The following is a 54,412-nucleotide window of genomic DNA, read 5'->3' as shown; positions in this document are numbered from 1 at the left end:
CGTCGTCATGGCGCGCGAGCACTGGGGCGAGGACGACGAGCGCGTGCTCACGGTCTTCCATGCCATCCAGCGCGCGTTCTACGCCGAAGGCCGTGACACCACGCACCCGGACGTGCTGCGCCAAGTAGTGCTCGCCCACGACATCGACGCGGCGCACTTTGATGCCGCGTTCGACACCGAGGCGCTGCGCAACGAAACGCGCGAAGACTTCCGCCTGTCCCGCCGCTGGGGCATCAACGGTTTTCCGAGCCTGCTGGCCGAACATGGCGGCACGCTGTACCAGATCGGACGCGGCTATGCGCCTTCGGTGGCGCTGTATGCGCGCGCAGTCGAGGTGCTGCAGCAGCACCCGGCCGCCGACGCCGGCTAGCCGGTTTGCCCGGCATCAAGCCAGCGCAAGCCGGCCATCGCTAAGCTGAACGCCTCGTCCATCTCATTGTGCTTCCGCCATGCCCGTGATCGAATGGTCCGAGGCGCTCCAGCTCGGAGACGCCGCCACGGACGCCAACCACGCCGAATTCTGTGCCCTGCTCAACGCCGTGGCCGACGCGTCCGACGCGCAGTTCATCGCCGCACTCGATGCGTTCATCGCCCACACCGAGATGCACTTTGCCGATGAAAACGCGTGGATGGACGCCGTGGAATTCCCCCCGCGCCACTGCCATCGCGGCGAGCACGACAACGTGCTCGCGCTGTGCCGGGAAGTGCGCAAGCGCGCCGCGGCCGGCGACATGGAACTGGGCCGGCGCCTTGTGGCGGAGCTGCCCGCCTGGTTCGCACAGCATGTGGATGTGATGGACAGGATGATGACCACGCATCTCGCGCAGTTCGGACCGGGCGCACGCAAGAACGCGGCGGCCGAAGCCTCCGCCTGAACGCGGCTCAGGCTGCGGCGATTGCGCGCAATGCCGTCGACGCTGCGACCATGCCGAACACCGCCGTCACGCACACCGACGACCCGAAGCCGGCACAGGCCAGGCCCCGCGGCCCCTGCGACGGCTGGGGCGCGGGCGGCGCGTTGACGACTTCGATCTGCCCTGCGGCAGCCAGGTCATCGATGCCGGCATGGCTCGATTCCGCCGGCACCTCGACGGCACATGCCTGCTGCTCCGGCTCGGGATAACGCAGCGGCTCGTCCGAGAACACGGCGTCGATGCCGAACTTGGCTTTCGGGTTTTTCGAAAAACCGTGCTGGCGCCGCAGGTTGCCGCGCACCTTGGCGAGCAGCGGGTCCTGGATCGTGCGCGAGAGGTCGGTCACGCGGATGCGGGTCGGATCAAGCTGGCCGCCGGCGGCGCCACATGTCACCACGCGTTTGCCGGTGCGCTTGCAGAACGCGACGATGGCCGTCTTCACCTTGACGGCATCGATGGCGTCGACCACATAGTCGAACGGGTGGCCGAGCAGCCCCTCGACGTTCTCCACCGTCACAAAGTCGTCGATGCGGCTGATCTCGGCGCGCGGATTGATCTGCAGGATCCGCTCGGCCATCGCATCGACCTTGTCCATGCCATACGCATCACCGAGCGCATGGATCTGGCGGTTGGTGTTGGACACCGCAATGTGATCCAGGTCGATCAACGTGAGCTTGCCCACACCGCAACGCGCCAGCGCCTCCGCCGCCCACGACCCCACGCCGCCGATGCCGATCACGCACACGTGGGCCGCGGCAAAGCGCTCCAGCGCCTGCGGGCCGTACAGCCGTGCCACGCCGCCGAACCGGCGTGCGTATTCGTCGTCGAGGATGGGCGGGTGCGCGGGCGCGCTGATTGCTACTTGGCTCATGACACAATGGAATTGCGGTTGCGCCGAACTATAGCTCAACGCGGGCGATCGCATTTTCCGTGCTCGATACCTACAAGAAGACCATGCGGACCTCCGGCAAGCTCGCCCTCGGACTGATCATCACGCCCGTCGTCATCGTGGCGGCAGCCGTCGCGTTTGTGCTGACGTTTGACTGGAACCGCGCACGGCCGTATCTCAACGATCGCGTCTCGCAAGCCATCGGCCGGCCCTTCGCCATCAACGGCGACCTGATCCTTACGTGGAAGAAGCCCGAAGGGGAATCCGGATGGCGCGCGTACGTGCCCTGGCCGCGGCTGATCGCCAAGGACATCACCGTCGGCAATCCGGACTGGGCCCGGCAGCCGCATGTCGCGACAATCCATCAGCTCACGTTCGTGCTTGAAGCACTGCCGCTGCTGACGCACCGCATCGTCATCCCGAGCGTCGCGCTCGACACGCCCATCATTGCGCTGGAGCGCGACAAGGAGAACCGCAACAACTGGACGTTCGACCTCACCGGCCGCGACGGCGACAAGAAGCCCTCGGACTGGAAACTCGAGTTGCGCGAGATCGCGTTCAGCAAGGGCTCGCTGGCGCTCGACGACGAGATCAAGCGCATCCACCTGGCCGCGACGATCGACACGGTCGACAACCAGGCGCTCTACGCCGCGGCCAACGGCACCACGATCAAGGGCGAGGGCCAGGCCGCCAAGGTGCCCGGCAACTCGGGCGCAGCGGCTTCCGGGGCGAGTGCGGCGGCGCCCGTCGCGCCCGATCCGCAGCAGCCGTACGGCATTGCCTGGACGGTCAAGGGCACGTACAACAACGCGGCCATCAGCGGCAGCGGCAAGGCCGGCGGCGTGCTGCGCCTGCAGGACACGCAGCGGCCCTTCCCGGTGCAGGCCGACGTGACGGTCGGCAAGACGCGCATCGACCTGGCAGGCACGCTGACCAACCCGGCGAGACTGGCGGCGCTGGACCTGCGCCTGCATCTGTCGGGCGCGAGCATGGCGCACCTCTATCCGCTCACGGGCGTGGTGCTGCCCGACACGCCGCCGTTCGACACGCGCGGCCGGCTGATCGGCGAGTTGCGCAAGCAGGGATCGACATGGCGTTATGAAAAGTTCACCGGCCGCGTCGGCAGCTCAGACCTGGCGGGTACGCTGACCTTTGCGATGCGAGAGCCGCGGCCCTTGCTGACCGGCGAGCTGGTCTCGCGCCAGCTGCTGTTTGCAGACCTAGCGCCGATCATCGGGGCAGATTCCAACGCCAGCAAGGCGAGGCGTGCGGACCCGAGCGTCGACCCCACTGCCGAACCAAGCGGCAAGACGGTGCGCCAGCCGGCTGACAAGGTCCTGCCCGTCGAACCATTCCGCACCGACCGCTGGAACGCCATCGACGCCGACGTGAAGTTCACCGGCGAGCGCATCGTCCGCACCAAGGAGCTGCCCATCGACCACCTGGTCACGCACATCAAGCTGCAAGATGCGGTGTTGACGCTGGACCCGCTGAACTTCGGCATGGCGGGCGGCACGCTCAACTCCAACATCCAGCTCGACGGCCATGCGACGCCGATGCAGGCACGCGCGGCATTGGCGGCGCGGCACTTCAAGATCAAGCAGCTCTTCCCGAAGATCGAATCGATGCGCGCGAGCGTGGGCGAACTCAACGGCGACGCGCGCCTCTCGGCGACCGGCAACTCGGTGGCGGCGCTGCTCGGCTCGTCCAATGGCGAGCTGAAGATCATGGTCGAGCAGGGCACGGTGAGCAAGTTCATCCTCGAAGCGATGGGGTTGAACGTGGCGAACGTGATCCTCACCAAGCTCTTCGGCGACAAGCAGGTCACCATCAACTGCGCCGTGGGCGACTTCGCCGTGAGCGACGGGCTGGCGCAGGCGCGCACCTTCGTGGTGGATACGCAGGATGCCGTCATCGACATCACGGGCGCGACGAGCTTCAAGCGTGAAGCGCTCGATTTCACGATCCACCCGGATTCGAAGGGGCTGCGCGTGTTCTCGCTGCGCACGCCGCTTTACGTGAAGGGCACGTACAAGCATCCGGATGTGTCGGTCAATCCGGCCGTGGTGGCGCTGCGTGCAGGCGGGGCGGTGGCGCTGGCGCTGACCGCGCCGGTGGCCGCCGTGCTGCCGGTGCTCGAACTCAAACCGGCGCCGGACAGTGCCTGCGGCAGGCTGCTCGCAGATGTACGCAAGCGTCCGACAGCCCCGCCGCCCGGCAAGGCGTATCAGAGCAACAAGCCGGGTCGCACACCCGAGGGCGACATCAAGCCCGCACAACCGGCCGCTGCCGCGACGCCGCCCCAGCGTCCGGCCCAGCCGGCCGCCCCGGCATCGCGGGATCCGCACACGACCGGCGGCTAAGCCGCCCGCTCATCGGCCCGAGCGCCGTCTGGCAATCGCGTCTGCAGTCAACTGCGGCGTGGCCGGGTCGCCGAACTGCCGCGTAACGTAGTTCGTGAGCGCCGCCAGTTGCGCATCCGACAGCTCGCGCCCGAACGCCGGCATGCCGATGTGCCGGTCGCCGGCCTTGCGCTCGATGCCGTTCATGATGACCTGCACGAGATTGGTGGTGTCACGCGCGCCCACCGTGGAGTTGTGCAGCAGTGGCGGGTAGTAGCCGTCAGGCGTGCCGCGCCCATCCGCCTGGTGGCAGGTGGCGCAGTTGCCGAGGTACAGGCGCGCCGCATCGATGGTGGTTTCGATCGGCTTGCCGCGCAGCGCGGTGACGTCGGTGGCGGGCTTGCCCCAGTCGTGCCGCGCGCGTTCGAGGTTGTTGCTCACCGCCGGCACGGTGCGCAGGTATTCGGCGATGGCCTCGATGTCCTGCGTCGTCATGCGCGAGAAGCTGTGCTGCACCGCTTCCCCCATCGGCCCGGCAGCCTGGGCCACGCCCGGCACGCTGCCCGTGCGCAGATACTGCACGACCTGTTCGGGTTTCCAGGCGCCAATGCCGCTGGTCGGGTCGGACGTGATGTTGAACGCCGTCCACCCGGCCAGCGTGGAGCCCGCCAGGTACCCCTTGCCGCGCTCGTCCATGGCCTTCTCCTGCATGGCGAAGCCGCGCGGCGTGTGGCACGTGCCGCAGTGCGCAAGGCCCTGGGTCAGATAGGCGCCGCGGTTCCACGTCGGGCTCTTGTCGCCACGCGGCACGTACGGTTCGGTCTTCAGAAAGACGAGGTTCCACAGCTTGAGCGGCCAGCGCATGTTCAGCGGCCAGCGGATGGTGCTCGGCGGCGGGTCGTTCTGCACGGCGGGCACGCCGTAGCGGAAGTACGCGTAGAGATCGCGCATGTCCGCGTCGCTGATCTTCGCGTACGACGGATACGGCATGGCCGGATACAGGTTGTTGCCCGCGTCGTCCACGCCCCTGCGCACGGCGCGCTCGAAATCTTCGTAGCTCCACTTGCCGATGCCGGTCTTCTCGTCGGGCGTGATGTTGCTCGTGTAGATCGTGCCGAGCATCGGGATCGGCATGGGCAGGCCGCCCGCAAACGGCTTGCCGCCGGGCGCGGTATGGCAGGCGGCGCAGTCGGCCGCAATGGCGAGGTATTCGCCCCGCTTGATCTGCGCGGTATCGGCCGGCGTGTCCTTGGCCCAGGCGGCCACGCTCGCGCTGCAGAGCACCAGGAAAGAAGCGATCGCCTTCATATCACGCCTCCTTCTTGAGCTGGTCGGCAATGCGCAGCGCCAGCGCGGCGATCGTCAGCGTGACGTTGACGGTGCCGACCGTCGGCATGGTCGAACTGCTGCTGATGAACAGGTTGGGGTGGTCGAACGTGCGGCAGTCCTTGTCGACCACCGAATCCTTCGGGTCTGCGCCCATGATGGTCGCTCCCGTGATGTGGTTGTTGGGCGCGAAGTCATCATGGAACTGCACGTCGGTGCCGCCCAGCACCTTGGCCGCGGTGGCATACACCTCGCGCGTGTGCACGGCGCTGCGTTTGACGTAGTCGTCGATGTGATAGGTGATCTCCGGGCGCGGAATGCCGATGGCATCGACCTCCGTACTGCTGGGCACGATGCGGTTTTCCGGCAGCGGCAGGATCTCGTGGAAGCTGTCGAACTGCACGTAGCGCGCCGCCTGGTCACGGATGCGCGCGTCCAGTTCGGGAGGTTTGATGAGCTTGCCTTCCTTGAAGATGCGCACGGTCTCCTGCTCGATGCGCGAGATGTTGGAGAGGTGCAGCTTCTTGCCGGCCTGCGTCGCGCGGAACGGCCCGTCGCGAAAGCCGATCAGCGAGGTCATCTCCTGCGGCCCGCGCCCTGGCCAGAGCTTGCGGTCGGCATAGAAGCTCACGCCGGTGCCGGGATGGTCCATCAGGTTGCGCCCGACCATGTCGGAGCTGTTGCCCACGCCCTTCGGAAAATCGTGGCTCGTCGACATCAGCATCAGCTTGGGAGTCTCGATGCCATTGGCGGCCAGCACGAACCACTTGCCTTCCACGCGATGCTCGCCGCCCTTCGAATCCTTGTAGCGCGCGGCGACGATGCGCTTGTTGGCGCCGACTTCCAGCTTGTAGACGACAGCGTTTTCAATCAGGCGGGCGCCGGCCTGCTCGGCCTTCTCGACATGGAAGATGCCGTTGTACATTGCGCCGATCGGGCAGATCGGCATGCAGTTGTTGTTACCGCAGCAGGTCGGGCGGCCGTCGTACGGGCGGCTGTTGCGCGCCACGGGTTCGGTCACCACGTGGTAGCTCGGGTCGTGCGCGTTGAGCGCTTCCTTGATCGTGCGTTCGTTGAACGACAGCGGCAGCGGGGCCATCGGATACGGCTGGCTGCGCGGCGAGCCAAGGTCTTCGTCATTGGGCCCCCACACGCCGAGCGCGGCTTCGGCGAGGCCGTAGTAGCGCTCGAGATCGTCGTACTGGATGGGCCAGTCGCGCGCGATGCCGTACACGCTGCGCAGCTTGAAGTCGTTCGGCAGGAAACGCCACGTGGACGCCGCCCAGTGCCAGGTCGTCCCGCCCACGGCGCGGATGTACTGCGAGTTGAACTGGTGCTCGCCCTTGAGGATCAGGTAGTTGTTGGGCGGCCCGTACTCCGGATGCGGCGCCCACGGCATGGACGGATACGGCGCCATGAAATCCATCTTGTCGGCCTGGTTGCGGAAGCGCTCGACGATCTCCCAGCGCGGCAGGCGCGGGCCGGCTTCGAGCATCAGCACCGACTTGCCTGCACGCGCCAATTCGTATGCCACCAGCGCGCCGGCCACACCGGACCCCACCACCACGATGTCAGCCTGTTGTGCGGCTTGTTGGGTATCCGGCATCAGGCTTGCCTCTCGACGGGGGGCTCGGCCCAGAAGCCGGGCTGGTTGGGACAATACGTGCGGATGACGAGCGTATCCGACACCACGCTGTACATCAGTGCCTGCTCATACGTGACAACGTTGCCGTCGACCACGCCCACGTACCAGGCTTCCAGAATGTTGAGCGCGGTCTTTTGCTGCGCATCCGACAACGAACCGGCGGCCAGCGCCTGCGCCAGCGGCCGCAGTTGCGCGGCAAAACCGGCCCCCGACTTGCCAAGCGCCGCGAGCAGCCGCGTCCCGACCGCATGGTCCAGTGCGGGCCGCCCCGTCAACGCCTGCGACAGCGCCATGAAGGCATCCAGCGGTTCGGTGGGTACCTGCGCAACGGCACGCAGCACCTGCGAGCCGACCAGGCCGGCAGCGGCCAGGGCCAGCGCGCCCTGCAGCCACTGCCGGCGCGTCAGGCCGGTCTGCGGGGGTTCGGGAGTGGGGGAATGGGCGTCCATCTCGACATCCTGTTGAAACATTTGCGGGAACGATGCCGGGCACCGTCCGCCGGGCGCCCTTGACTAGCCAATATAGGCGCCGCAATGCGGATCGCCAGAACAACGGCCCAAGCGCGAACCGTGCCAGCGCGGCTTGCGCGCACGCAAACGGAGGCCCCGCGCGTTTGTCTATACTCGGGCCGCACGCCGCTTTGCCGCATCCACCCTGACCGCCCATGACCTCCATCGCCGACATCCGTACCGAATACGCCCGCGCCTCGCTCGACATCACCGACGTGGACACCAACCCCCTGCGCCAGTTCCGCCGCTGGTTCGATGAGGCGCTCAAGGCGGAAGTGGCCGAAGTCAACGCCATGGCGCTGGCCACCGTCGACGCCCACGGCCAGCCTTCCGCGCGCATCGTCCTGCTCAAGAACCTCGACGAGCGCGGTTTCACGTTCTTCACCAACTACGCCAGCCACAAGGGCGAAGAACTTGCCGCCAACCCGCGCGCCGCCCTGCTGTTTCACTGGATCGGGCTGGAGCGCCAGGTGCGCATCCAGGGCGTCGTCGAAAAGGTGAGCGACGCCGAAAGCGATGCCTACTACCACTCGCGCCCGCTCGGATCGCGGCTGGGCGCCTGGGCCTCCGAGCAGAGCAGCGAGGTGCCGGACCGCGCCACGCTCGAAGCCCGCGAAGCCGAGTATCGCCAGCGTTTTGGCGATGCCCCGCCGCGCCCGCCGCACTGGGGCGGCTATCGCCTGCTGCCCGAGCGGCTGGAGTTCTGGCAGGGCCGCCCGTCGCGCCTGCACGACCGGCTCGAATATCGCAGACAGGCAGACGGCGACTGGAAGATCGTGCGCCTGGCCCCTTGACCACCGGCGCGCGCAATGACGCATTGCGCAGTGCGGCAAACCGGGCATGGCGCTTGCTGCCGCCGGATACGGCCAGCCGACGCCGGCAAGACCCGCACAGCACAATGGGAAAGTTTGTCGTAAGCTAATGTGATCCGTTCGGGCGGCAATCCGATGGCTGCCCCGAACTTCTGCACATGAGGGAGGCGTCGACATGCTTTTTCAACAGGCGATTGACCGCAAGCTCGAACAGTGGATTCAGGACATCCGCGAGTCTGCCAACCTTCCGGTGCGCCTGCGCCTCTGGAACGGCGACCAATACGAGCTCGGCCGTTTCGACCAACCCCGTGTCACGCTGACCGTGCGCGAAGCAAGCGCGCTGCCGCTGCTGCTCTCCCCCACGCTGAACAACCTCGGTGAGGCTTACGTTCAGGAAAAGATCGACCTGGAAGGCAAGCTCGCCGACATCATCAACGTCGGCTATGGGCTGGCCGCCTCGGCCGCCGCCACCAGCGGCAACGCGCTGGCCCGCGTGGTACGCCATTTCGCCCACACGAAGGAAGGCGACAAGGAATCGATCCAGTACCACTACGACGTATCCAACGACTTCTACAAGCTGTGGCTTGACGAAAACATGGTGTATTCGTGCGCCTACTTCGAGAACGGCAACGAAACCCTCGATGAAGCGCAGCTCAAGAAGATCGACCACATCCTCACCAAGATCCGCCTGCAGCCCGGGCAGACGCTGCTCGACATCGGCTGCGGCTGGGGCGCGCTGGTGCTGCGTGCGGCGCAGAAGTACGGCGCGCGCTGCCTGGGCGTGACGCTGTCGCAGAACCAGTACGACCTCGCACGCGAACGCGTGAAGGCCGCAGGCCTCGAAGACCGCATCGAAATCCGCATCCAGGACTACCGCGACCTCACCGGCAAGTTCGACCGCATCACCAGCGTCGGGATGTTCGAACATGTCGGCCGCAAGAATCTGCCCGGCTATTTCCGCCGCATGCATGACCTGCTTGCCGACGACGGCGTCGCCATGAACCATGGCATCACGTCGTCGGACCCGGCCGGGGGCGAGAGCTCGATGGGTGGCGGCGATTTCATCGACCGTTACGTCTTCCCGCAGGGCGAGCTGCCGCACATCTCGCTGGCGCTGTCCGCCGCGCAGGAAGGCGGCCTCGAAGCGCTTGACGTCGAAAGCCTGCGCCGCCACTATGCGCGCACGCTCCAGCACTGGGCCGAACGCTTCGAAACCCACGGCGAGACCATCCGCAACATGGTCGGCGAGAAGAAGTACCGCATCTGGCGTGTCTACCTCGCCGGCTGCGCACATGCCTTCGACGCCGACGAGATCTCGATCTTCCAGACCGTGCTGCAAAAGGCCGGCAAGCCCGCCGCATCGATCCCGTGGTCGCGCCGCTACATCTACCCCTGACCATTTGACCGCCACGCCGCCCATCGACGACCTGTTCGGCGCGCCGCCGGCCCCCAGCGATACCGCGGCGGCCGAACCGCTTCCCAAACCGAAGCGTTCTCCCGCCCGCCAGGGCGTGCAGCCGGCCGCCGTTCCGCCCGAGGTGGCAGAGCTCGCGCTGCGCCTGCCGCCCGACCTGCGCATCGGCACGTCATCGTGGTCGTATCCGGGATGGGATGGACTCGTCTATGCGGGCGAGTATTCCGAGTCGATGCTGGCGCGCAAAGGACTGGCGGCCTACGCGATGCACCCGCTGCTGCGTACCGTCAGCATCGATCGCGGCTTCTACGCTCCGATTCCGCTGGCCGACTACGTCGCCTACGCGGCCAGCGTGCCCGAAGCGTTCCGCTTTGCCGTCAAGGCGCCCGCCGCCGTGTGCGACGCGTGGATTCGCGAACTGGACGGGCGCGGCCGCATGCCCAACCCGGCCTTCCTGAACGCGGAATTCGCGGTGCGGGACTTTATCGACCCAGCCACGCGCGGGCTCGGCATGCGTTGTGGGCCGCTGGTGTTCCAGTTTTCGCCGCTGGGCGCGCTGGCCGAAGACGCCATCGGCTTCGTGGAGCGGCTCGAAGCGTTTCTGGCTGCACTGCCGCCGCTGGACCGGCAACACAACCCCGATGCCGTGTACGCGGTGGAATTGCGCGATGCCACGCTGCTCACGCCGCGCTTCATCAAGATGCTGCGTGCGGTCGGCGTGCGCTACTGCGTCGGGTTGCACGAGCGGATGCCCGCGGCCGACCGGCAAGCGGCCGCCGTGGCCCTGCTCGATGAAGGCGGCGGCGGTCCCCTGGTGGTGCGCTGGAACCTGAACAGCCGTTACCGCTATGCGCAGGCCGAGGCCGCCTACAAGCCCTTCAACAAGCTCGTCGACGAAGACCTGTTTTCGCGCGAGACGCTGGCCGACATGGCCATTGCCGCGCTCGCGGCGGGGCGCAAGGTAACCATCCTGGTCAGCAACAAGGCGGAAGGATCGTCGCCGCTGTCGTGCATCAAGCTGGCCGAGGCCATCGCCGCGCGCCTGCCGGGCGGCGCAGCGTAACCCCGGCGCCTTCCCTCAGCCCTGCAGGCGGTGCGCGAACTGCTTGCGGAACTTCGCCACCTTGGGCGAGATGACGAACGCGCAGTAACCCTGCGCCGGATGATCTCGGAAGTAGTTCTGGTGTTCGTCTTCCGCGCGCCAGAAGGTCACCTTGCCCGCGCTGGCATCCACCAGCTCCGTCACGATGGGCGCATCGAAGACAGCGCTGGCGTCGAGCGCGGCGACCGCCTCACGGGCCGTTGCCAGTTGCCCGGGCGTCTGCGCGAAGATGGCAGACCGGTATTGCGGCCCGACGTCGTTGCCCTGCCGGTCCGGCGTCGTCGGGTCATGGATGGCGAAGAAGATGTCGAGAATCTCGCGGTACGGGATCACCGCCGGATCGAACTGCACCGCCACCACTTCGGCATGGCCGGTGTCGCCATTGCAGACGGCCCGATAGCTGGGGTGATCGACATGGCCGCCGGCATAGCCGGACACCACGCTGTGCACGCCTTGCACCTGCTGGAAGACAGCCTCGAGGCACCAGAAGCAGCCTCCGCCCAGGACGGCGGTTTCAAGGGCGCGTTGCTCGGTCATTTGGTTTCTCCTGCTGGGTTGGATGGGATGCCATTGGTCGGCGCAGGGCGCTTATCCTGACACAGGCACCGGCACCCGCGCCAACATGTGTGTGCAGCATCACGCAAAGCCCTACGCAGGGGCGGCTTATCGCCCGTCCGTTACAATTGCGCATTACTTTGGGTCGTTTGCATGGATCACCACGGAGCCATTCCCATGGAGGCGCGCGACAGCGGACCGACGCGCGAGGCGTCGGCACGCGGTCGCACAAGCCGCGCCGCCCCGCCCGACTTCGATGCCGCGCACTTCCGGCATGCCCTGTCGCAATTTGCCACTGGCGTGACGGTGGTCACCACGCGCTCTGACGGGGGCCCCGGCAAGCCTGCGTTCGTCGGTGTGACGGCCAGCTCGTTCAACTCGGTGTCGCTCGACCCGCCGCTGGTGCTGTGGAGCCTTGGCACGCAGGCGAACTCGTTCCCGTTGTTCCACGCCGGCTCGCACTACGTGATCAACATCCTGGCGGCCGACCAGCTCGACCTGTGCAAGCGCTTCGCCACGCTCAAGGGCGACCGCTTCGCCAACATCGACTACGCGCTGAGCCCGACCGGCCTGCCGATCCTTGCACAATCGCTGGCATGGTTCGAGTGCCATAACCGCAGCCGGTACGACGAGGGCGACCATGTCATCTTCGTCGGCGAAGTCGAGCGCTGCGGAGTGGTGGATGCCAACGCCGCGCCGCTGGTGTTTCATCGCGGCGCGTTTTCGTCGCTTGATCCGCTCGGCAAGTAAGTTGCCGCGTCACCCGCGGCTTGCCGTCTTGCGCGGGGCCTCGGCTTCGATGCCCCAATCCCCGCATGCGTACCAGTCGTCGCCGAGCAGCTCTGCAGGGTGCTGGGTGCGGCCCGAGCCGTTGCCGCAAGCGAGGGCGTCGGCCCGGCAGTACTTGTCGCAGCCCCAGCAGATGCGCTCGGGGTGTACGGGATGCAACGGAAACCTCTTGGCCATGACCGGCTCCGGTCGACAACACAGGCTCACTATCCGCGCATGCCGGCGGTCGCGATTTGACCGCCGTCAGACGCCGCCGGACTTGCCGCGCTTGCCCGTCGCACCGCTTTCCAGCGGCCGCACGCCGCGCGATTCCATGAGCAGCGCCAGCCCGCCATCGCGATCCTTGATCGTGCGCAGGACGATGTTCGAGCGGATGTCCATCACGCCAGGCGTCTTGTACAGCCGCTCGATGATGAACTCCGAATAGTGCTGCAGCGTGGGCGCCTGCACGCGCAGGATGTAGTTGCAATCGCCGGTGATGATGTAGGCCGCGACGATCTCGGGCCAACTGTGCACGGCGGCCATGAAGGTCTCGTGCCAGCCCGTCACGTCCTGCCGCATCGACACTTGCACGATGGCCTCGAGCTCCAGCCCCAGCGCTGCCCGGCCCAGCTGCGCCCGGTAGCCGGTGATGGCGCCGCCCTCTTCCAGCATCCGCACGCGCCGCAGGCAGGCCGATGGCGACAGCGCCACCCGCTCGGCCAAGTCCTGATTGCTGATGCGGCCGTCTTCCTGCAAGACCTGGAGAATGCGCAGATCGGTGGTATCAAGTTGCATCTGTCGTCGTTCTTTGCGTAATTCCGTTAATTCGTTGAATTTTATGCGAATCGAACGGAATCGTGCGCACGAATATGCAAACCCATTGCGCGTGGATTTCCCTATCATTTCGGCACGGATTCGACGAATTTTCTGCCGGGGAGCCGCCTTGAAACGCACTTTGTGGGACATCAGCCCCGCCCTCTCGCCCGCCACGCCGACGTGGCCCGGCGACACGCCGTTTTCGCAGGAAATTGCGTGGAAGCTCGAAGGCGATTGCCCAGTCAACGTCGGCCGCATCACGCTGTCGCCGCACACCGGCGCGCATGCCGATGCCCCGCTGCACTACCGCGCGGACGGCGCCGCGATCGGGCAGGTGGCGCTGGACGCGTACCTCGGCCCGTGCCGCGTCATCCACTGCGTGGGCGTAGCGCGCGTCGAGCCGGAACACGTTCGTGATGCGCTGGCCCATCCGTCGCCCACGCCGCCGCGCGTGCTGCTGCGCACGTACGCGCAGATGCCGCAGACCATGTGGGACGACCACTTTGCCGCCGTCGCGCCCGAGACGATCGAACTGCTGGCCGCGCACGGCGTGAAGCTCGTCGGTGTCGACACCGCCTCGCTCGATCCGCAGACCTCCAAGACCATGGACGCGCACCACGCGGTCGGCAGGCACGGTCTGGCCATCCTCGAAGGGCTGCTCCTCGACGAGGTGCCCGCCGGCGATTACGAACTGATCGCGCTGCCGCTCAAGTTCGCCACGCTCGATGCGAGCCCCGTGCGCGCGGTGCTGCGCAGCCTGCCCTGATTCACCCCATTCATCACCCCGACATCCACCATGACCATCACTCGAAACGCCTGCGTCGAACGCGACGCGGCCGATCCGATCGCGCCGCTGCGCGACGCCTTTGCGCTGCCCGACGGCGTGATCTACCTGGACGGCAATTCGCTCGGCGCACGGCCCAAGGCTGCGCTGGCCCGCGCGCAGGAAGTCGTCGCCAATGAATGGGGCGATGGACTGATCCGCAGCTGGAACCAGGCCGGCTGGTTCGAGCTGCCGCGCCGCCTGGGCAACAAGCTTGCCCCGCTGATTGGTGCACGCGAAGACGAAGTCGTCGTCACCGACACCACGTCGATCAACCTGTTCAAGGTGCTGGCCGCCGCGATTCGCGTGCAGCGCGAAGACGCGCCCGCCCGCAAGATCATCGTGTCGGAAACGCATAACTTTCCGACCGATCTGTACATCGCTGAAGGGCTGGCCGACCTGCTGCGCGATGGCTACAAACTGCGCCTAATCGACTCGCCGGAAGAACTGGAAGGCGCGCTGGGCGACGACGTCGCCGTCACCATGCTGACGCACGTGAACTACAAGAGCGGGCACATGTACGACATGGCTGCCGTCTCGGCGCTGGCACACAAGCACGGCGCGCTGGCGATCTGGGATCTGGCGCACTCGGCCGGCGCGGTGCCCGTGGACCTGCACGCAGGCGGCGCGGACTACGCCATCGGCTGCACGTACAAGTACCTGAACGGCGGCCCCGGTTCGCCGGCGTTCGTGTGGGTCGCGCCAAAACTGCGCGAGCGCTTCTGGCAGCCGCTCTCGGGCTGGTGGGGGCATGCGCGGCCGTTCGCGATGGAATCACGCTACGACGCCGATGCCGGCATCGGCCGCTTCCTGTGCGGCACGCAGCCGATCACGTCGATGGCGATGCTGGAATGCGGGCTCGATATCTTCGCGCAGACGTCGATGGCCGAGTTGCGGACCAAGTCCCTCGCGCTGACCGATCTCTTCATCTCGCTGGTGGAAACGCGCTGCGCGGGCTTCCCGCTCACGCTGGTCACACCGCGCGACCATGGCATCCGCGGCAGCCACGTCAGCTACGAGCACCCGAACGGCTATGCTGTGATGCAGGCGCTGATCGCTCGCGGCGTGATCGGCGACTACCGCGAGCCGCGCATCATGCGCTTCGGCTTCACGCCGCTGTACACGAGCTTTGCCGATGTTTGGGATGCCGTGGACGTGCTGCGCGACGTGCTGGAAACAGGCGCGTGGCAATCGGCGCAATTCAACGAACGTACGCTGGTGACCTGAAATGACAACGCCGAACCGACCCGCAGCATCGGGCTGCCCCATGCACGGTGGCCAGGCCGACAGCTGGCATGACGCGCAGATGGATTTCTCGCAGTCGATGAGCTATGGCGACTACCTGGCGCTTGACCAGATCCTGAACGCGCAGCACCCGCGCTCGCCCGATCACAACGAAATGCTGTTCATCGTGCAGCATCAGACCACCGAGCTGTGGATGAAGCTGATGCTGCATGAGCTGCGCGCAGCGCGGGATTGCGTGCGCAACGACGACCTGCCGCCCGCTTTCAAGATGCTGGCGCGCGTGTCGCGCATCATGGACCAACTGGTGCAGGCGTGGAACGTGCTTGCCACGATGACGCCGCCCGAGTACTCGGCCATGCGTCCGCACCTGGGGCAGTCGTCCGGCTTCCAGTCGTATCAGTACCGCGAGATCGAATTCATTCTCGGCAACAAGAATGCGGCAATGCTCAGGCCGCATGCGCACCGGCCGGAGCATTACGCGCAGGTGAAGGCCGCGCTGGAGACGCCGTCGCTGTACGACGAAGCCGTGCGCTACATGGCGCGCCACGGGTTCAGCTTCGATGCGGATTGCGTGGAGCGGGACTGGTCGCGGCCGGTCACCTACAACGCTTCGGTGGAGGCGGCCTGGCTGGAGGTCTATCGTGACCCGACGCACCACTGGGAGCTGTATGAGCTGGCGGAGAAGTTTGTCGACCTCGAGGATGCGTTCCGGCAGTGGCGGTTCCGGCATGTGACAACGGTCGAGCGGGTGATCGGCTTCAAGCGTGGGACCGGTGGTACGGAAGGCGTCGGTTATCTGCGGAAGATGCTCGATGTGGTGTTGTTTCCGGAGCTTTGGAAGTTGCGCACTGACTTGTGACTTTTGCTATTGGTCGATCTCTGGTTTCCTCCCCTGCCGGGGCTGACTCACCTTCCCTGTCTTGCAAAAGAAAGTAAGCAAAGAAAGGCGCGCCCGAGATGGCGAAGGATTCCTTGGACTTATGCCGCAGAGAGGGGAACGGAAAAACACGCTGCGCCCAGACAGCTTCCCTTCCCTCTCTGCAACAGAAACTCAAGGCGCCATCTACGGCATCCACGGCCAAACCCGTCTGGACGCCAGCGCTGGTGGCAAACAGTTTCCGGGGGTCTCTGAGCGGCCTACGCGGCGGGCTCGACCACTTGCCCTAGCCTTGCCGCGAACTCGCGTAGCGCGGGGGCCAGTTCGTCGCGGATGCGCTCTGCATCGGCAGACGTGTATGGCGCGCTGCAACTCACGACATACGGCTCGCGCTGGCTGGGCGCGAAGAACGCGACTGCGCATGCGTGGATGGCGGGATGCCAGTCGCGCAGCGATACGGCGTAGCCGTTGCGTACGCCGGCTTTGACTGCATCGTCTGCGGCGGCACCTTCTGCCGCCCATTGCGCGGGCTGCTGCGTGCGCAACGCTTCGTACAAGCGCTCACGCCGCGCGGCGGGCAACGAAGCCAGATACGCCCGTCCCATCGAACTCGACAGCAGCGACAGCCGTGAACCCACGCCCAAGCCTGCCGAACCGCTCATCGATGGGCTGTCGTGGCGGATGGTTTCCAGATAGACCATGTCCAGCCGGTCGCGCTTGCCGAGCGAAATCGACACGCCGTGCTTGTGCGCAAATGCGCTCATGTGCGGACGCGCGAGTTGAATCACGTCGCTGGACGCAAGATAGGCAAAGCCCAGCGCGAGGACGCCGGCGTCCAGCCCGTACTTGCCGAGCGTCTCGTCATAGCGAAGATAGCCGAGCGAGACGAGCGTGCCCGCCAACCGGCTTACCGTGGCCTTCGGAAAACCCGTGCGGCGCACGAACTCCTGGTTGCCGAGCAGCGTGTCGCCAGGGCGGAAAGCCCGCAGCAGTTCCAGCCCGCGGGCGAGTGCGGTGACAAAGTTCGGATCGGCTTCGCGCCTGGTCTCGAATTCGGAATCAGGGTCGGGGAGGCGCGTCGTGCTCATTCGGAGAAAGGCCTGGAAATCGTCTTCGGTTGCGCTATCATAGCCCTGAATTTCGAAACTGTGTTCCGCATATCGGAACAACACATGACTCGGAGACTACCGCCGTGACTGCTCGCAACGCCTTCAACTGGGCCGATCCGCTGCTGCTCGACCAACAACTGACCGACGACGAGCGCATGGTGCGCGATGCCGCTGCGTCGTACTGCCAGGACAAGCTGGTGCCGCGCGTGCTGGAGTCGTTCCGGCATGAGAAGACCGATGCGTCGATCTTCCGCGAGATGGGCGAGCTCGGGTTGCTGGGCCCGACGATTCCCGAGCAGTACGGCGGCCCGGGGCTGAACTACGTCAGCTACGGCCTGATCGCGCGCGAGGTGGAACGCGTGGATTCCGGCTACCGCTCGATGATGAGCGTGCAGTCGTCGCTGGTGATGGTGCCGATCTTCGAATTCGGCAGCGAAGCGCAGAAGCAGAAGTACCTGCCCAAGCTGGCCAAGGGCGAGTGGATCGGCTGCTTCGGGCTCACTGAGCCGAACCACGGCTCCGACCCGGCGTCGATGGTGACGCGCGCAAGGAAGGTCGACGGCGGCTATTCGCTGTCGGGCGCCAAGATGTGGATCACCAACTCGCCCATCGCCGACGTGTTCGTCGTGTGGGCCAAGCTGCCGAACGACAATGGTGAAGACGAAATCCGCGGCTTCATACTGGAGAAGGGCTGGAAGGGTCTGAGCGCCCCCGCCATCCACGGCAAGGTCGGCCTGCGCACGTCCATCACGGGCGAGATCGTGCTCGACGAAGTGTTCGTGCCGGAAGAGAACCTGATGCCGGGCGCGCGCGGCCTGAAGGGTCCGTTCACGTGCCTGAACTCGGCGCGCTACGGCATTGCCTGGGGAGCGCTGGGCGCGGCGGAGTCGTGCTGGCACATCGCGCGCCAGTACGTGCTGGACCGCAAGCAGTTCGGCCGTCCGCTCGCGGCGAACCAACTCATCCAGAAGAAGCTCGCCGACATGCAGACCGAGATCACGCTCGGCCTGCAGGGCTGTCTGCGTCTGGGCCGCATGAAGGACGAAGGCACCGCGTCGGTGGAGATCACCTCGATCATGAAGCGCAATTCGTGCGGCAAGGCACTCGACATTGCCCGCATGGCGCGCGACATGCTCGGCGGCAACGGCATCTCGGACGAATTCGGCGTGATCCGCCACGTGGTCAACCTCGAGGTCGTGAACACCTACGAAGGCACGCACGACATCCACGCGCTGATCCTCGGCCGCGCCCAGACCGGCATCCAGGCATTCTTCTGATTTCACGCGCTTTGCATTTCTCGCGGGGTGATGCACACTTGTGCACCACCCGCCATACCGCCTTGGGGCATGTCTCGCCCGTCCTGGGCACCGTGGTTCTCCTCTCCCGCGATATACACATTCGCAAATGATCGGGATACGCGCGGCTACATGAAACCGCCGCTGGCACGCGTCTATGCTTCGCTCCAAGTGCCAGCGGATCGTTCGGCAGGCACGTCCCTCACACCGATAAAACGTGCGCGCGGTCCACACGCAGATCGCAGCGCGACGCGACTCAACCCATCGCGAGACAACGGTCTGGAGAATGTCCGCGCGCGCACGCAGGCACCCGGGTCGATATTCAAAACCAGAACAGGGCACCCTACGCAGGTTGACAGAGATCGACCCGCGCGGAGTCCTGCCAGGAGACAACCCACCATGGCTGAACAGTCCATTCCGTCGGTGACGGAACTCAACGCCGCCGGCTTGACTGACGCGACCAACGTCGCGCAGATCGATCGCTTTTTCCAGATTTCTGCACGCGGCAGCACCCAGAAGCGCGAGGTCGTGGCCGGCGTCACAACGTTCATGGCGATGGTGTATGCCGTCTTCGTCGTGCCGGGCATGCTCGGCAAAGCCGGCTTCGATACCAGCGCGGTGTTCGTTGCCGTGTGCCTGACCACCGCCTTCGGGTCGCTGCTGATGGGCCTGTGGGCCAGGCTGCCGATCGCCATCGGCTGCGCGATCTCGCTCACGGCGTTCATGGCATTCGGGCTCGTGCTGGGGCAGAAGCTCTCGCCGGAAGTGGCGCTGGGCGCGGTGTTCCTGATGGGCGTGGTCTTTACCGCCATCTCGGCCACCGGCGTGCGTTCGTGGATCCTGCGCAACCTGCCCTCGGGCGTGGCGCACGGCACGGGCATCGGCATCGGGCTGTTCCTGCTGCTGATCGCGTCGAACGACGTGGGGCTGGTGATCAAGAACGCCGGCCCGGGGCTGCCCGTCCAACTCGGCCACATCACCGCCTTCCCCGTGATGATGTCGGTGCTGGGCCTGGCCGCCATCTTCGGCATGGAGCGCCGCCGCGTGCCGGGCGGCATCCTGATCGTCATCATCGCCATCTCGGCGCTCGGCCTCGTCTTTGACCCGGCCGTCAAGTTCACGGGGGTGTTCGCCCTGCCCTCGCTGAGTGCGCCCGGCCATGCTTCGTTGATCGGCGCGATGGACATCCGCGGTGCGCTCTCCACGGCCGTGCTGCCGAGCGTGCTCGCCCTGGTGATGACCGCCGTGTTCGACGCCACGGGCACGATCCGCGCCGTGGCAGGCCAGGCGGGCCTGCTTAATGACAAGGGCCACATCGTCAACGGTGGGCGCGCCCTGACGGCCGATTCGGTCAGTTCGATCTTCTCGGCATTCTTCGGCGGTGCGCCGGCGGCGGCGTACATCGAATCGACGGTCGGTGTGGCTGCCGGCGGCAAGACCGGGCTGACGGCCGTGGTGGTCGGCGTGCTGTTCCTCGCGGTGATGTTCTTCTCGCCGCTGGCGGGTCTGGTGCCGTCGTATGCGACGGCGCCGGCGCTGATGTACGTCGGCCTGCTGATGCTCTCGAGCGTGAGCAAGCTGCACATGGACGACATGGTGGACGCGCTGGCGGGCCTGGTCTGCGCCGTGTTCATCGTGCTGACGTGCAACATCGTCACCGGCATCATGCTCGGCTTCTGCACGCTGGTGATCGGCCGCGTGGTGGCCGGCGAATGGCGCAAGCTGAACATCGGCACCGTCGGCATCGCCGTGGCACTGGCGGCGTTCTATGCCGGCGGCTGGGCGATCTGATCGCGCACAACGTCTCTTCACAAAGGCAAACCGGCCAGACCCGCGAGGGCTGGCCGGTTTTTGTTTTGCCAGGAAACCAGCTCGGGGCCGGCTCCCAACGCAAAAAACGCCCGGCACAAAGGCCGGGCGGCAATCACACTACCAAGGAGACGGTTACTTGTTAGGCTGCGGCGTCAGGCGCAGATACGGGCGCAACGCCTTGTAGCCCTTCGGAAATTTCTGCTTGATGACGTCTTCGTCCTTGAGCGATGGCACGATGACGACGTCGTCGCCTTCCTGCCAGTTGCCCGGCGTCGCCACGCTGTGATGGTCGGTCAGCTGCAGCGAGTCAATCACGCGCAGCACCTCGTTGAAGTTGCGTCCCGTCGATGCAGGATACGTGATGATCAGCCGCACCTTCTTGTTCGGGTCGATCACGAACAGCGAGCGCACCGTAAAGGTCTCGCTCGCGTTCGGGTGGATCATGTCGTACAGCTGCGAGACCTTGCGATCCGCATCGGCGATGATCGGGAAGTTGACGCTGGTGTTCTGCGTCTCGTTGATGTCGTTGATCCAGCCCTTGTGAGACTCCACAGAATCCACCGACAGCGCGATCACCCTGACATTGCGTTTGGCAAATTCGTCCTTGAGCTTGGCGGTCAGGCCGAGCTCCGTGGTGCACACCGGCGTGTAGTCGGCCGGATGTGAAAACAGCACGCCCCAGCTGTCGCCCAGCCACTCGTGAAACTTGATGCGGCCTTCGCTCGAATCCTGCTCGAAATCAGGGGCGATATCGCCCAAACGTAGAGACATCGTGTCCTCCATGCACACATTGGGAACCACTATAGCCAGATTGCCATCCAACCAAAACGACTATAAATTCACAACAACATCACTTTTTGTCATTAGGCGCGGCATTTGCTGGCGAAAAGGTGGAAGGCGCGCGCACATTGCCGGACAATCGCCAAAGGCTTGATCCACCGCAGTGTGCGCGAGTGGGGCGCTTGAAGTTTCGCGACACCCACACATATCCTAGCGAATATGCGCGTCGACATATTGCCGATCGACTCCCTCAATACCAAGGACCCGACCATGACGAACACTTCCCCCAACCTGGCCGATTCCGTCAATAAGGAGAAACTGATGACCGACGTGAAGACCGTACTGTCCGACGCCGAAGCGCTGCTCAAGCAAGCTGCCTCCACCAGCGGCGAAAAAGCCGCCGAGCTGCGCGAGCGCGGCATGGGCCTGCTGCGCCAGGCCAAGGAAAAGGCGCAAGACCTGCAGGATGCCGTGGTCACCAAGAGCAAGGCCGCCGCGCGCGCCACCGACGACTACGTCCATGACCACCCGTGGCAGGCGGTGGGGGTCGCTGCCGGCGTAGGCCTGCTGATCGGCCTGCTGCTCAATCGCAAGTAATCCGCTGCACCCTGTCTGGCCGATGGCGCGCCGCTGGATCGCGCCATCGGCCAGTCGCATTCTGGGGCTCCATCCCGGGCATGGGGCGTGCTGCGCTGGCAGCAGCACCATCCGCCCGCACTTCTCCCGACACCTTCATGACCGACGACACCAGTCCAAAGCTGCTTGCTTCCTTGAAGACACTGGCCGGCACGGTCGTTTCGATGCTGCAGACGCGGCTCGAACTGGCGAGCGTCGAACTGGCTGAAGAAAAAGAACGGCTGCTCGGCACGGCCTTTCTCGGCATGCTGGCCGTCAGCCTGATCGCGCTGTGCATCATGACGCTGACGGCGCTGGTCGTCATCCTGTGCTGGGATACCTACCGCTGGCAGTCGCTGGCCATCATGGCCGCGCTCTATGGGCTTGGCGCGGCGGCGTGCCTGTGGAAGGTGCGCGCGCTCCTGCACCACGCGCCCCCGCTGTTCGAGGCCACCTTGGCCGAACTCGACAAAGACCGGGAGATTCTGCGCCGATGACCGATCCGACCCAACCATCGCCGTCCACCGGCGCGGCCTCCCACCCGGAATCCGACTCAGCGCAAAACGCGCGGCACCACGTGCGCCCGTCCCGTCGCGGCGTCGAAGCCCGGCTGCCGCTGGCGGTGCGCAAGGAGTTGCTGCTCACGCGCGCCGCGCTGGAGCGTTACGACTACATGCATGCCCGCAACGACCTGCACCGCGCCACCCGCCGCACGTTCAGCCTGGGTGGCCTGGGCGCGCTGCTGCCGAGCCTGATTCGCCCGCTGGCCAGACCCAACAGCCTGATGCGCACGCTGGGCATTGCGCGGGAATACCCGCTGGTCGGCACGGTGCTGTCGCTCGCCTATGCAGGGCTGCGGCGCACCGTCATTGGGCGCGCCACCCGAAAACTCGGCAAGCTCGGCCTGGTCGCGGGTGCCGCGTGGTGGGGCTATCAGAAGTGGCGTGAATCGCACGGCGACGGAGGGCAGCACGCCGACGCGCCAGCCGCGGCATCCGGCGCGGACGCCGACGACATCATCCCCGGCAGCACGTCCTGAGGCTGGCGGACGCTCAAAAGAAAGGCCGGCTGATGCCGGCCTTTGTCGTAGGGAGGCTCGATGTCAGTCAGTGCAGCGGAATCGGGTGACGCAGGCGTTCCAGCCGACGCGCCATGCTTTGGCGCAGAGCCGAGAGGCGATGGACCTGCGTAACGGGTTCCCCGGCTGAAACCGTATCGGCCGCTGCCGGTTGCGCTGCCGCACCCGTGCCATGCGCCGGGCGTCTGCGGCCATGCCACATGAGCACACCGCTAGCCGTCCAGCCGATCACAAAGAGCGTATCTCCAACATGCTTGAGAGATTCGGCGGACGTGCCCGCGTGGAAGATGGCGGCGAGCATGTCCGGCGGCAGTTCAGCGCAAACCCACAAGAAAATTGCCGGAGCCGATGCAAACACTCCGGGCTGCCACCATGGGTGAGCCACTTGCATCTTGTCGGTCTCCATGGCGCCCTCCGTCGCTTCTTTTAGTGATGCTTCGATCCTATGCGCGCCCTGCGAAAATGGCGAGCCGCCGGCGGCTGAATGCGATGTCGGATTCGTCCGACAGCCCGCGGGGGCGAGACGGGTTGCCTCCGACCTTCGGACTAGGGATCGGTCCGCATCGGCTGTCAAGCGCTTGGCGGCGCGGTCGCCGCAGGGGGCGGGGCGCATACGCGATGTGGATTTCGGCGCAGGCTTGCCACACCCGCTCATATGCATAATGCATGAAAGCGGTGCATTGATGCCGTACCGTACGCAACACACTCGTCCTCCATGATGCTGGCCGCCACCCAACTCCAACGATGCGATACACGCACCGGTGCCACGCTCCTGCAGCCCGCCACGCTGGTCGTCCGCCCGGGCGACCGGATTGCCCTGACGGGGCCGTCGGGCGCAGGCAAGAGCGTCTTGCTGCGAGCGCTGGCACTGCTCGACCCGATCGACGGCGGGGCGGTGACATGGCACGGCCAGCCCATCCGCGCACAGGCCATCCCCGCGTACCGTTGCCACGTGGCGTATGTGCGCCAGCGCCCTGCCCTGCTGCCCGGTACGGTGGAGGACAACCTGCGCATGCCGTATCAACTGCACGTGCGGCGACACGGCAGCGGGTTCGATCGCGATGCCGCCATCGCCCTGCTGGCGCGGGCCGAGCGCGATGCCGGTTTCCTCGACAAATCCGCCAGCGAGCTTTCGGGCGGCGAGGCGCAGATCGCTGCGCTGGTCCGCACGCTGCAGACCGGGCCGACCGTCCTGCTGCTCGATGAACCGACCGCGGCACTGGACCCGGCTTCAGCGCGTGCGGTCGAAGCGCTTCTGCAGCATTGGTTTGCACGCGCGCCCGAACGGCACGCCTGGGTGTGGATCACGCACGACCCGGCGCAGGCGACACGGATCGGGCATCTGCACTGGCGTGTCGAGGCAGGCCGCCTGAACACGGAAGCGGCATCATGAACGACCAGTATCTCAGCCTTTCAGCGTGGCAGGTGGCGATTGCAGCCACGCTGATCCTCGTGAATGGCGGGCTCTCGGTGGCGCTCGGGCTGGGCCTCGAGCGGCGCCTGGCATGGGCCGCGGTGCGGACCGTGGTGCAGTTGCTGGCGGTCGGATTCGTGCTCGACTGGGTATTCGCTCATGCGCATTGGGCCGTGGTGCTCGGCATCGTGGCCGCCATGACGCTGATTGCGGGCCACGCGACGGGCGGCCGCGGCACGCGCGGGTATGCGGGGCTGCGGCTTGACGGCACGCTGTCGGTGCTCGGCAGCGCCTGGCTGATCGGCGCGATCGGGCTGCTGGCCGTGCTGCACGCGCAGCCGTGGTACGCGCCGCAGTACGCCATCCCGATCATGGGGATGATTCTCGGCAACACGTTGACCGGCGTGGGGCTTGCGCTGGAACGCGTGACGGGCGAGCTGATCGCCACCCGCGACCAGGTCGAAACGGTGCTTGCGCTGGGCGGCACGCGCTGGGAGGCGGCGCGCAACGCGGCACGCACCGCCGTACGCGCCGGGATGACGCCCATCATCAACCAGATGACGGTGGTGGGCGTGGTGAGCCTGCCCGGCATGATGACGGGCCAGGTGCTGGCAGGCCAATCGCCGCTCGAGGCCGTGCGCTACCAGATCGTCATCATGTTTCTGCTGGCGGCCGCCTCAGGGTTGGGGACCGTGGCGGCCGTGCTGCTGGCGTATCGCCGGCTGTTCAGCCGCCAGCATCAGTTGCTGACCAGCCGTATCACACAGCGTGGAGCGGCCCGATAGCATGCCGATTTCCTTGTCCTGCGGCCTGGTGCTGCTCAACGAAGACGCCGAAGTGCTGCTCGCCCACGCCACCGAAACGCGCCACTGGGACATCCCAAAGGGCGCGCCCGACCCCGGCGAGGCCCACCGCGACACCGCCTTGCGCGAGACACGCGAAGAAACCGGGCTGGTGCTCGATCGCTACACGCTCATCGAATTGGGCCGCTTCCCGTATCGGCGCGACAAGGAGCTTCACCTCTTCGCCACGCGCCTGCGCCGCGCCGACGTCGCGCTCGATTCGCTGACGTGCACCTCGATGTTCAACAGCTACCGCACCGGCAAGCTGATTCCCGAAATGGACGCCTACCGGTGGGCCAGCGCAGACGACGTCCCGCAATACGCGAGTCAGTCGCTGGCGAAGCTGTTTGCGCAGACGCTGACGCTGGCCAGCATCGATGCGCGTCTGCGCGAGGCGGGGCTTTAAACGGGGACGTCTCCCTCGATGGTCGTGCGATGCAGCGTGCGGCGATACGCGTCCGGGCAACCCGGCGCGAAATGGATCGTGGAGCGGTTGTCCCAGAACAGCATGTCGCCCGCGCGCCACTGGTGCGCGTAGACGTTGTCCGAGCGCACGCTGTGAGCAAAGAGCTGCTCCAGCACGCTGGTGCTTTCGTCTTCCGGCAAGCCGAGAATGTGCGAAGTGAAGCCTTCGTTGACGAAGAGCGCGCGCTTGCCGGTTTCCGGATGCGTGCGTACGACGGGGTGGTCGACCGGCGGCACGGCGTCGCGCTGTGCCTGCGTGAGCGGCGGTCGCCACGTCGACAGTGCACGCAGCCGCTCGTAGCGGTACACGTACGAATGCACCGCACGCCGGCCCTCGATCACGCGCTTGAGTTCGGCTGGCAGCGTTTCGTATGCGCGCACCATGTTGGCGAAGAGCGTGTCGCCGCCCTCCTGTGGCAGCTCGCGCATCAGCAACAGCGAACCCAGGCTCGGCAGCGGCTTGTACGAGAGATCGGAATGCCAGTCTCGCCCCGCATCGCCCAGGCCGATAGGCTTGCCGTTCTCCACCACGTTGGACACGACAAGGATCTCCGGATGCCCGGCCAGATGGAACTGGTTGAGCACGTGCACCTGCAGCGGGCCGAAGCGACGGCTGAACGAGACCTGCGCGTCGGGCGTGAGGTGCACGTCGCGAAACACCAGCAGCCCGTCATGGGCGAGCCACGCCTGCCTGATGGCCGCGATATCGGCGTCGGATAAACCGGCAACGTCGCCCAGGCCAAGGACTTCCGCACCCAGCGGCGCATCGGCCAGGCGGCGGATGTGAAAGCGGGCGGTGTGAACGGCGGGCGCCTCGGGCGCAACGGCAACAGCGGCGGACATGGTCAAAGCGCGAGAACAGGGGCGGCAATGGAGAGACCTCACATTACACCGCCCACGCGCCAGCCGCTCCAACGAAGAAAAGCGCAGATCGATACGCGCAAGGCGCACGAAGCCGGCTACGCGCCGATGTAATGCGCCCGCATGCGCGCAAGGCACGCCCGCGCGTCGCCGATGACCAGCCGACTGCTGCACGCGAGCATCAAATTGCGCGGCAGGCCGAAGTCTTCCACCGCCCAGCCCTCGGCATCGTAGCCGCCAGTGTGGGGCACCTGCTCGACCAGCGGGACCGAGGGGACGTGATAGCACCACACGTCCTTACCGCGCGCGATGGCGTAGCCGATCTCAAAACACGTACCGGAATCCGGCTCGTGGCCGCGGAAGTCAGCCACGTTGGCCATCACGGCGTCGGCTGAATCGAGCAGCGCAATGTTCTGGCGATAGATCTCGGCCGCCGTCGCGGGCCCGTCGTGTTGAGGAACAATGACGTTGTCGAGGGGGTACAGCCCCACGAAGCCGTACTCGGCACACATGGCCTTGAGCACTTCGCCATGCGCGGCAGGTTGCGGGCGAAAAACATCGGGACCGGCCAGGTAGAGACGCAGGGGCATCCGCAGGCTCCGTTACGCTGCCGTGGAGGCGCGTTCGACGAGTGTGCCCGGCAGGAGCACGACGCGCGCATCGCCGGCCAGGCCTTCAATGCGCTCGTGGACGAACTCGACCGCCTTGTAACCGATGTCGTACGTCGGCTGGCGGATCGTCGTGATGCCGATCAGTTCGGCCCACTCGGGATCGTCGATCGACACCAGCGCAGCGTGCGTCTGCCAATCCGCCCCGAAGCGCGTGCGCAAGTGCCGCGCCACGACAAGCGCCACGGGAGCGTTTGCGACGAACAGCGCCGGGCGCGTACCACCCCGCTGGCGGGTTGCGTCGATATGCGCATCGATCTGCGCCAGCGCGGTGTCGACGGAGGCCGCGTCGGTCGGGTCAAGCACGACGGGCGCCGCCACGGGCCGGCCATGAGCGGCCATCACCGCACGGAAAGCCGCTTCACGATCGCGGCGCGAACTGACGTGCGCATACGGCTGCACGACAAACTGGATCGCATCGAAGCCGCGGTCCACCAGGTGCTGCACGCCCTGCCGGACGGCGCGCTCGTTATCGAGACCGATCAGGTCGGCCTCGAAGCCGTCGACGGTCCGGTCGACCAGCACGGCGGGAATGTCGCGGCCCCGAAGCGGGCGCAACATCGGCTCGTCAGCGCCGAGCGCGTTGACGATCAGCCCTTCCACGCGGTACGTCGTGAGCAGCTGCACGAACCGGCGCTCCATCTCGAGCTCGTTCGCCGCGTGGCAGATCAGCGGCATGTAGCCGAGCGCGTGGCAGGCGGCTTCCACGCCCTGCAGGACTTCGATCGTGTACGGATTGGTCAGGTCGGCCACCAGCATGCCGAGCAGCCGGTTGCGCCCTCGTTTGAGGCCGCGCGCCATCTGGTTGGGCCGGTAGTTCAGGCGCTCGATGGCGGCTTCGATCCGTTGCCGCAGATCGGTGGAGAGAACGTGCGTTTCGCCGTTCAGGTAGCGCGACACGCTCGTCTTGCCGGTGCCCGCTTCGCGGGCTACATCGGTGATGGTCGCGGGGCGCGAGGAGGAGGAAGGAGAATCTGTCACGATGCACTTGAGCACTGGCGGCCGGCGCCTGATGCTGGCGCCAGCGTCTGGCGATCATAGCGTAATCGCCGCGCCACGCTTACGGGGTCTGTGCCGACGCCAGCACCTCAGGATTGACCACGTTCTCGCGCAGCGTGCCGGCCAGCGCCCGCACCAGGTTGTCGGCGGCACAGCGCGCCATGGCGTACCGCGTTTCCTGCGTGGCCGAGCCGATATGCGGCAGCGCCACCACGTTTTTCATGGCGAGCAAAGGAGAATCGGCCGGCAGCGGCTCGCGTTCGAAGACGTCGAGGCCCGCACCGCGAATCGTGCCGTTGCGCAGCGCGTCGATCAGCGCCGCCTCGTCGACCACCGGCCCGCGCGCCGCGTTGATGAGGATGGCGTTGCGCTTCATCTTCGCCAACTCCGCTGCGCCGATCATGTGATGCGTGTCGGGCAGGAGCGGCACCTGCAGGCAGACGAAATCGGCCTGCGCGAGCAGCGTGTCGAGCGTCACGTGCTGCGCGCCGTACTGCGCTTCGGCCTCGGCGTGCGGATGCCGGTTCGTGTACAGCACGCGCATCCGGAAACCCAGTGCCGCGCGCCGCGCCACCGCCGCGCCGATCCGGCCCAGGCCGACAATGCCGATGGTCTTGCCATGCACGTCCGTGCCATACAGATCGGGGCCGATGCTGCGCTGCCAATGGCCCGCCTTGACCCATTCGGCCAGTTCGACCACGCGCCGGGCGGACGCCAGCACCAGCGAAAACACCGTGTCCGCCGTCGACTCGGTCAGCACGTCGGGCGTATGGGCCAACACGATGCCGCGGCGTGTGAGGTCGGGCACGTCGAAATTGTCGTAACCGACCGAGATGGTCGACCACACTTTCAGCCGCGGCGCACCGTCGAGCATGGCCGGCGTGATCTTCAGGCTCGCGCCGATGGCGCCATCGGCGTGCGCCAGCGCTTCGGCCAGCGCGGCCGCACCGTCCACCTGCACGAGCTCGACATGCTCGCGCAGCCTCGCAGCCACATCGTCGGGCAGGAGCTTGTAGGCAACGACTAGAGGTTTCATCGATTCATTTTCCAGGCAGTGGATCGGCGAGCCGGTACGTTTCGCGCGGTTGCGGCTTCACGCACAGCGTGAGGATGACCGCCGCCAGCAGCGCCGCGCTCATGAACGCATACGAGGCCAGCGGCGAACCCGTCGCACCGTTCAGGTACCCGACAAAATACGAGCCGACAAACGAGCCCAGCGCGCCCATGCTGTTGATCAGCGCCATCGCGCCACCGGCAACGTTCTTGGGCAGCAGTTCCGGCACGATGGCGAAGAACGGGCCATATGGCGCATACATGGCCGCACCGGCAATGACGAGCAACGCGTACGACATCCAGAAATGCGTCGACCCCAGCGCGTACGACGCAGCAAACGCAGCCGCCCCCACCAGCAGGAACGGCCACACGAAACCACGCCGCGAGCCCACCTTGTCGGACGCCCATGACGCGACCAGCATCGCAATCGTCGCCGCCAGGTATGGCAGTGCCGACAGCCAGCCCGTCTCCACCATGCCCAGCGCCGACCCGCTCTTGACGATGGACGGCAGCCACAGCACGAAGCCATACACGCCGATGCTCCAGCAGAAATACTGCGCGCACAGCTTGATCACGGCCGGCGAGCGGAAGGCCTCGGCATAGTTGCGGACCGGCTTGAGGGCAGCCTGCTCGGCGGCCAGTGCCTGCTCGAGATCGCGCTTCTCCTGCGCGCTGAGCCACGGCGATTGCGCGGGCTTGTCCTGCACCAGCCACCACCAGCACACGGCCCAGAGAATCGCCGGCACGCCTTCCGCAATGAACATGTGCCGCCAGCCGAACTCGCGCACCAGGTAACCCGACACGACCGACATCCACAACACCGTCACCGGGTTGCCCAGGATCAGGAACGTGTTTGCACGCGAGCGCTCCTGCCGGGTGAACCAGTTGCTGATGTAGATCAGCATGGCGGGCATCACCGCGGCCTCCACCACACCCAACACGAAGCGGATCGCCATCAGCGACGGGATGTTGCTGACCACACCCGTGAGTGCCGCGCAGCCGCCCCACAGCACCAGGCTCACGAACACGAGCTTCTTCACGCTGCGCCGTTCTGCGTAGATGGCACCGGGAATCTGGAAGAAGAAGTAGCCCAGGAAGAACAGCGCGCCGATCAGCGACGACAGCCCCTGGCTGATACCGAGATCGTGGTTGATGCCGGCGGCCGCCGCGAAGCCGTAGTTCGCGCGGTCCAGATACGCCAGGCTATACGTGATGAAGACGATCGGCATGATCATCCACCAGCGCCGGGCAGCAAGTCGTGTGGCCATGGTTTGTCTCCTGTTATGGTGTGCGCCGCTGATGGAGCGGCGGTCGAACCCGCGCTACACGCCGATGGCAGAGTCGGGCTGGTGCACCGCGTTGTCGGCGCGTTCCAGGTGGTCAAGTGCCGCACGCGTGGGCAAGCCTTCGGAATCGCCGATCACCTGGATCGCCAGTGCGCCGATCCGGTTGCCGCGTGCCACCGCCTGCGCCGCCGACTGGCCTTCGAGCAGCGCACTGATCATGCCCACCGCAAAGCCGTCACCCGCGCCGACCGTATCGACGACGCGCTCGACGTGCACGCCGGGCACGACGCCCTGCGCGCCGTCTGCGGTCTGGTAGTAGGCCCCGGCCGCCCCGAGCTTGATGGCCACGCCACGCACGCCGCGTTCCAGATAGAAGCGCGCGATGTCGGCCGGCGCTTCGCACCCCGTCAGTTGCTGCCCTTCCGACAGCCCCGGCAACACCCAGTCCGACAGCGCGGCCAACGCATTGAGCGTGCTGACCATCTCGGCGGCGGACGGCCACAGCGTCGGGCGCAGGTTCGGATCGAATGAAATGGACTTGCCCGCCGCACGCATTTCGCGCGCGAGATGAAACGCAAGCTCGCACGACGATGCCGAGATCGCCGGCGCGACGCCTGTCAGATGAAGATGGCGCGCGCCCAGCGCATACTCGGCTACATAGTCGGCACGAGACAGCCGGCTGGCCGCCGAACCCTTGCGGAAATACTCGACGCGCGGATCACTGCCGTCGTCGGCGCGTGACTTCAGCTGAAAGCCCGTCGGATACTGCGGGTCGACCGTCACGCAAGAGGCATCGATCTGCTCGCGCGCGAGCGTCTCGCGCACGTAGTCGCCAAACGAGTCGCGCCCGACCCGGCTCACGTAGCCGACGCGAAACCCCAGGCGCGCCAGGCCGACGGCAACGTTCAGGTCGGCCCCGGCAATGCGCTTCGTGAACTGCGTTGCCTGCGCGAGCGGGCCCGGCGCGGCGGCGACGAACATCGCCATGGCTTCGCCGTACGTGATGACATCCAGTGGATGTGGCATGGGAGAGCTCCTTCGATGCCGCGCGATGTCAGGCGGCCTTGAGCCACGCGACGTGCCGGTTGGCGTCTGCGGCAAGATCGGTTGTGTCGAACGGGAATTCGATGCCGCGCGGAACGTCGCCCGGCAGCGCCGCGAGCACGGCGGTGAAGCGCGCATCGTTGCCGGCGGGCGCAACGGCAAAGCGGCGCGCGCCCTCCCCCGCCACCCCCTTGCAGTGGATGTACTCGACATACGGTGCCAGCGCACGCGCGCAGTCCAGCGGGGCTTCGCCGGGCCAATGCCAGTTGCCCACGTCGAATGTCATGCCAAGCGCGTGGTCAACACCCGCCGCCTCGAGCGCGGCGAACAGGTTGCGAAACTGCGCAAGCGACCCGCCCACGGCTTGCTGGCCGTTTTCGACCAGTACCCGTGCACGCGACCCGCGCAGCAGCCTGGCGAGCGCATCGGCCGACGCTTCGTCGGCAAACCCGCCCAACTGGAACTTCACAATGCGGGCATCCAGCGCCTTGGCTTCGGCCAGCGCGCCGCGCACCGCGGCCTTGTCCAGCGCGCCATCGTGCGTGTACAAGGTGGCCGGGGTCGAATAGACCGACCACAGGCCGCGCGAGGCAATCAGGCGGCCCAGCGCCGTCAGCAGTTCCATCGACACAGCCCCGTCCGGCCCTGCCGGCAAGAGCTCGCGCCGCACCTCGAAGCCCGCGGCGCCCACTTCGGCCGCCACAGGAACGTACGCGTGGTGCCCGTGCTCACGGACCTGGGCGACGCCGAACGCGCTCGCCACAATCACGATGTCTGCCATTTGTGCTCTTTTCTCCGTATGGAACCGGTTCCAATGGAAGACATGTTCGGCGTTGCAGAAGGAGAACGCTATAGAGGAAATCCCTAGCGACGCAGGCGTCATGCGGCTAGCCGGCCATTGCTGGCCGGGTGCGACGGCACCGCGCGGCGCTTTGCCGAAAGAGGAAGCTCCGACATGGGACAGAGAGGCAGACCGCGCCGCACCCTCACCCGCCGCAGAGCGCGGACAAACAAAAAGGGCCGACAGTCGCCTGCCAGCCCTTTTGAATTTTGGTGGGTCGTGCGTGACTCGAACACGCGACCAACGGATTAAAAGTCCGCTGCTCTACCGACTGAGCTAACGACCCAAAGACCGCGATTATAGGGAGATACCCGCGGTGCTGTCAACGCACCTTCAGGTCAGACCAGGCGTTCGAGCCGCCAGATCTGATAGCGGAACGCCAGCACGGCGCCAGCCAGAATGCCCGCCAGCGCGATGAACGAGCCGATGGCCAGCGTCGACACACCCGACAGGCCCTGTCCGATCGTGCACCCAAGCGCGGTCACGCCGCCGCTGCCCATCAGGATGCCGCCGACGATGTGGTTGCCGGTGTCCTCTGCGTTGGCAAAGCCTTCCCAGCGGAACGTGCGCGTGACCAGCGCCACCACGGCCGAGCCCGCGATCACGCCGAGCACACTCACGATGCCGACTGTCAGCACCTTCGACGTATCGCTGAAGAACATCAGCCATTCGAGCGTGTACGACACGGGCGCCACGAAGCTCAACGCTTCCATGCGGCCGCTGTTGGTCGCGACGAAGGCCTCCTGCAGCGTGTTCGGATCTTCCTGCACATACCCGAGGTGCCCTGACACGTACCACATGCCAACGATGACGAGCCCGACGCCGATGCCACCGAGCAGGTTGTCGCCGGTACGGAAATCCCGTGCGGCCAGCGCCCACAGCGACAGCGCCCCGCCGATGAGCAGTGCCAGCACAAGCCGCAACGTGCGCGCATCCGCCGAGAACGCATGACCCAGGACGCTCGGCAGATCCTGCGACGTGGGCAGCGCAACGGCAACGCTGTCCACGGTGGCCACGCGCACCACGCCAAACACGCCCTTGAGCGTCATATAGGCCGACAGCCCGAGAAAGACAAACACCACCACCGACTTGAGATTGCCGCCGCCGATGCGCACCAGCGTCTTGCTGCCGCAACCGGAGCCCAGCACCATCCCGAACCCGAACAGCAGCCCGCCCACCAGCGACGACAGCCACAGCAACTTGCTCGCCGTGTAGATCGTCTTGCTCGTATCGATGAGGCCGAGCCAGCTCAGCACGCCCGTGCCGATCATGGCGACGCCGATGGCCAGTGCCCACATGCGCAGGCGGGTCCAGTCACCGATGTTGACGACGTCGGACACCGCCCCCATCGTGCAGAAGTGCGTGCGCTGCAGGATCGCGCCAAAGACGAACGCGAGCGCAAACGTGCCCCACAGCACAGTGTGGGACAGCGCATTGAGATCGATATCAGGCATGGCGCATCACACGTAGCGGGTCGGGTCCGGCACGCCGGCGGCTTCGAAGCCGGCCTTTCGGATGCGGCATGAATCGCACACGCCGCACGCCCGGCCCGTGTCGTCGGCCTGGTAGCACGACACGGTCAGGCTGTAGTCCACACCGAGGCGCGTGCCGGCCTGGATGATCTCCGCCTTCGTCATGGCGATGATCGGCGCGTTGACGCGAATGCGTTCGCCTTCCACGCCGGCCTTGGTGGCCAGGTTGGCCAGCGTCTCGTAGGCAGCCACGTATTCGGGCCGGCAGTCCGGATAGCCGGAGTAGTCGACCGCGTTGGCGCCGAAGAACAGGTCGCGCGCGCCCACCGCCTCGGCCCAGCCGAGCGCCAGCGACAGCATGATCGTGTTGCGTGCCGGCACATACGTGATCGGGATGCCCGATTGCGCCCCGTCGGTCGGCACGTCGAGCTTGTCGTCCGTCAGCGCGGAGCCGCCGAACTTGCGCAGGTCCAGGTCGACGATTTCATGGCGCACGGCGCCGAGCGCGGCCGCCACCTTCTTGGCCGCTTCGAGTTCGGAGGAGTGGCGCTGGCCGTAGCGCATCGACAGCGCGTAGGTCTCGAAGCCGTCGGCGTTGGCCATGGCGAGCACGGTGGCGGAGTCCAGCCCGCCCGAGAGCAGGACGATGGCGCGTTTTTTCATGGCGAAGCCTTGTCAAGCAAGTCAGGGAAGGCCCGCATTTTAGCGCGCTGCCATCCTGGCCGCGCTCGGGCCCGCACATGCCGGGCATTTGCACCCCGCAATGAAAAACGCCCGCCGGGGCGATCCCGAGCGGGCGGCATATCGGCAGTCGGCAGTGACCGCGCGCGTCAATGCATCGTCTTCAGGCGGCTTTGCGCGGTCTTGGCTTGCTCGGTGCCCGGGTATTGGGCGATCACGGCTTCCAGCGTCTTGCGCGCCGCAGCCTTCTGGCCCGACTCGCCCTGGTTGGTAGCGACCTGCAGCAGCGCTTCGGGCGCCTTCGGGTGCTGCGGATTCGTGCGCACCATGTTCTCCAGCACGTAGCTGGAGCCCTTGTAGTCGCGCTGCGCATAGAGCGCGTTGCCGAGCCAGAACTGCGCCAGCGGCAGATACGGGCTCTGCGGATACTTCTTCACGAACGCCGAGAACTGGTTGCCCGCGCCCTTGAAGTTGCCCGACTGGAACGTCTTCAGCGCGGCGTCGTACTCGTCCTTCTCGCCCGGCTGCACCGTGCCTTCACGGCCGTCCACCGTGGCTTGCTGCGGCTCGAACTTCTTCAGGCGCGCGTCGAGATCGGCGTAATAATCCTTCTGCTGCTTGGTCAGCGTGTCGACGGCGTTCTGCAACACCTCGTTCTGCCCGCGCAGGCGTGCGACTTCCGACTTGAGCGTCTCGATCTGGTTTTGCGCATCGATGAGGTTGCGGCTGTTCTGGTCGATGCGCTGCGCCGCCGTGGACTGGAAGTTGTTGAACTTCTCACGCATGTCGATGATGGCACGGCGCGCCTCATCGTCGTCAAACACCCCCGCTGCCGCCGGGCCGGCCATGGTCAGGGCACCGCCTGCGACAAGCGCCGCCGCCAGAATGGCCCGACGCACGGCCCGGTTGGCGATCCGTCCGGCGCACTGTTTCATCATCGTAGTCATGGGATTTCAACGTAAGAACGCCGGCCGCAACCTCGCGGCCGGCGCGTTGCACATCAGACCGCGCGGATCAGTAAACGATGTCGGCGCGGCGGTTTTGCGCCCACGATTCTTCATCGTGGCCCGTGGCCTGCGGCTTCTCCTTGCCCAGGCTCACCGCTTCCATCTGGCTGTCAGGCACGCCCATCGACGACAGCGCGCGGCGCACGGCCTCGGCACGCTTCTGTCCCAGCGCCAGGTTGTACTCGCTGGTGCCGCGCTCGTCGGTGTTGCCCTGGATCAGGACCTTGCGCTGGTTGTGCGACTGCAGGTAGCGCGCATGCTGGCCCAGCAGGCCCTGGTATTCGGGCTTGACCGAGTAGCTGTCGAAATCGAAGTAGATGCTGCGCTTGGCCAGGGGGCTGTTCGGGTCGGTCAGTTCGTCGCGGCCGACGTCCACCGGCGTCACGGTGCGGGCGTCGGCGCCCGTACCAGCACCACCCGTACCGTTCTTGGCGGTGTCATCGAGCTTCACGCCCGAGCTGCAAGCGCCCAGGGCCAGCAGCGCGGCAATGGCTGCAACTTTGATCATGGTTTGGGACTTCGACATGTCCGATTTCTCCTAGAGGGAACAGCTTCGTTATTGCATGAAAGGACCCCACGCCGGCTCACGAACCTCGCCGGCCTGGAGCGAAAGAACCTGACGCGTACGGCCATCGGTCGACACCGCAGCCAGCACCGCCTTGCCGCCCACGCGCGTGGCATACAGGATGAACTTGCCGTTGGCGGCAAAGCTCGGCGATTCGTCGTGCGAGGTGTCGGTCAGCGCAGTGACATCGCCGTTGGTCAGATCCTGCACATACAGCCGGAACGCCCCGCCCACACGCGAAATGTACGCCAGCAGCTTGCCGTCCGGCGACACGCGGGGGCTCGTGTTGTAGTTGCCCTTGAACGTCACGCGTTGCGCGCCACCGGCCTCTTCGCCGTCGGCCGACATGCGATAGATCTGCGGTGCGCCGCCGCGATCGCTGGTGAAGTAGATGTAACGGCCATCCGGCGAATACGACGGCTCGGTGTCGATTGCGGTGCTGCGGGTCAGGCGACGCAGGCCGGAGCCATCGGCGTTGACCACGTAGATCTGCGTATTGCCGTCGCGCGACAGCGACACCGCCACATGCCGGCCATCCGGCGACCACGCCGGCGCCGAGTTGTTGCCCTTCTGGTTCGAGATGACCGTGCGGCGGCCTGCCACCAGGTCATGCACGTACACCACCGGCTTCTTGCTCTCGAACGAGACATACGCGACCTTCGTACCATCCGGCGACCACGACGGCGAGATGATCGGCTCGTTGCTCGTAAGCGCCACCTGCGGGTTGGCGCCATCCGAGTCGGAAATCTGCAGCTGGAAGCGGCGGCCGACCTTCGACACGTACGACAGGCGCGTCGCAAACACGCCGCGCTCGCCGATCAGCTTCTGATAGATGTAGTCGGCAATCTCGTGCGCCGCCAGGCGCAGCTGATCTGGACGGCGCGTCAGCGCGAGGCCGCCCAGGCTTTCGCCCTTGGCCGTGTCGTAGAGGCGGAAGCGGATCTCGTAGCGATCGCCATTGCGGGTGACGGTGCCGCCCACGAAGGCGGCGGCGCCACGGGTCTTCCACGCTCCGAGGTCAGGCGCGGGGCTGTCCGGCACCACGGCACCGGCCACGTCCACGTTCGAGAAGCGGCCGCTGCGCACGAGGTCGGCCCGCACGATCGCAGAAAGGTTCTGCGGCGCCTGCGACTCACCCTGGAAGTTGGCGATGGCGATCGGGTACTGGCTGGCACCCACACCGGAAATCTCCACGTTCAGCTGGGCATGGGCGACGCCGGCACACGCCGCGCTCAGCAGCAATGCCTGCGCGGCGCGTCGGAACATCGGAATCCACATCTTTCGCATCATGTTCATCGTCCCTACTATCGAATCTGCAATCGGACCGTATGCCGGCGCCGCCCGCGCGACGCTGGCGCGTTATTCCTTGGGCCGGAACGTCAGGATGACGCTCGACGGTGCTTTGCCGTTGGTATCGCGCGGCAGCGGGTCGGAACGGTCCACCGCACGCAGCACGGCTTCGTCATAAGCGCCGTTGCCGCTGGACTTCGTCAGGCGCTTGGACAGAATCGAGCCGTCAGGCGCCATCTGCACCGCCACCACGGCCGACGGGTTGCCGCTGATCGCCGACGGGTCGAACACGATGTTCGGCTTGACCTTGGCCCGTACGCGCTCGGCATAACCGGCCGATGCCGTACCGCCCGTGCCCATGGCGTTGCCGACGCCGCCGCCCGAACCGGCGACGGAGCCCGTCGCGCCCGCGCCAGCCATCGCCCGCAGGCGATCGAGCTGCGCCTGACGCTGAGCGTTGGCGCGCGCCTCGCTGGCCTTACGCTCGGCCTCTGCCTTGGCTTTGGCCTCTGCAGCTGCCTTGGCCTTCAGTTCCTTCTGCTTGGCCTCGGCTTCGGCCTTGGCTTTCGCTTCCGCCTGGGCCTGCAGCTGGGCTTTCTTCAGCGCCTGCGCCTCGGCCGCGGCCTTTTCCTTGGCCTGCTGTTCGGCCAGCGCCTTGCGGTGCTGTTCAGCTTGACGCGCTTGCTGCTCTTCCTTCAAGCGCGCCAGGCGCTGGGCTTCGGCGCGCTCTTCCGCAGCGCGACGCGCAAGCTCGGCCTGGCGCGCCGCCGCGGCTTCCTGCTCGCGCTTGCGCTTTTGCTGTTCCAGCGCGATGTCGGCGTCTTCTTCCACCTTGGCGGGCGGCGCCTTGACCACCGGCTCCGGCTTGGTCTCGGGCACAGGCACCGGCTGCTGCACGGCCTGCTGGACGGCGGCCTCGTCCCACAACTCGGCTTCTTCGCCGCGCGGTGTGCTGCTCTGCCACTGCACGCCAAAGTACAAAAAGATCAGCAGCAGGATGTGTGTCAGGACCGCCAGCCCGAACGCGCGCAGCGTGCCACGCTCGCGAACTGGCTCGTAACGGTGCAACGACGTCGTGGCCATGACGTTCAGGTTGCCTCGCCTCGGTTCATCAACAACATGGTCATGACGACTTCACCATCAGGCCGACGCGCTTGACACCGTCACCCTTGAGCACGCTCATCACGGTCAGCACACGGTCGTATTGGACCGACTTGTCGGCGGCAATCACGACCGGCTGGTCGGGGTTTTCATCGGTGCGCTGCTTCACGAAAGCGCGCAGTTCATTGTTGTTGGCAAGCTTCTGCTCCGTCGCACCCGAACCCGTCTTGATGCGAGCAAGGATTGTGCCGTCGCCCTTGATGGTCACGACAATCGGCGGCTGGGTCTGCTGGGGCGTGGCGTTGGCCACCGACGGCAGGTTGACCACACCGGGGTTCACCACGGGAGCGGCCACCATGAAGATGACCAGCAGCACCAGCATCACGTCGATGTACGGAACGACGTTGATGTCTGCCTTGGCCCGTCGGGCGCGGCGCGTTCGCTGGATGGTAGCCATGCGCTGGGCTCCTTAGCGCGTCTGGCGCTGCAGGATGTTCGAGAACTCTTCCATGAAGCTCTCGAAGCGGTTGGCCAGGCGGTCCATTTCCGTGGCGTAGCGGTTGTAGGCAATCACCGCCGGAATGGCCGCGAACAGGCCGATGGCCGTCGCCACGAGCGCCTCGGCAATGCCCGGTGCCACCGCCGAGAGCGTCGCCTGCTGTACGTTCGACAGGCCCCGGAAGGCATTCATGATGCCCCACACCGTGCCGAACAGGCCGATGTACGGGCTCACCGAACCGACCGACGCCAGGAACGGCAGGTGCGATTCGAGCGAATCCATTTCGCGCTGATACGCGGCCCGCATGGCGCGGCGCGAGGCGTCGAGGATGGCGCTCGGATCGGCAATGGCGCCTCGCTGGAGCTCCCGCGCCTTCAGGTATTCGCGCATGCCTGCTTCAAAGATGCGCTCGAGCGCCCCGGTGTTGTGGCGGTTGTTGGCCGCGCTCTGGTACAGCGCCTGCAGGTCGCCACCGGCCCAGAAGTCGCGCTCGAACGATTCGGTCTGGCTGCGCGCGGCACGCAGGGCGAACGCTTTGCGGAAGATGTACGTCCACGAGAACAGCGACATCACCAGCAGCAGGCCCATGACAAACTGGACCAGTAAGCTGGCGTGCAGCACCAACGAGACGATCGACAGATCTTGTGTGACCTCGACGGGATTCATGCGGCGGCTTTGATGGTTGCGAGTACGGGAGCGGGAATCGGGGTCGGCCGGAATGTGAGCCGGTCGACACATCCGACACGGATCGTGCCGGAAGCGAGCAGAACGTCGCCGCGCCAGCTTTCCTGGGCGAATTGGACCGACGCGGGGCCGACGCGTTCCATACGCGAACGGATCTGCAGAAGGTCGTCCAGGCGGGCGGGTGCCCGGTAGTCCACAGCGGTGCTGCGCACCACGAAGATGGCGCCGGTCGCGTCGGCCAGCGCTTGCTGATCGACCCCAAGCGCACGCAGCCATTCGGTGCGGGCGCGCTCAAAGAATTTCAGATAATTGGCGTAGAACACCACGCCGCCCGCGTCGGTATCTTCCCAATACACACGCAGGTTCCAGTCAAAAGAAGACATCCGGCAATTTTACCAAGGCGTAAGTGGCGGCCAGCCATCCCCCGACTGGCCGAGGGCTTGTGCGCCGGATTTCAAGCCATGCCTCGCGTCACACTGGTGGCCGAGAACGACTGGCAAACGGGCATCAGCTCGATCGCGTTGACATTGAAGTGGCCGGGCAGCGCCGCCATCCAGTAGACGGCCTCGGCGATATCGTCGGCGGTGAGCGCCTCCGTGCCTTCGTAGACCTTTTCCACGCGGGCATCGTCGCCCTTGAAACGCACGTTGGAGAACTCGGTGCCGGAGCACAGGCCCGGCTCGACGTTCGATACGCGCACGCGGGTGCCCGTCAGATCGGCCCGCAGGTTCAGCGAGAACTGCCGCACGAACGCCTTGGTGGCGCCATACACGTTGCCCCCCGGGTACGGGTATGTGCCGGCGATCGAACCGATGTTGATGACGTGGCCGCGGTTGCGCTCGACCATGCCAGGCAGCAACGCGCGCGTCATGTGGACCAGCCCGGAGCAGTTCGTGCCGATCATGCGGTCCCAGTCGTTCAGGTCGGCGCGCTGGGCGGGCTCCAGGCCTAGCGCCAGCCCGGCGTTGTTGACCAGCACGTCGACTTCACGCCAGCCCTCAGGCAGCGAGCCCGGCAGCGCGGCCACGGCTTCGGCGTCGAGCACGTCGAGCACGAGAGGCAGCAGCGCGTCGCCGAGTTCGGCCCTGAGCGCATCGAGACGGTCCTGGCGGCGGCCCGCCGCGATCACGCGATGGCCTTCGCGCACGAAACGGCGCGCGATGGCTGCGCCGAAGCCGGCCGTCGCGCCGGTCACGAATACGATCATGGAAGTGTCTCCGGGGCCTGAAAATGGCAAAAACTGGAGTTTACCCGAGCGTCGTGTTGTATTGCACCGCAATGTGCGCTGCAAACGCCCCGGTTCTTGCGGCGACCATGGGGCTGTCGTACACTCGCGGGCAACCATTCCACCTTGCGCGACTGGCGAATCCTGAAGCCGCATCCCAGCGGCTTCGACATGTGGGCAGCGACCACGAGGAAGCGCAAGGTTTCTGGCGTCATGCACAACGGCGCCTGCCGCTCGCCTGGGCAGCGAATGGGAAGCTGGGTGACTTGGGCACCCGCTGCCGCCGGCCGACACCGGAAGCAGTCGTCCAAGCCGCGCGCGTTTCCCGATGCCCGCCCGCCTCGCCCGACCTCCGCCAATTCCGTTTCGTTTCACCAAGACACTCGCCATGTTCGAACGCAGCCGCTATACGATCGACCAGATCGATCCCGAAATCTTTGCCGCCATCCAGAAGGAAAATCAGCGTCAGGAAGACCACATCGAGCTGATCGCCTCTGAGAACTACACCTCGCCGGCCGTGATGGCCGCGCAGGGCTCGCAACTGACCAACAAGTACGCCGAGGGCTACCCCGGCAAGCGTTACTACGGCGGTTGCGAATATGTGGACGTGGTCGAGCAGCTCGCCATCGACCGCGTGAAGCAGCTGTTTGGCGCCGAAGCCGCCAACGTACAGCCGAACTCGGGCTCGCAGGCCAACCAGGGTGTGTTCTTCGCCGTGCTCAAGCCGGGCGACACGATCATGGGCATGAGCTTGGCCGAAGGCGGCCACCTGACACACGGCATGGCGCTGAACATGAGCGGCAAGTGGTTCAACGTGGTCAGCTACGGCCTGAACGCGCAGGAAGACATCGATTACGACGCGCTCGAAGCGCTCGCGCAAGAGAAGAAGCCGAAGCTGATCATTGCCGGCGCATCGGCATTTGCCCTGCGCATCGATTTCGAGCGCATCGGCAAGATCGCCAAGTCGGTCGGCGCATATTTCATGGTCGACATGGCCCACTACGCCGGCCTGATCGCCGCCGGTGTGTACCCGAACCCGGTGCCGCACGCCGACTTCGTCACGACGACCACACACAAGAGCTTGCGCGGCCCGCGCGGCGGCGTGATCCTGATGAAGGCCGAACACGAGAAGGCCATCAACTCCGCGATCTTCCCCGGCATCCAGGGCGGCCCGCTGATGCACGTGATCGCCGGCAAGGCAGTGGCCTTCAAGGAAGCGCTGTCGCCGGAATTCAAGGCGTATCAGCAGCAAGTGGTGAAGAACGCCGCCGCCATGGCCGAAACGCTGATGGCACGCGGCCTGCGCATCGTGTCGGGCCGCACCGAGAGCCACGTGATGCTGGTCGACCTGCGCGCCAAGAAGATCACCGGCAAGGAAGCCGAGAAGGTGCTGGGCGACGCGCACATCACCGTCAACAAGAACGCGATTCCGAATGATCCGGAAAAGCCGTTCGTGACCTCGGGCATCCGCCTGGGTTCGCCGGCGATGACCACGCGCGGTTTCAAGGAAGCCGAGGCCGTGAAGGTGGCGCACCTGATCGCCGACGTGCTGGACAACCCGCACGATGAAAACAACATCGCCGAGGTGCGCGCCAAGGTGGCCGAGCTCACCAAGCAGTTCCCGGTGTACGGCTGAGGTTGTATCCGCCGGTGGCCGGCGCTGCCGGCCGCGTAGTACCCTGCCGCGATGCGCCCGAAGTCGAATGGGCGGGCCATCGCGGCATTGTCGTTTCAGCGCAGCGCGTTCTTTGAGGTTTCCGAGGAGACCACCGGCATGAAATGCCCCTTTTGCGGCCACGCGGCCACCCAGGTGATTGAAACCCGCATGTCGGAAGAAGGCGACACCGTGCGCCGCCGGCGCAAGTGCGAAGCCTGCGACCGCCGCTTCACGACCTACGAGCGCATCGAGCTGTTCTTCCCGGCCGTCGTCAAGAAAAACGGCAGCCGCGTCGATTACGACCGCAACAAGGTCAAGGATTCCATGCGCCTGGCGCTGCGCAAGCGCCCCGTCTCCGCCGAGGCCATCGACGAAGCCATTGCCCGCATCGAAGAGAAGCTCCTGAGCCACGGCGAGAAGGAAATCGGCAGCGACCGGGTGGGCGAGCTGGTCATGCGGGAGCTGAAGCGGCTGGACAAGATCGGGTATATCCGGTTTGCGTCGGTGTACCGGAGTTTCGAGGATGTGTCGGAATTTCGGGATGTGCTCGACGAGATTGCCGCGACGAACGTGCGGAAGTGAAAAAAGAGCCTGCAGGGCCCTCTTCCTTTACCAGCACTGCGCCGAGGTTGTCCCGCTCTTCATACCCGTATTGCCCTGTACACCGAGCTGGTTGATCGTATAGGTACCGCAGGCGTCTGCCGTCTGGGGGCCGGCTGGTACGGCCGACGCTGAATACGCAGGTGATGATGTCGCGTTATTCACCTGCACGCTCATCTGGTAATAGCTTTGATTTCCCGACTGAATTGCCATCGGAAACGATGCAGCTCCGTAACCGAGCGCTGAGGGCGAACTCGCGTAAACGTTTTGCAACGTGAAGTACCGCTCCTGCCGGGTGGCCAGATCGAGCAACGCCGTCTTTGCGTCGATTCGATGGGACTTCAGGACGTATTGCTGGTAGGACGGATACGCGATCGCCGCGAGGATGGCGATGATTGCCACCGTGATCATGAGTTCGACCAGCGTAAAGCCGGCAGCCTTGCGTAGAAAAACAGATCTCTCTGGATTCATCACCGCATCCATTGTTAACGCAGCCTGAGCCAGTTCAGGCGTGACCCGATGGCCGTGGCCGACGGATTGATCTGAATGAATCGGGGCGTGCCGTCCGAGCCCTGCATCACGGCATACACTTTTCCGTTAAGCGACACAAACGTCGAGGTCCCCGTGCCGCTCATGCCGACAGCGCTGACACCTTGCCCGCCCGAGGTAAGAAAGCTGCCATCCTTGTCGTAAAAGTACGGGTTCGCCGTCGCACCGCCATTGGCAACCGAGATGCCATACGAGAAACCTGAAGCCGCCGTCGTATTGCAAGACAGCACTTGCTGAACGGCCGGTATCAACGTATTGACATTCACCACGCCGTATTGAAGCGACGGGCTATAGACGACCTGTTCGTTCTGGCCCGTAGGCAACGGCAACGTCCAACCGAAGTCCGAATTACTGCCGGCGCAATCAGTCGAGCCTTTCCAGCAGACTTTCGAGCTCGTGACGGTTCGCTGGGCAAGTCCCGAGGTCGAAGTACCTGCATCCGTCGATGTCTGCTGCCTCAAATCCTTGGACGCGACTATCCCGCCCGAGGGGCCGGCTGACGACGCAAGCGACGCATATTTCGCTGTGGATGGAGCAATCGCGTTCCAGCCATCCATGTTCCAATCCCAGATACCGTAGAGAGCCTGATTTGCAGTCGCATACGTAGCGGGGCTTGTCAGCGTCGCGGGAAACGCCTGGCCAGTGCCGAAGCTCACAATCAACCGCGCCGGCCCGCCCAGGCCTGAGCCCGGGACTGAAGCGACGATCACCTTCGAAGTAATCGGCTGCCCGGCCGACGTCGTGAAGAGGGGCGTGGTCGAGACACTCCAGCTATTTGGATCTTGCGACGTCAAATCAAAGCGCCAGACGTTGCCATAGACATCGCCAGCGTAGACATAGTCGCTGATGTGGTCGCCATCAAGGTCGGCTGGCGTCACGAACGCAATGCCATTTTTGCTCGTAGTTCCCGCTTTTGCGGGACCATACCCGGTATCCAAATAGCGGAACGTGACTTGCCCTTTGGAGTCGACCAGCATGATGAACATGCCCGCCGTACCGTTCTTGCTATTCAAGCCATTGCCGAACAGCACCGCCCAATTGCCATTGTGAAGCCGGCGGATCACCGGAGTGCCATAGGTGTTGCCCAGATAGTCGCCACAGTTGGCAACGTTCGTGCAAGAAATCGACGCGGAAGACCACTCGCCGATGACGAGCTTGCTTGCATTGCTTTCGCTAAACGTGCTCGGGTCCGTCACGTCCAGGGCGTAGATCGCGCCGGTACCGGTGGTCGTGCCATCGCCGATCGGACCATTAGCGTTCCCGCCGCCGCCCAGCCCCCCCACCAGCCACGTGTGCCAGCCTCCGTTGTAATACAGTTCCCCAGTGCCCGGCGTAGCGTCTACGTACAAATTGTGGGTGTATCCCGGAGACGCGTAGTCCAACTTGCCGTTCGAACCGTTGTGAATCATGCTGACCACAGCGGCAGGCATGTAGGCCAGTATCTCGGTGCCATCGTTGGGCGTCGTCGAGTTGTTGACGAAATTGCCGTTGGCATCAAAGCTCCCAGCCCGAAAGCCGTGCAACATTCCGTCGTTAGATCCCACATAGACGACGTTTTGCCGCTGGCCGTAGGTCGCTTTGAAGTTCGCGTAGCTTCCAGCAGCCTCTGCGGGAGAGGCCTTGGCATAGAGGGCGTCTACCCACGGCCCGTTGTATGGAGCAGATGGCCCACCCACCCAGGTAGGGCTCGAATTTCCGATGTCCCCCAACACGCCTGTCCGGGCGCGGAACGTTCCGGAACCGCCTGAGGTAACTTCCTGTGAACGGTCTCCTCGCAGGTAAGAAAGGCGAGCGCTGGTGGAACTCGAGTCGCCAGCAGTCAGCGCCGCCTTTTGTGCAGCGGTCAAGTTCGCCCACTGGAACGGGATACCGGCGGTGCCATTCCAAGTCAAGATGCTTCGTGCAGTCTGTGCCGCTACCGTCGTGCCCGACCCCATTGCGGTGCACGCTCCACCTGTCAACGTACAGCTCGCGTCCCAATTGACGGTGGAATTAATGACCAGCTTGCCCGTCGAATCTGGCCCAATGGTCTGGGCGGTCACCTCGCCCCACCAGTTCTTGGGGTGGAAGTAAGAGAGATAGAGTTGCGTACCGGCCGTAACCCTCCCTAGCTGCGGAATGTTGGTGCCCGCAGAACTACTGGATTGCTCGACCGGCGCAGCCTTGAAGCACGTAATCTCGTGCACGTTGCTTCCGCCCCCGGTACCGGCCGAAAATCCGAAGCGAAACGACGACGGCAACGGGCCGTTCGACGCCGTGATGCTCTGGTTAGTAATCACCGGCTGCACAGTGCCGCCGTTTACGCTGTAGGAGAGGCTCAACAACCCATCATTCGTAATGCTCAGGGCATACGTGATCGGTGTGGCGGCGCCGCGCGTTGGGTTATTAGTGGCTTCTTGGCTATAGATGGTCACGCCATTAAGCGTGTCACCTGTGATGTAGTTGTAGTTGTAGCTGAGCTTCGTAGATGTCTTTTTTGGGTTGCTGGGGTTGCTGTAATCCCACACCGTACCGGTGCTACATGTCTTCTGCACCGCAGCTTGGCGTTGCGAAGCCGTCAGGGATGACGGGTAGTAGCTGGAATAGGCGCTATTAAGGTAGGCCCAGTTGGTATTACCGGCGCCGCGCAGGCTGATGCGACCAGGAATTGCGCCGATCCCACCATTCGCATTTGCGCCCGTATTGGTGTTGTCGCCGGCGTTCGAAAAGTTTCCGAACTCATCGATCCCCAACCCTATGTACCCGCCCTGCACGCCATCATAGGTGGGGTTGCCATTGGAGCAGCTGTATCCCAGGCTTCCCCCCAACGCACCCACTGTCGCCGGTTTAGATCCATCAGATAGGAAGAAGCTGATCCCGTCGGCACCGCTCTTCTGGCCGTTGGCGTTGGAGTAAGCATTACCTCCATACGTGACGGTCGTAAACGTAACCTGCAGGCCTTGATTAGTCGGAAACGTAAAGTTCGAAACTACCGCACCAGTCTGGTTGTTACCGTTGGTGCCAGCCTGGAAGTCACCATTCGTGAGACGGAGCGCACCAGAGCCGGGTGTATCGGGAAGACGGCCAGTCACCCCGCCTACCAGAGTCGTGTTGGCGTAGTACTTTAATCCGGTGCAGGCGGGAATGGGGCCCGTATTATTACCGGCTGTAAGACAGGCGCCGTTCAAGGCCGTCCAGTCATAGGATGACGCCACTCCCGTCAACGTGTCGCTGATCACGAGTTGCGCTTGCGCTACGCCCGGTAGGACGGCGGCAGTCGCGAGCAAAGCGAAGTGTGGTTTGTTTTTGATCATTGCAGTCCCAGATCCTTCGCACCCGCGGTCATTTGGTAGGTGCTCTGCACTACAGCAGCAGTGGTCGCATCCCCGCCATAGCCATAGGCGGTCACTTGATACAGCTGAGCCAGCCCACTGGGGCTCAGACCCAGATAGCTGATGTAAAGCCCCGGCACGCCCGAATAGTTGATATCCCCGGAGGGCGAACTCGCCCCCGCCATACCGCCACCTCCATTGGCCGTCATTGAAGGCGGTTGATAGGTTGTTCCTGCGCTCCAGGGAAGCTTGAACGGGTTAGTCAATGCGTTCGAGCAGACTCGCATGTTGGTCAGCACATTGCCGTTATTGACGTCGGAACAGTTGACGCTGACGGATGCATTGCCTTGCCCGATCCACCATTCACCATACTGCAATGCGCTCTGGGCTGCCTCCACGGCACGCTGCTTATCCCGTGTTCCTGCAGCGATCCGCTCTTGGAGGCCTGAACTGCGGAATATGCTCACTGCAAACAGCGTAAGCACGAGCAGTAAGAGCAGCCCAATGATGAGGGTGTAGCCGCGTGTACGCCGGGCGGCCATTTTTGAAAGACGCATCGGGGCTCTCATGGCTGATTTCGGAGGCTGATCGTTTGCGTCCACGGCTTAGGAGCCTGCCCGGTTTCGCTGCCGAACTGCGTCGCGAACGTCAGGGTGACCTGAACAGTGTGGACCGCAGGCCAAAGATTTCCCGTGGTGACTTGCGCGGCAGTTAGGTACGCATCGTTGTACCCATCGTTATTGGTGTCTGTGCCATACAAAACGCTGAAGCCGGACACCCCACTGACCAGTGGCACCGCCCCTTGGCCGTTCACCGAACACTGCAATTCGTTGTTGGCACTGATGGACAGCGTGTTGATGTATGCAACTTGCCCGCCCGTCGTGTTCGTTTGGCCGAGGCAGTTCATCACGCTATCGCCGCTCGCAGCGGCGAACTGCGTCGTGAGGGTATCGCTGTTACTCCCGCTCCCCGTCCCACTCGTACCAAAAATCGCCTGCCCAGCCGCCAACCCGGCCCCCCCAGGCAATGCCGTAACTGCGGTGTTAACCAACGGGTTGGGGAAATAGCCAGCCGACTGCACCGTATTGGTCAAGATAGTCAATGCCAGCCGCTCGTTATCCTGCAGTTGCGCAAGCTGATCCTGGCTGGTGAAGGTCTTCTGCATGCTCACGAACATCATCACCATGCCGCTCAACATAAAGAGCGAAATGACCATGGCGATCAGTATCTCGATCAGGCTCGTGCCGGCCTGCCTGCGCGTCCGTCGCATCCGGGTAGTCAACGGTTTGCGAGTCATGGTTGAACGTAGACCGTATAGCTCTGTTGCACGGACGGTTGCATCGCAGCAGCCGCAGAAGCCGTATTGGCATTGACCGCAATGGCCTTTTCAACCCACGTGACGGTGACATTGCAGCTCACCGGCAAGGTCGTGGCCGTGCTGCAGTTGCCGGCGGCGGTATATCCGGGAAAGTGCGTGTTCATTGACAGCGCCCATCGCTGCAGGTCGTACGCTGCGAGCTTGTCGGGGGTACAACCATTTCCGCTTGCGCTCGGACAGCTCGGCACGGCTGCACTAAGCACGCCACGCGAGTCCGTCACGGCCACACCACTCGCACTGAAGGTCGCAGGAGCGGTATTTGGCACCGCCCAAAAGCCGCGATTGCCGTGCATAGCCGCAACGAGGCTTTCTGTCTGCAGTGCTATCAGTGAACGCACACGGGACGTCTGTGTATTACCCACGGCGGCGGCCTGAATCTTAATCAATCCCAGCAGACCAACACCCACCACCACCAAAGTGATAAGCGCCTCGACCAAGGAAAAGCCGGCAGCCGAATCTCGACTCTTCTTTAGCCGCATGCGCCCCCCGTTTGTACGGCGCGCCCAACCATGTTGACCGTCACGCACCGGGTTGCGGTGGCGTTCGCTGGCGTTGTGCTGAGCGTGGCCTTGAACGTCCCGCCGTTCGAGAGGTTGATTACAAAACCGTCACGACTGTACGTTAAGGCCTTTGATGTCGAAGTTGTCGTGGCCGTAAACTTATCGCCGTTCGTGAAGCCGGCCCTATAACGCAGGACAGTATCGGTACTCGCATCGAGACTGCCGGATCCGTTGTCATCATTGAAAACGATCCAACCAACGTCCCAAGCGTTGGCGTTCGTGCAGGTTGCCCCATCCTTGGATGCACACAGGCTGACCGGCATCCCGCGTTTCATGGCTTCGCTGCGGGCAAATTGAATATCATTGACCAGCGAATTGGCTTCGGACTGTGTACGGGCACGCTGGATTGTCCCATTGAACGACGGCACTGCGATCACCGCGAGGATGGCGACAATAGTCAAAGTGGTCAGGATCTCAACAATCGTGACCCCGCGAGATTTGCGCAGACACCAAACGCCAATGGCGTTAGTACGCCGGACTGCACGGCATGCCCGCCGGAAGTTGCGTAATGTTGGCTGATGATCCGCGGTAACGTGAAGACGGACCGCTGCGGTCATATCAAGACAAACGACCGACTAGAAGCCCACCCTGCCCAAGAGGCGAAATCCCATTAAGCATGCTTTGACCCCCGACTATTGTTTTAACCCCCCAGGGGACCGCGAAGTGCACTCGCACGCCCTGCTGGTTTGGAACTGATTGAGTTTTTCTTTGTGCTCGCGCCCACCCCCGTGAACGCACACGCACTGCCTTGTGAACATGTCCAGGCAAATGCATCCATGAAATAGTGGGGAATTAGTCAAAAAGTGTCAACAACCCCCTCCTTCCCCAGCAGACTTGGGCGAGGCACGTGTTGGCAAAAAACCAACGCTCTGCCACAGCAGCGGATGCGTGCTCCTGGTTCCGGGATGATATTGACCAGATATGACAGTTATACGGCTCAATACGCACTAACTTTAGCGGCTCGAAAAAAGCGCTTTTCCGCCATGCTCATCCGACGCCACCTCCGCCCCCAACACGGCACCATCCTCCTCGAATCCCTCGTCGCCCTGGCAGTGCTCTCCCTCGGCGCGGCGGCCATGTTCCGGGCGTTCGACGTACTCGAAGCCACCAGCCATGCCGCCAGCGAGTACGGCGCGCAGGCACTTGCCACGCTCAATCAGACAGAAGATCGCTGAAATGCCACACCCGCTCGCCCGGCCTGCGCGCGGTGCGTCGCTGGTCGAACTGCTGGTCGGCATGCTGCTCGGTTTGATGGTGCTCGGCATCGTGCTCCAGCTGATGCTCGTCGCGCGGGCACGCTACCAGCGGTTAGCCGATGACGCGCTCATCGAAGACCGCGCGATGCGCGCCCTGCAGGCGATCGCGCAGGCGGTGCGCCAGGCGGGATGGGTCACCGATACGCCCATCGCCTCGCTCGTGCGCCGATGGCCAGGTGCCGGCGCACCGCTATCGCTTTTCGGCTCGGACGACTGCGGGCGGCCGCAGAAAACCCCGGCCCTGAACTGTCAATCGGAAGGCGAGCAGCACAGCGACGCGCTGATGACCCGCTTCGCCGGTCGCAGCCCTGACGCGGCGACGTACGACTGCGCCGGTTTCGGCATTCGAGAACGCATCGGCGGAGACGAAGACCCGCGCCTGGGCAGCATGCTGTTGTACATCTCCGTCAGCGATGACGATGAGCGCGCCCCACGGCTCATGTGCCGCTCCTTCGCGGGCCGCAACGCCAATGCGCCTGCCGCCGGCCAGACACACGAAATCGTGCGCGGCATCGAAACACTGCAACTGCTGTACACCATGGCGCCCACCTCCACCTCGCCCAGTGCCACCAAGCCGGCTCGGGCCATGCAGGCGGAAGACTGGTACCGCGTGAGACAGGTCCATGCGGCAATCGTCGTGCGCGGCGACCACTACGCGCTCAGGCCGCCCCCCTCAGACACCATCACGCTGTTCCCCGACCTCGGCCCTGTACCGGACGCCCGGACGGAGGACGTGGCATTCCGCCCCGCGGACTTACGCCGCAACCGTGCCCGCTTCACCGCCACGTTCTCGGTGCGCAACCCATTGCACTGCGAGGCAGACACATGCTGAGCCGCCCCGCAAAAGCCCATGGCTTCTCGATGATCGCTGTGGTCGGCCCACTGCTCATCATCGGGCTGTTGATGCTGACCGCTTTGCATCTGAGCCAGGACCACCTGCGCCGCGCGACCCTGGCCGCAGACCGTGCGGTCGCTCTGCGCGAAGCGGAATCGGCGTTGACGGCGGCCGAGTGCGAAATCGCCATCGCCACCGACACGCCGTACCGCAGCGAAGACTGCCGTGCCGCGCCAGACGCTGCGCGCATCGCCGCGCTGAACCCCGTCACGTTGAGCGGCTTTGCTCCAGGCGCATGCGGCGAAGGCGCCGCCCGGGGGCTGTGCTGGCCTTTGCAGGGTGAGTCCGCCGCTGCGCTCGCGCAACTGGCTCGAAGCGACGCTCACGCGATCGCGCTCGCGCCGAGCCATGCCGTCACGGGGCGGAAGACACTCGCCGCCCGCTACGTGATCGAACCCATACCCGATGCGTTGCCTGGCCAGTGGATGCACGCCGGTGCCCCGCGCAGGCCCTGGCTGTTCCGGATCACGGCGATCGGCTTTGGCCCCGCCAGCGTAGATGCCGATGGCAATGCGGAGGACACCCCCGTCAACGTGATGCTGCAGACGGTGTACCGGCCCCGGGTGGCAGAACCATGAGCGCGCGACACATTGGTGTGTGGCTCGCCACTGCGCTGGCCGGGTCGACGCCCGCCGCCAGCCTCGACCATCCCGCAGGCCGGTTGCCCACGCAGGTCGTCATCGCGCGTGGCGGCGACGCTTGGAGCGGCCAGTTGCGGGGCATGCGGTTCCTGCCAACGCTAGGCACACCGGACGCGTCCGCCCCGACGGATCTGTGGGAAGCAGGCCGCCTTCTCGATCGCACTGCGGTAGACGCACGGCAACTCTGGACCTTCCGCGCTGGCGAGTCGACGTCCCGCGTGCCCGTGCCGCTGCGTTGGGAGGCCCTCTCGGCCCCTCAGCAGGCCGCCATCGACGCCGACGAAAAGCTGGGCCGCCAGCGCATCGACTACCTGCGCGGCGTGCGCAACGGCGAATACGGCGATCGCGGCCTGCGGCCACGCGCTTCCGTGCTCGGCGCCATGCGAGGCGCGCGCGTGCAGTTGCTCGGGCCACCGGGCTTCGTGCTCGATGCGCGCCATGCGGCGTTCCGGCAAGCGCACGCCCGTCGGCCGTGGATGGTCTATGTGGGCGCCAACGACGGCATGCTGCACGGCTTTGATGCGCTGACCGGTGCAGAACGCTTTGCCGTCATGTCCGACGCCGTCTTGCCGACCGCCGCCCGGAACACGTCACCGGGGCAACCGGTACCGGCACCAGTGTGCCGCCGCCCGTTCGCTGCAGACGCATGGACCGGCGCGCAATGGCATTCGGTGCTGACCTGCGCGAACGGCGCCATGGGCCCTGGTCTGTTCCTCGTGGACATTACCGACCCCACGTGGTCCGGGCCCGTACCGATGCTCGCCTATGACGGCAGTGACGACGTCTCCGTGGGCCGCGTCGACGGCCCCATCCCCGTTGTTCCGCTGGCCGACAGCGACAATGGTCCGGCCCGGTGGTTCGCCATCAGCGGCAACGGTGAAGGGGATGCCAATGCAGACAGCCGCCTGCTGCTGCTCGCGCTGGACCAGCCGCGTACCTCGCCGTGGCAGCCCGGTCGCACGGCCCATGCCATGACGGTGCCCAGAGCCGCAAGCCGGGGTGGGCTCGGCGCCCCCGCCGTGGCGCTCGGCCCGCAAGGGACCGCCACCCTCGCCTATGCGGCTGATACCCAAGGCCAGATCTGGCGTTTCGACCTGAGCCACGGTCCCACCTGGCGACAAGCCCTGGGGACGAATGAAACGCAACGGCGTACGCCGTTCTTCAAGGCGACCTCGCGCGGCGGCTCGCTTCAGCGCGTGCTGGGCCCCATCCTGCTGGCCGCAACGGCAGGCGGCCCGCTGCTGGTGTTCACCGCGATCGACGCCCACGGCGCCGCCACCGTGTATGGCGTTGCTGACACCGGCACATCGGGCAACCTGTCGCGCGACAGTCTTTCCAGGCTGAACGCCAATGAAGACGCCGATGGTGTCGTCATCCGCGCCGACGGAGGCGGCGGTGCGTCCAATGGCTGGCACATCGACCTGCCGAAAGGCGAGGCCGTCGATGACCTCACAGTGGCCGGCACGCACGGCGTGTTGCTTACCACACGAGACGCGAGCGGCCGGGAACGGGCCTACCTGCTCGATCCGCGCACGGGCCTGCCGCCCAACGAGGAGGGCCGCACTGGTCATGTCCTGACCGGCACGCCGCTCATCACCATGCACGCCGCGCCACCCGCGCACGTGCCCGGCGGGGTCGCAGTGCAAGCCGTCCACACAACGATGTGGCAACTCACCGGCGGACGCGCGCAGCGGCTCGAATCGCGCAGCTATACGCGCCAGCTTGGGCGATTGAGCTGGCGTGAAGTCACCGAAGCAGGGACGCGCTGATGCATCGCTTGCGTGGGTTCACGTTGGTTGAGGTGATGGCCGTGCTGGTCATTGCGGCCGTGCTGGCATTCGTGGCGACTTCAACGTGGCCGGCCTACTGGAAGCGCACGCACCGGGCCGCGGCGGGCGCCGCGTTGGTCGCTACGCTGTCCCAACTGGAGCTGCGACACGCGCGCACCGGCACGTACGCAACGGATGATTCGCGGTCTCCGGGCCCCATGACGCGGGCGGACGGCTACACCATCTTTCCTCCGCAGGTGTGCACGGGCGTCAACGGAAGCCTGCCGATCTCCCAGTGCGTCCAAGTGATGGCCGTCCCGCACACCCCCGATCCGGACTGCCCGTTTCTCGCCCTGCGCAGCACCGGCGAGCGCATCCCCGACGATCCCGCATGCTGGCCGTGACGCACCGCCAGCGCCACTGCCAGGCGGGCGTGACGCTCCTGGAACTGGCAATCGTGCTCACCATTGTTGGCGTGCTGGCCGCGCTTGCCGTGCCGTCGATCATCGACCGATGGCAGCGCGAGACCGTCGAACTCCTCGCCCAGCGCTTGATGAGCACCGTTTCGCTGGCTCAGGCGACGGCCCAACGGCGGCATGTCCAGACGCAGCTCGGCCCGAGGGAAAACGCCAGCTGGGCTACCGGATGGGCGTTGACGGAATTGCCACTGGCGGCACCGGACGGGGCGCCCTCGTCAAACGGCAGGAAACTGACCGCCGTTGCACTGCCGACGATGCCCGCCGTCAGCCTCACGACCAACCTGGGGCGTGGCACGCTTTCCTACGAGGCTGTGGGATACTCACGGATGTCCGACGTGAACGGTGCCACGCTGACCCTCACCTGTGGGCGACATCGGCGCAACGTGGTCATCAACGCTGCCGGCCGCCCTCGCATCTGCGACCCGGCCACGAGCCGCGGCCGTTGCACGGATACCGCTGACGACGACCCTTAACCGCAACCACCGCTTCACGCCCATGTTTTCCGATTTCGACCACGCCATGATGCAGCGCGCCCTGGCGCTGGCCGAGAAGGGCCTGTTTACCACCACGCCCAATCCGCGCGTCGGATGC

The 54,412-nt window shown here is 65.3% G+C and carries 60 protein-coding genes, 1 tRNA gene and 1 riboswitch (2 of these 62 only partly in view); of the genes, 27 read left to right on the top strand and 34 right to left on the bottom strand.

Annotated features, from left to right (window positions below):
* Nucleotides 1-370, top strand: partial view of a DsbA family protein gene (locus KHN96_RS06395; protein ID WP_045786293.1) — the 3' portion only. 296 nt of this gene lie to the left of the window's left edge; only the last 370 of its 666 coding nucleotides appear in the window; its start codon lies off the left edge, out of view; its stop codon occupies nt 368-370.
* Nucleotides 371-449: 79 nt separating this feature from the next.
* Nucleotides 450-875 carry a bacteriohemerythrin gene (locus KHN96_RS06390; RefSeq protein WP_045786292.1) on the top strand — a complete coding sequence of 142 codons (426 nt, stop codon included), beginning with the start codon at nt 450-452 and terminating at the stop codon, nt 873-875.
* Between the two features lie 7 nt (nt 876-882).
* Here KHN96_RS06390 and tcdA read toward each other — a convergent pair whose 3' ends face one another.
* The gene (gene tcdA, locus KHN96_RS06385; RefSeq protein WP_115044017.1) at nt 883-1,785 is read right to left on the bottom strand and encodes a tRNA cyclic N6-threonylcarbamoyladenosine(37) synthase TcdA; all 903 of its coding nucleotides are present in this window, start codon (nt 1,783-1,785) and stop codon (nt 883-885) included.
* Between the two features lie 83 nt (nt 1,786-1,868).
* On the opposite strand from tcdA, the gene KHN96_RS06380 reads away from it, so the two are divergent.
* Nucleotides 1,869-4,166, top strand: a complete 2,298-nt coding sequence (locus KHN96_RS06380; RefSeq protein WP_045787812.1) for an AsmA family protein — start codon at nt 1,869-1,871, stop codon at nt 4,164-4,166.
* Nucleotides 4,167-4,175: 9 nt separating this feature from the next.
* On the opposite strand, the gene KHN96_RS06375 is transcribed toward KHN96_RS06380, so the two are convergent.
* Genes KHN96_RS06375 through KHN96_RS06365 form a run of 3 tightly spaced genes read right to left on the bottom strand, consistent with a single transcriptional unit; the run spans nt 4,176 to nt 7,565 of the window.
* Nucleotides 4,176-5,453: a cytochrome c gene (locus KHN96_RS06375; protein ID WP_045786290.1), complete on the bottom strand. Its 1,278-nt coding sequence runs from the start codon at nt 5,451-5,453 to the stop codon at nt 4,176-4,178.
* Between the two features lies 1 nt (nt 5,454).
* Nucleotides 5,455-7,077, bottom strand: a complete 1,623-nt coding sequence (locus KHN96_RS06370) for a GMC family oxidoreductase (RefSeq protein WP_045786289.1) — start codon at nt 7,075-7,077, stop codon at nt 5,455-5,457.
* The gene (locus KHN96_RS06365; RefSeq protein WP_045787811.1) at nt 7,077-7,565 is read right to left on the bottom strand and encodes a sugar dehydrogenase complex small subunit; all 489 of its coding nucleotides are present in this window, start codon (nt 7,563-7,565) and stop codon (nt 7,077-7,079) included. Before KHN96_RS06365 ends, KHN96_RS06370 begins: the two co-directional genes overlap by 1 nt.
* A gap of 215 nt (nt 7,566-7,780) precedes the next feature.
* On the opposite strand from KHN96_RS06365, the gene pdxH reads away from it, so the two are divergent.
* The 3 genes from pdxH to KHN96_RS06350 all read left to right on the top strand — a co-directional run bounded on the left by pdxH (nt 7,781) and on the right by KHN96_RS06350 (nt 10,914).
* The gene (pdxH, locus tag KHN96_RS06360) at nt 7,781-8,419 is read left to right on the top strand and encodes a pyridoxamine 5'-phosphate oxidase (RefSeq protein ID WP_045786288.1); all 639 of its coding nucleotides are present in this window, start codon (nt 7,781-7,783) and stop codon (nt 8,417-8,419) included.
* Nucleotides 8,420-8,612: 193 nt separating this feature from the next.
* Nucleotides 8,613-9,833: an SAM-dependent methyltransferase gene (locus KHN96_RS06355; protein WP_045786287.1), complete on the top strand. Its 1,221-nt coding sequence runs from the start codon at nt 8,613-8,615 to the stop codon at nt 9,831-9,833.
* 4 nt (nt 9,834-9,837) lie between these two features.
* Nucleotides 9,838-10,914 carry a DUF72 domain-containing protein gene (locus tag KHN96_RS06350; protein ID WP_045786286.1) on the top strand — a complete coding sequence of 359 codons (1,077 nt, stop codon included), beginning with the start codon at nt 9,838-9,840 and terminating at the stop codon, nt 10,912-10,914.
* 15 nt (nt 10,915-10,929) lie between these two features.
* On the opposite strand, the gene msrA is transcribed toward KHN96_RS06350, so the two are convergent.
* Complete coding sequence (gene msrA / locus KHN96_RS06345; RefSeq protein WP_045786285.1) at nt 10,930-11,490, bottom strand: peptide-methionine (S)-S-oxide reductase MsrA; 561 nt, start codon at nt 11,488-11,490, stop codon at nt 10,930-10,932.
* 195 nt (nt 11,491-11,685) lie between these two features.
* Here msrA and KHN96_RS06340 point away from each other — a divergent pair, with 195 nt between their 5' ends.
* On the top strand, nt 11,686-12,258 hold the full coding sequence (locus tag KHN96_RS06340) for a flavin reductase family protein (RefSeq protein ID WP_045786284.1): 573 nt from the start codon (nt 11,686-11,688) through the stop codon (nt 12,256-12,258).
* A gap of 9 nt (nt 12,259-12,267) precedes the next feature.
* Here KHN96_RS06340 and KHN96_RS06335 read toward each other — a convergent pair whose 3' ends face one another.
* Both KHN96_RS06335 and KHN96_RS06330 read right to left on the bottom strand, forming a co-directional pair.
* Complete coding sequence (locus KHN96_RS06335) at nt 12,268-12,474, bottom strand: DUF3079 domain-containing protein (RefSeq protein ID WP_045786283.1); 207 nt, start codon at nt 12,472-12,474, stop codon at nt 12,268-12,270.
* Nucleotides 12,475-12,540: 66 nt separating this feature from the next.
* Entirely contained in the window at nt 12,541-13,074 is a 534-nt protein-coding gene (locus KHN96_RS06330; RefSeq protein ID WP_045786282.1) for an Lrp/AsnC family transcriptional regulator, read from the bottom strand.
* Nucleotides 13,075-13,222: 148 nt separating this feature from the next.
* On the opposite strand from KHN96_RS06330, the gene kynB reads away from it, so the two are divergent.
* The 3 genes from kynB to kynA are packed head-to-tail and all read left to right on the top strand — an operon-like array spanning nt 13,223 to nt 16,022.
* A complete protein-coding gene (kynB, locus tag KHN96_RS06325) occupies nt 13,223-13,861 on the top strand; it encodes an arylformamidase (RefSeq protein ID WP_045786281.1) in 639 nt (212 codons plus the stop codon).
* Nucleotides 13,862-13,891: 30 nt separating this feature from the next.
* The gene (kynU, locus tag KHN96_RS06320) at nt 13,892-15,145 is read left to right on the top strand and encodes a kynureninase (protein WP_045786280.1); all 1,254 of its coding nucleotides are present in this window, start codon (nt 13,892-13,894) and stop codon (nt 15,143-15,145) included.
* 40 nt (nt 15,146-15,185) lie between these two features.
* On the top strand, nt 15,186-16,022 hold the full coding sequence (gene kynA, locus KHN96_RS06315; protein WP_045786279.1) for a tryptophan 2,3-dioxygenase: 837 nt from the start codon (nt 15,186-15,188) through the stop codon (nt 16,020-16,022).
* A gap of 278 nt (nt 16,023-16,300) precedes the next feature.
* Here kynA and KHN96_RS06310 read toward each other — a convergent pair whose 3' ends face one another.
* Entirely contained in the window at nt 16,301-17,128 is an 828-nt protein-coding gene (locus tag KHN96_RS06310) for an IclR family transcriptional regulator (protein WP_045786278.1), read from the bottom strand.
* Between the two features lie 104 nt (nt 17,129-17,232).
* On the opposite strand from KHN96_RS06310, the gene KHN96_RS06305 reads away from it, so the two are divergent.
* Both KHN96_RS06305 and KHN96_RS06300 read left to right on the top strand, forming a co-directional pair.
* Entirely contained in the window at nt 17,233-18,426 is a 1,194-nt protein-coding gene (locus KHN96_RS06305; RefSeq protein ID WP_045786277.1) for an acyl-CoA dehydrogenase, read from the top strand.
* Between the two features lie 417 nt (nt 18,427-18,843).
* Entirely contained in the window at nt 18,844-20,235 is a 1,392-nt protein-coding gene (locus KHN96_RS06300) for an NCS2 family permease (RefSeq protein WP_045786276.1), read from the top strand.
* Between the two features lie 153 nt (nt 20,236-20,388).
* Here KHN96_RS06300 and KHN96_RS06295 read toward each other — a convergent pair whose 3' ends face one another.
* Nucleotides 20,389-21,027, bottom strand: coding sequence for a peroxiredoxin (locus KHN96_RS06295; protein WP_045787810.1), 639 nt, complete (start codon nt 21,025-21,027; stop codon nt 20,389-20,391).
* Between the two features lie 279 nt (nt 21,028-21,306).
* Between KHN96_RS06295 and KHN96_RS06290 the strand changes: the two genes are divergently transcribed.
* From KHN96_RS06290 to KHN96_RS06280, 3 genes are all read left to right on the top strand, one after another.
* Nucleotides 21,307-21,633: an ElaB/YgaM/YqjD family protein gene (locus KHN96_RS06290; RefSeq protein ID WP_180964289.1), complete on the top strand. Its 327-nt coding sequence runs from the start codon at nt 21,307-21,309 to the stop codon at nt 21,631-21,633.
* Nucleotides 21,634-21,770: 137 nt separating this feature from the next.
* Nucleotides 21,771-22,148: a phage holin family protein gene (locus tag KHN96_RS06285; RefSeq protein ID WP_045786275.1), complete on the top strand. Its 378-nt coding sequence runs from the start codon at nt 21,771-21,773 to the stop codon at nt 22,146-22,148.
* A complete protein-coding gene (locus KHN96_RS06280) occupies nt 22,145-22,690 on the top strand; it encodes a DUF3318 domain-containing protein (protein WP_045786274.1) in 546 nt (181 codons plus the stop codon). Before KHN96_RS06285 ends, KHN96_RS06280 begins: the two co-directional genes overlap by 4 nt.
* Nucleotides 22,691-22,757: 67 nt before the next feature.
* Here KHN96_RS06280 and KHN96_RS06275 read toward each other — a convergent pair whose 3' ends face one another.
* The gene (locus KHN96_RS06275) at nt 22,758-23,135 is read right to left on the bottom strand and encodes a hypothetical protein (protein ID WP_045786273.1); all 378 of its coding nucleotides are present in this window, start codon (nt 23,133-23,135) and stop codon (nt 22,758-22,760) included.
* Between the two features lie 312 nt (nt 23,136-23,447).
* Here KHN96_RS06275 and KHN96_RS06270 point away from each other — a divergent pair, with 312 nt between their 5' ends.
* From KHN96_RS06270 to KHN96_RS06260, 3 genes are read left to right on the top strand one after another with little or no spacing between them, the layout of a single operon-like run.
* Complete coding sequence (locus KHN96_RS06270; RefSeq protein ID WP_045787809.1) at nt 23,448-24,122, top strand: ABC transporter ATP-binding protein; 675 nt, start codon at nt 23,448-23,450, stop codon at nt 24,120-24,122.
* Nucleotides 24,119-24,928: an ABC transporter permease gene (locus KHN96_RS06265; RefSeq protein WP_045786272.1), complete on the top strand. Its 810-nt coding sequence runs from the start codon at nt 24,119-24,121 to the stop codon at nt 24,926-24,928. The genes KHN96_RS06270 and KHN96_RS06265 overlap by 4 nt, the downstream gene beginning before the upstream one ends.
* A gap of 1 nt (nt 24,929) precedes the next feature.
* Nucleotides 24,930-25,391: an NUDIX domain-containing protein gene (locus KHN96_RS06260; protein ID WP_045786271.1), complete on the top strand. Its 462-nt coding sequence runs from the start codon at nt 24,930-24,932 to the stop codon at nt 25,389-25,391.
* Here the strand turns inward: KHN96_RS06260 and KHN96_RS06255 are convergent.
* From KHN96_RS06255 to ydfG, 18 genes are all read right to left on the bottom strand, one after another.
* Entirely contained in the window at nt 25,388-26,293 is a 906-nt protein-coding gene (locus KHN96_RS06255; RefSeq protein WP_045786270.1) for a TauD/TfdA dioxygenase family protein, read from the bottom strand. The genes KHN96_RS06260 and KHN96_RS06255 overlap by 4 nt on opposite strands.
* Nucleotides 26,294-26,409: 116 nt before the next feature.
* The gene (locus KHN96_RS06250; RefSeq protein ID WP_045786269.1) at nt 26,410-26,901 is read right to left on the bottom strand and encodes a nucleoside 2-deoxyribosyltransferase; all 492 of its coding nucleotides are present in this window, start codon (nt 26,899-26,901) and stop codon (nt 26,410-26,412) included.
* Nucleotides 26,902-26,913: 12 nt separating this feature from the next.
* Entirely contained in the window at nt 26,914-27,960 is a 1,047-nt protein-coding gene (locus tag KHN96_RS06245; protein WP_045787808.1) for a LacI family DNA-binding transcriptional regulator, read from the bottom strand.
* 79 nt (nt 27,961-28,039) lie between these two features.
* Entirely contained in the window at nt 28,040-29,014 is a 975-nt protein-coding gene (locus KHN96_RS06240; protein ID WP_045786268.1) for an NAD(P)-dependent oxidoreductase, read from the bottom strand.
* A gap of 4 nt (nt 29,015-29,018) precedes the next feature.
* Nucleotides 29,019-30,299: an MFS transporter gene (locus KHN96_RS06235; protein ID WP_045786267.1), complete on the bottom strand. Its 1,281-nt coding sequence runs from the start codon at nt 30,297-30,299 to the stop codon at nt 29,019-29,021.
* Between the two features lie 54 nt (nt 30,300-30,353).
* On the bottom strand, nt 30,354-31,343 hold the full coding sequence (locus KHN96_RS06230) for a sugar kinase (RefSeq protein WP_045786266.1): 990 nt from the start codon (nt 31,341-31,343) through the stop codon (nt 30,354-30,356).
* Nucleotides 31,344-31,371: 28 nt separating this feature from the next.
* Nucleotides 31,372-32,142, bottom strand: a complete 771-nt coding sequence (locus KHN96_RS06225; RefSeq protein ID WP_045786265.1) for a sugar phosphate isomerase/epimerase family protein — start codon at nt 32,140-32,142, stop codon at nt 31,372-31,374.
* A 270-nt stretch (nt 32,143-32,412) separates the two neighbouring features.
* Nucleotides 32,413-32,488 (bottom strand) — tRNA-Lys (locus KHN96_RS06220).
* A 52-nt stretch (nt 32,489-32,540) separates the two neighbouring features.
* Nucleotides 32,541-33,656 (bottom strand): YeeE/YedE family protein, encoded by a 1,116-nt coding sequence (locus KHN96_RS06215; RefSeq protein ID WP_045786264.1) that lies wholly within the window; start codon nt 33,654-33,656, stop codon nt 32,541-32,543.
* A 6-nt stretch (nt 33,657-33,662) separates the two neighbouring features.
* A complete protein-coding gene (gene queC, locus KHN96_RS06210; protein WP_045786263.1) occupies nt 33,663-34,337 on the bottom strand; it encodes a 7-cyano-7-deazaguanine synthase QueC in 675 nt (224 codons plus the stop codon).
* A 167-nt stretch (nt 34,338-34,504) separates the two neighbouring features.
* Nucleotides 34,505-35,302: a tol-pal system protein YbgF gene (gene ybgF / locus KHN96_RS06205; RefSeq protein WP_045786262.1), complete on the bottom strand. Its 798-nt coding sequence runs from the start codon at nt 35,300-35,302 to the stop codon at nt 34,505-34,507.
* Between the two features lie 67 nt (nt 35,303-35,369).
* Nucleotides 35,370-35,888 (bottom strand): peptidoglycan-associated lipoprotein Pal, encoded by a 519-nt coding sequence (pal, locus tag KHN96_RS06200; RefSeq protein ID WP_045786261.1) that lies wholly within the window; start codon nt 35,886-35,888, stop codon nt 35,370-35,372.
* 30 nt (nt 35,889-35,918) lie between these two features.
* Nucleotides 35,919-37,223: a Tol-Pal system beta propeller repeat protein TolB gene (gene tolB, locus KHN96_RS06195; protein WP_045786260.1), complete on the bottom strand. Its 1,305-nt coding sequence runs from the start codon at nt 37,221-37,223 to the stop codon at nt 35,919-35,921.
* A gap of 63 nt (nt 37,224-37,286) precedes the next feature.
* The gene (tolA, locus tag KHN96_RS06190) at nt 37,287-38,300 is read right to left on the bottom strand and encodes a cell envelope integrity protein TolA (RefSeq protein ID WP_045786259.1); all 1,014 of its coding nucleotides are present in this window, start codon (nt 38,298-38,300) and stop codon (nt 37,287-37,289) included.
* 40 nt (nt 38,301-38,340) lie between these two features.
* Nucleotides 38,341-38,775, bottom strand: coding sequence for a protein TolR (gene tolR / locus KHN96_RS06185; protein ID WP_004629515.1), 435 nt, complete (start codon nt 38,773-38,775; stop codon nt 38,341-38,343).
* Nucleotides 38,776-38,787: 12 nt separating this feature from the next.
* Nucleotides 38,788-39,483 (bottom strand): protein TolQ, encoded by a 696-nt coding sequence (gene tolQ / locus KHN96_RS06180; RefSeq protein ID WP_045786258.1) that lies wholly within the window; start codon nt 39,481-39,483, stop codon nt 38,788-38,790.
* Entirely contained in the window at nt 39,480-39,884 is a 405-nt protein-coding gene (gene ybgC, locus KHN96_RS06175) for a tol-pal system-associated acyl-CoA thioesterase (RefSeq protein WP_045786257.1), read from the bottom strand. The genes tolQ and ybgC overlap by 4 nt, the downstream gene beginning before the upstream one ends.
* Before the next feature lie 71 nt (nt 39,885-39,955).
* Entirely contained in the window at nt 39,956-40,708 is a 753-nt protein-coding gene (gene ydfG, locus KHN96_RS06170; protein ID WP_045786256.1) for a bifunctional NADP-dependent 3-hydroxy acid dehydrogenase/3-hydroxypropionate dehydrogenase YdfG, read from the bottom strand.
* Between the two features lie 138 nt (nt 40,709-40,846).
* A riboswitch (ZMP/ZTP riboswitch) is annotated at nt 40,847-40,977 on the top strand.
* Nucleotides 40,978-41,114: 137 nt separating this feature from the next.
* Between ydfG and glyA the strand changes: the two genes are divergently transcribed.
* The gene (glyA, locus tag KHN96_RS06165) at nt 41,115-42,362 is read left to right on the top strand and encodes a serine hydroxymethyltransferase (RefSeq protein ID WP_045786255.1); all 1,248 of its coding nucleotides are present in this window, start codon (nt 41,115-41,117) and stop codon (nt 42,360-42,362) included.
* 138 nt (nt 42,363-42,500) lie between these two features.
* Nucleotides 42,501-42,965 carry a transcriptional regulator NrdR gene (gene nrdR / locus KHN96_RS06160; RefSeq protein ID WP_045787807.1) on the top strand — a complete coding sequence of 155 codons (465 nt, stop codon included), beginning with the start codon at nt 42,501-42,503 and terminating at the stop codon, nt 42,963-42,965.
* A 27-nt stretch (nt 42,966-42,992) separates the two neighbouring features.
* Here nrdR and KHN96_RS06155 read toward each other — a convergent pair whose 3' ends face one another.
* The 6 genes from KHN96_RS06155 to KHN96_RS06130 are packed head-to-tail and all read right to left on the bottom strand — an operon-like array spanning nt 42,993 to nt 49,338.
* Nucleotides 42,993-43,466, bottom strand: a complete 474-nt coding sequence (locus KHN96_RS06155) for a type IV pilin protein (protein WP_274520115.1) — start codon at nt 43,464-43,466, stop codon at nt 42,993-42,995.
* A gap of 2 nt (nt 43,467-43,468) precedes the next feature.
* Complete coding sequence (locus KHN96_RS06150; RefSeq protein WP_045786254.1) at nt 43,469-46,825, bottom strand: pilus assembly protein; 3,357 nt, start codon at nt 46,823-46,825, stop codon at nt 43,469-43,471.
* A complete protein-coding gene (locus KHN96_RS06145; RefSeq protein ID WP_052698599.1) occupies nt 46,822-47,412 on the bottom strand; it encodes a pilus assembly PilX family protein in 591 nt (196 codons plus the stop codon). Before KHN96_RS06145 ends, KHN96_RS06150 begins: the two co-directional genes overlap by 4 nt.
* On the bottom strand, nt 47,409-48,140 hold the full coding sequence (locus KHN96_RS06140) for a PilW family protein (RefSeq protein ID WP_045786252.1): 732 nt from the start codon (nt 48,138-48,140) through the stop codon (nt 47,409-47,411). Before KHN96_RS06140 ends, KHN96_RS06145 begins: the two co-directional genes overlap by 4 nt.
* Complete coding sequence (locus KHN96_RS06135; RefSeq protein ID WP_045786251.1) at nt 48,137-48,700, bottom strand: prepilin-type N-terminal cleavage/methylation domain-containing protein; 564 nt, start codon at nt 48,698-48,700, stop codon at nt 48,137-48,139. The genes KHN96_RS06140 and KHN96_RS06135 overlap by 4 nt, the downstream gene beginning before the upstream one ends.
* Nucleotides 48,691-49,338, bottom strand: a complete 648-nt coding sequence (locus KHN96_RS06130) for a GspH/FimT family pseudopilin (RefSeq protein ID WP_082062837.1) — start codon at nt 49,336-49,338, stop codon at nt 48,691-48,693. Before KHN96_RS06130 ends, KHN96_RS06135 begins: the two co-directional genes overlap by 10 nt.
* A gap of 426 nt (nt 49,339-49,764) precedes the next feature.
* Here KHN96_RS06130 and KHN96_RS06125 point away from each other — a divergent pair, with 426 nt between their 5' ends.
* The 7 genes in view from KHN96_RS06125 to ribD are tightly spaced (at most 22 nt apart) and all read left to right on the top strand, a layout consistent with a single transcriptional unit that may run on beyond the window.
* Nucleotides 49,765-49,956 carry a type IV pilus modification PilV family protein gene (locus tag KHN96_RS06125; protein WP_062737759.1) on the top strand — a complete coding sequence of 64 codons (192 nt, stop codon included), beginning with the start codon at nt 49,765-49,767 and terminating at the stop codon, nt 49,954-49,956.
* Between the two features lies 1 nt (nt 49,957).
* Nucleotides 49,958-50,869 (top strand): PilW family protein, encoded by a 912-nt coding sequence (locus KHN96_RS06120; protein ID WP_045786248.1) that lies wholly within the window; start codon nt 49,958-49,960, stop codon nt 50,867-50,869.
* Nucleotides 50,863-51,510, top strand: a complete 648-nt coding sequence (locus KHN96_RS06115; protein WP_045786247.1) for a pilus assembly PilX family protein — start codon at nt 50,863-50,865, stop codon at nt 51,508-51,510. Before KHN96_RS06120 ends, KHN96_RS06115 begins: the two co-directional genes overlap by 7 nt.
* A complete protein-coding gene (locus tag KHN96_RS06110; RefSeq protein ID WP_045786246.1) occupies nt 51,507-53,342 on the top strand; it encodes a pilus assembly protein in 1,836 nt (611 codons plus the stop codon). The genes KHN96_RS06115 and KHN96_RS06110 overlap by 4 nt, the downstream gene beginning before the upstream one ends.
* Nucleotides 53,342-53,746, top strand: coding sequence for a type IV pilin protein (locus tag KHN96_RS06105; RefSeq protein ID WP_045786245.1), 405 nt, complete (start codon nt 53,342-53,344; stop codon nt 53,744-53,746). The genes KHN96_RS06110 and KHN96_RS06105 overlap by 1 nt, the downstream gene beginning before the upstream one ends.
* Nucleotides 53,734-54,294 (top strand): GspH/FimT family pseudopilin, encoded by a 561-nt coding sequence (locus tag KHN96_RS06100; protein ID WP_045786244.1) that lies wholly within the window; start codon nt 53,734-53,736, stop codon nt 54,292-54,294. Before KHN96_RS06105 ends, KHN96_RS06100 begins: the two co-directional genes overlap by 13 nt.
* A 22-nt stretch (nt 54,295-54,316) precedes the next feature.
* Nucleotides 54,317-54,412, top strand: partial view of a bifunctional diaminohydroxyphosphoribosylaminopyrimidine deaminase/5-amino-6-(5-phosphoribosylamino)uracil reductase RibD gene (gene ribD, locus KHN96_RS06095; protein ID WP_045786243.1) — the 5' end (the start) only. It continues 1,017 nt past the right edge of the window; 96 of the gene's 1,113 nt are visible here — the first part of the coding sequence; it begins with the start codon at nt 54,317-54,319; the stop codon falls past the right edge of the window.

Origin of the sequence: Ralstonia mannitolilytica (assembly GCF_905397375.1) — a bacterium.
GTDB classification, from domain to species: domain Bacteria; phylum Pseudomonadota; class Gammaproteobacteria; order Burkholderiales; family Burkholderiaceae; genus Ralstonia; species Ralstonia mannitolilytica.
The sequence above is the reverse complement of the archived record's forward strand: the minus strand, read 5'-3'. Positions and strand labels throughout refer to the sequence as shown.

Bases quoted from the DNA above. Each gene is read 5' to 3' on its own strand.
- KHN96_RS06390 (WP_045786292.1), top strand. From the start codon at position 450: ATGCCCGTGATCGAATGGTCCGAGGCGCTCCAGCTCGGAGACGCCGCC.
- tcdA (WP_115044017.1), bottom strand. From the start codon at position 1,785: ATGAGCCAAGTAGCAATCAGCGCGCCCGCGCACCCGCCCATCCTCGAC.
- KHN96_RS06380 (WP_045787812.1), top strand. From the start codon at position 1,869: ATGCGGACCTCCGGCAAGCTCGCCCTCGGACTGATCATCACGCCCGTC.
- KHN96_RS06375 (WP_045786290.1), bottom strand. From the start codon at position 5,453: ATGAAGGCGATCGCTTCTTTCCTGGTGCTCTGCAGCGCGAGCGTGGCC.
- KHN96_RS06370 (WP_045786289.1), bottom strand. From the start codon at position 7,077: ATGCCGGATACCCAACAAGCCGCACAACAGGCTGACATCGTGGTGGTG.
- KHN96_RS06365 (WP_045787811.1), bottom strand. From the start codon at position 7,565: ATGGACGCCCATTCCCCCACTCCCGAACCCCCGCAGACCGGCCTGACG.
- pdxH (WP_045786288.1), top strand. From the start codon at position 7,781: ATGACCTCCATCGCCGACATCCGTACCGAATACGCCCGCGCCTCGCTC.
- KHN96_RS06355 (WP_045786287.1), top strand. From the start codon at position 8,613: ATGCTTTTTCAACAGGCGATTGACCGCAAGCTCGAACAGTGGATTCAG.
- msrA (WP_045786285.1), bottom strand. From the start codon at position 11,490: ATGACCGAGCAACGCGCCCTTGAAACCGCCGTCCTGGGCGGAGGCTGC.
- KHN96_RS06340 (WP_045786284.1), top strand. From the start codon at position 11,686: ATGGAGGCGCGCGACAGCGGACCGACGCGCGAGGCGTCGGCACGCGGT.
- KHN96_RS06335 (WP_045786283.1), bottom strand. From the start codon at position 12,474: ATGGCCAAGAGGTTTCCGTTGCATCCCGTACACCCCGAGCGCATCTGC.
- KHN96_RS06330 (WP_045786282.1), bottom strand. From the start codon at position 13,074: ATGCAACTTGATACCACCGATCTGCGCATTCTCCAGGTCTTGCAGGAA.
- kynU (WP_045786280.1), top strand. From the start codon at position 13,892: ATGACCATCACTCGAAACGCCTGCGTCGAACGCGACGCGGCCGATCCG.
- kynA (WP_045786279.1), top strand. From the start codon at position 15,186: ATGCACGGTGGCCAGGCCGACAGCTGGCATGACGCGCAGATGGATTTC.
- KHN96_RS06310 (WP_045786278.1), bottom strand. From the start codon at position 17,128: ATGAGCACGACGCGCCTCCCCGACCCTGATTCCGAATTCGAGACCAGG.
- KHN96_RS06300 (WP_045786276.1), top strand. From the start codon at position 18,844: ATGGCTGAACAGTCCATTCCGTCGGTGACGGAACTCAACGCCGCCGGC.
- KHN96_RS06295 (WP_045787810.1), bottom strand. From the start codon at position 21,027: ATGTCTCTACGTTTGGGCGATATCGCCCCTGATTTCGAGCAGGATTCG.
- KHN96_RS06290 (WP_180964289.1), top strand. From the start codon at position 21,307: ATGACGAACACTTCCCCCAACCTGGCCGATTCCGTCAATAAGGAGAAA.
- KHN96_RS06285 (WP_045786275.1), top strand. From the start codon at position 21,771: ATGACCGACGACACCAGTCCAAAGCTGCTTGCTTCCTTGAAGACACTG.
- KHN96_RS06280 (WP_045786274.1), top strand. From the start codon at position 22,145: ATGACCGATCCGACCCAACCATCGCCGTCCACCGGCGCGGCCTCCCAC.
- KHN96_RS06275 (WP_045786273.1), bottom strand. From the start codon at position 23,135: ATGGAGACCGACAAGATGCAAGTGGCTCACCCATGGTGGCAGCCCGGA.
- KHN96_RS06270 (WP_045787809.1), top strand. From the start codon at position 23,448: ATGCTGGCCGCCACCCAACTCCAACGATGCGATACACGCACCGGTGCC.
- KHN96_RS06265 (WP_045786272.1), top strand. From the start codon at position 24,119: ATGAACGACCAGTATCTCAGCCTTTCAGCGTGGCAGGTGGCGATTGCA.
- KHN96_RS06260 (WP_045786271.1), top strand. From the start codon at position 24,930: ATGCCGATTTCCTTGTCCTGCGGCCTGGTGCTGCTCAACGAAGACGCC.
- KHN96_RS06255 (WP_045786270.1), bottom strand. From the start codon at position 26,293: ATGTCCGCCGCTGTTGCCGTTGCGCCCGAGGCGCCCGCCGTTCACACC.
- KHN96_RS06250 (WP_045786269.1), bottom strand. From the start codon at position 26,901: ATGCCCCTGCGTCTCTACCTGGCCGGTCCCGATGTTTTTCGCCCGCAA.
- KHN96_RS06240 (WP_045786268.1), bottom strand. From the start codon at position 29,014: ATGAAACCTCTAGTCGTTGCCTACAAGCTCCTGCCCGACGATGTGGCT.
- KHN96_RS06235 (WP_045786267.1), bottom strand. From the start codon at position 30,299: ATGGCCACACGACTTGCTGCCCGGCGCTGGTGGATGATCATGCCGATC.
- KHN96_RS06230 (WP_045786266.1), bottom strand. From the start codon at position 31,343: ATGCCACATCCACTGGATGTCATCACGTACGGCGAAGCCATGGCGATG.
- KHN96_RS06225 (WP_045786265.1), bottom strand. From the start codon at position 32,142: ATGGCAGACATCGTGATTGTGGCGAGCGCGTTCGGCGTCGCCCAGGTC.
- KHN96_RS06215 (WP_045786264.1), bottom strand. From the start codon at position 33,656: ATGCCTGATATCGATCTCAATGCGCTGTCCCACACTGTGCTGTGGGGC.
- queC (WP_045786263.1), bottom strand. From the start codon at position 34,337: ATGAAAAAACGCGCCATCGTCCTGCTCTCGGGCGGGCTGGACTCCGCC.
- ybgF (WP_045786262.1), bottom strand. From the start codon at position 35,302: ATGACTACGATGATGAAACAGTGCGCCGGACGGATCGCCAACCGGGCC.
- pal (WP_045786261.1), bottom strand. From the start codon at position 35,888: ATGTCGAAGTCCCAAACCATGATCAAAGTTGCAGCCATTGCCGCGCTG.
- tolB (WP_045786260.1), bottom strand. From the start codon at position 37,223: ATGAACATGATGCGAAAGATGTGGATTCCGATGTTCCGACGCGCCGCG.
- tolA (WP_045786259.1), bottom strand. From the start codon at position 38,300: ATGGCCACGACGTCGTTGCACCGTTACGAGCCAGTTCGCGAGCGTGGC.
- tolR (WP_004629515.1), bottom strand. From the start codon at position 38,775: ATGGCTACCATCCAGCGAACGCGCCGCGCCCGACGGGCCAAGGCAGAC.
- tolQ (WP_045786258.1), bottom strand. From the start codon at position 39,483: ATGAATCCCGTCGAGGTCACACAAGATCTGTCGATCGTCTCGTTGGTG.
- ybgC (WP_045786257.1), bottom strand. From the start codon at position 39,884: ATGTCTTCTTTTGACTGGAACCTGCGTGTGTATTGGGAAGATACCGAC.
- ydfG (WP_045786256.1), bottom strand. From the start codon at position 40,708: ATGATCGTATTCGTGACCGGCGCGACGGCCGGCTTCGGCGCAGCCATC.
- glyA (WP_045786255.1), top strand. From the start codon at position 41,115: ATGTTCGAACGCAGCCGCTATACGATCGACCAGATCGATCCCGAAATC.
- nrdR (WP_045787807.1), top strand. From the start codon at position 42,501: ATGAAATGCCCCTTTTGCGGCCACGCGGCCACCCAGGTGATTGAAACC.
- KHN96_RS06155 (WP_274520115.1), bottom strand. From the start codon at position 43,466: ATGGATGCGGTGATGAATCCAGAGAGATCTGTTTTTCTACGCAAGGCT.
- KHN96_RS06150 (WP_045786254.1), bottom strand. From the start codon at position 46,825: ATGATCAAAAACAAACCACACTTCGCTTTGCTCGCGACTGCCGCCGTC.
- KHN96_RS06145 (WP_052698599.1), bottom strand. From the start codon at position 47,412: ATGAGAGCCCCGATGCGTCTTTCAAAAATGGCCGCCCGGCGTACACGC.
- KHN96_RS06140 (WP_045786252.1), bottom strand. From the start codon at position 48,140: ATGACTCGCAAACCGTTGACTACCCGGATGCGACGGACGCGCAGGCAG.
- KHN96_RS06135 (WP_045786251.1), bottom strand. From the start codon at position 48,700: ATGCGGCTAAAGAAGAGTCGAGATTCGGCTGCCGGCTTTTCCTTGGTC.
- KHN96_RS06130 (WP_082062837.1), bottom strand. From the start codon at position 49,338: ATGACCGCAGCGGTCCGTCTTCACGTTACCGCGGATCATCAGCCAACA.
- KHN96_RS06125 (WP_062737759.1), top strand. From the start codon at position 49,765: ATGCTCATCCGACGCCACCTCCGCCCCCAACACGGCACCATCCTCCTC.
- KHN96_RS06120 (WP_045786248.1), top strand. From the start codon at position 49,958: ATGCCACACCCGCTCGCCCGGCCTGCGCGCGGTGCGTCGCTGGTCGAA.
- KHN96_RS06115 (WP_045786247.1), top strand. From the start codon at position 50,863: ATGCTGAGCCGCCCCGCAAAAGCCCATGGCTTCTCGATGATCGCTGTG.
- KHN96_RS06110 (WP_045786246.1), top strand. From the start codon at position 51,507: ATGAGCGCGCGACACATTGGTGTGTGGCTCGCCACTGCGCTGGCCGGG.
- KHN96_RS06105 (WP_045786245.1), top strand. From the start codon at position 53,342: ATGCATCGCTTGCGTGGGTTCACGTTGGTTGAGGTGATGGCCGTGCTG.
- KHN96_RS06100 (WP_045786244.1), top strand. From the start codon at position 53,734: ATGCTGGCCGTGACGCACCGCCAGCGCCACTGCCAGGCGGGCGTGACG.